Consider the following 50,040-nt stretch of genomic DNA (forward strand, 5'->3'; position numbering starts at 1 on the left):
TTGTTCTCGCCTTGCTCGTGGCGTTCCTTCTGCAACGCCAGCGCCTTGTTGAAGACGAAGCGACAGGAGCCCGCAAAGCGGCGCATTTGCCGCTCCTGCTGACCGTCTGGCATGAGTTCGTACTTGAAGGCTTGAAGTCGTTGCATCCTGCTCTTGAGCCATGAGCAATGAAGACGCCATTAGGCGCGGACGGCACGGTGTTTTCAAGCTGCATGCCCATGGGGTCTTTGTAACGAAATACCGCCGTAGAAGGGCATCTGTGTCGCCGTGTTACTGCGAATCATCCTGTGGCGGTGCGTACATCGAACAGCAGCAGACACCCCACGGCAACCAGGGACGGCTACGCCGTCCGCGCTATCCTTCCCCGCCCTGAACGGCGGGGCTTGTCGCGCGCCCGATGGTCAGTGGGGACTGATTCGCTGCCTGCGCGTTAATCCCGCGCAGGTGTGTTGCGGGAGTTAAGGAATTTTCCAGCCCTTGGCACGCAGATCCTGCACACCCTTGTTCAGCTCATATAACGCGTTTTCTTCACGGATAATTTCCAGCACGCAGTTTTCAATACCGCAGGTCGCGTGAACGGCCTCGCCCAACCCAATGAAGTCCACGACACCCGTACCGACTGGATCATGCCCCCATACATCCGTACCGGTGTCGGACACATGCACGAAGTCGATGGCGCTGTGGTAAGCCAGCAGACTCGCCACAGGGTCCTCACCTATATAAGCAGCATTGGCGATATCGTAAACAACCCTGACCACATCATCGTTCAGGGTGCCTACAACCTGCGCCAGCTCCGCCATGGTGGGGGTAAAGCAGTAGGGCGTATTTTCCAGCAGCAAACGTACGCCAGCCTGTTTCGCCAGCGGAATCAAAACGGCCAGGCTCTCGTACATCCAGTCGTAGGTCTTTTCAAGCGGTGGGGAAATCATGGGCCGCCGAGTGCCAGGGGATATCACCACTTCCTGAGAGTCCCAGGCGACAGCCAGATCAATCACCGCCTTGATGTGCTCGACGCTCTTGTGACGCATGTTTGCGGCGGGACTGGCCAGATTGATGTCATAGCCGCCGGCGTTGAGCGACCTGATCTTCGCGCCGTATTCATGAAGGCGCACGCCAACAGCAGAGCGTTCTGCGGCCGAGATTTCCACCGGCCAGCAATGCGGCGAGCTGATCGGCACCTCATACACGCGATGCCCGTGCTCGGCCAGTTGTGCAATGGCATCAATTGCCGTGGATGACCATATATAGGAAAACGTGCTGATGATCATATCGAAACATCCTTTCAGTTGAGTATTCGCTGGAGTGAAACGGGCCATTCGTATTATCGATTTTGTGTCTTGACCACTATCGCCAGCTCAAAGACGCGACGACGGATGGATAGATCGGGATAGCAACAGCCGCTGCACAGGCAAGGTATCCGACTACCAAAAAACGATATCGGAATCAAATTCCATTGTCAATTTGATTGCAAAGCGAAACCTATTTTCGTATTTTACGAACATCTTCTACCTCAATGTCTAACTATAAAAAGGAGTGTCCAATGAGAGCTTTGGTCAGTGGCGGTAGCAGCGGTATCGGTGCGTCTGCATGCCTGAGGATCGCGGAGGCGGCCCTTGCCCGCGGCTCGCAGCCGAAAATTGCGGTTTGCGGGCACACACCCACCACTACGCAGGAAGAAGTTGTTAAATCCATCAGGGCCATGGGCGGTATCGCCATCGCCTTGTCCGGAGATCTCGGTAACCCTGAAGTACCAGGCAAACTGGTGGCGGCGGCAATAGCGGAGTTCGGCGGGCTCGACGCGCTGGTGGCGAATGCCGGTATCGCCAGCCCTGGTGCGATCTGTGATTTGTCCATCGAAGCCTGGGACGACATGTTCTCGGTCAATCTTCGCGGTGCCTGGCTGCTGGCCAAAGCCAGCTACCCGTACTTACGCGAGAGCCGAGGCTCAGCGTGCTTTACCTCGTCGATGTCTGGCCAGCTTCCGCATGCAGGCTCAGGCGCTTACAGCCCCACCAAAGCGGCATTGACCATGCTCGCCCAGACGCTCGCACTGGAGTGGGCGCCTGACGGCATCCGCGTCAACGTGGTGTCCCCAGGCATGACCCACACGCCGATGTCGGAAAAAATGTACGCTGATCCGCAGATCAAAAAAGCACGAGAAGCAATCATCCCGCTGGCGCGAATCGGCGAGCCCGTGGATATCGCCAACGTGATCGAATTTCTCGTTAGCCCCTTATCGGCTTATGTCACGGGGCAGGATATATGCGTCGATGGCGGCTTCTCCAAATCGATACTGAGTCATATTCCAGGCCGACCGAGCTCCAAATCCTGAGCACGATGATTTATGGCGTATTCAGCCAAGGGTAATAAGGTGGGTTAATCATTCGGTGCGAGCCACGCGCAGCCAGCGCCTCTGAACCAAATGGACGATAGAGCGCAGCCGTCGCCATGAGCATGACTGACGCTCATGGCTCAGCGTTTCAAACCGCCTCTGGCTTCTCGTCGCAGAGCAGTTCGACGCTGTGGCTGTCCTTGGTTCTCGTCTTGGCATTGCTTTGGTGTGTCTGGGTGATGTGGTCCGCTCAAGCCTGTTTGCTGGGCGCACACTGAACCCCATCCAGAGCCGTACTAGATTTCGTCAGAAATCGCCATTCGTGATCACTCGTGGACGGCATTTGAGTGGGGGCAAGATAGTCCCTGACCTACACCTCCCGGCCATCAAACGTTGCCCACCTGGATCATGAACACACCGTACCCTTCCGGCGGTCGCATCGAACAGGTGTCCGTGCTGTGTAGCTCAACCTGGCAACGACTTGAGGCGTACCTGCGCCGACGTCGTATCGTTGCCGGGTTAACTCCTGATCACAGACGCAATCAAGACGATTTGGCAAACCGGATCAAAGATGCAACGCAGGCTTGGGCTGGCCAACGCCATGGCCAGATGGGACCCGGACCCGCAGCGCAATCAGCAGCGCGGCCAGCAGCATCAGCACGGCCGCTGCGACGAATACGCCTGCGCTGCCACTGAGGCTGAACACTGCACCGCCAGCGGCTGCGCCTGTTGCGATGGCGGACTGCACAGATGCCACCACCATGCCCCCGGCGCTTTCCGCCTGATCGGGGACCGCACTGGCAACCCAGTTCGACCACGCCACCGGCACACCACCAAAGGCCAGGCCCCAGACCGCCAGGAGTATCGCCTGCCCCGGCACCGAGGCCGGCAATAGCACCAACGCCAGTGCTGCAATACCGACCAGCGCGGGCATCAATACGAGCGTGGCCAGCGGGTGGTGCTCCAGCAGTTTCCCGGCCAGCAGCGTGCCGGCGAAGTTCGCCACGCCGAAGCCCAGCAGCATCAGTGACAGCCCTTGCGGGCCGATGCCGGTAGTCCCTTCAAGCAATGGCCGAACATAGGTGAACATCGCAAAGTGGCCGCTGTGCACCAGCACGCAACCAAACATGCCCATGGCAATGCCCGGACGCTGCAACACCTCGAGCACGGTGCGCAGACGTGCCGGCCGGCGCGGCGCAAGGGGTGGCAGAGTGAACGACTGGAACACCAAGGTCACCACGCCAACCGCCGCCGCTGCAAAGAACGCGCTGCGCCAACCATACAACCCGCCCAGATAGCTGCCCAGCGGCACGGCAACAACCGTCCCGATGGCAATGCCGCTGAAAATGATCGACAGCGCCCGTGGCAACAAAGCGCTCGGCACCAAGCGCATCGCGACCGCCGCCGCCATGCTCCAGAACCCGCCAAGGGCAATACCCAGCAAGATACGCATCAACAACAGCACCGCGAAGCTGGAGGAAATGGCGACCAACAGATTGGAGGCGACCATCAACGTGGAAAAGCCCAGCAACACCCAACGCCGGTCGATGCCACGGGTCATGCCTGGCACCAACAGGCCGGCGAACAGCGCGACGACTGCTGTCACCGTTACCGCCTGGCCAGCCAGCGCTTCGGACACGCCAAGGTCAGTGGCCATCAGCGTCAACAAACTGGCCGGTAGGTACTCAGCGGTCAGTAACCCGAATACCCCCATTGCCAACGAAAAGACCGCCAGCCACGCGGGGGTCGCAGGCTCTACATCCAACCCGACGCCAGTATGGCGGTCGGGTACGGCCTTACATGCACAGTCAGTCATCGTACGGATCTCCCAATCTTCATTACGAACCGAAGTCTAGGCGTCCGAATCCGGATGATCTATGATTGAAAATCTCTGTTTCTTGACCAAAACACCTGAATGACGCCTGCAGATCAGTTTGCTCTCTCCTCGGACCTCATTAACGAGCTGTTGCGCGGCATGCGCCTGCGCGGCGTCGAATACCGACGTATTCAGGCAGGTCCTACCTTCGGCTTGGGCTTCACGGAAAAACCTGGGCACGCCTGGTTCCACTTCATAGCCGTCGGCAATGCGGTGCTGCAAATGGAGGATGGCACCCACTACGCGCTGTCTGCCGGCAACGCCGTGTTCATCTCCCATGGCGCAGCCCATCAACTGCTTTCCCACCCTGGCGCGGCTGTTCTAGACATCAACCGGCTGGACGGCGCCCCGCTCGGTGACACCGTCAGCGCAGTGGATACCGGAGCCGATGCCGGCCCCACGCCAAGCACTACGTTATTCAGTGGTTGTATGGAGTTTGAACTGGGCAGCATCCATGGCCTTGGTCGGCTGATGCCGGGCGTGATGCTGATTGATGCCGGCGGCCAGCGTTACCCCGGTCTGGTACCGATCCTGACAACCATGGAGCGCGAGGTTAGCAGCGCACGGGTCGGCTTCGCCGGTATCCTTGCGCGTTTGGCCGACGTGGTGGCTGCGATGGTCGTTCGCGGCTGGGTGGAATGCGCCTGCGGCAATGCCTCTGGCCTGGTCGCCGCCTTGCGCGATCCACGCCTGGCCGGCGCACTGCTTGCGCTCCATCAGCAACCGGGCCGCGACTGGACCGTTGCGCAGTTGGCAGCGCACTGTAATACCTCACGTTCGGTGTTCGCGGAGCGCTTCCAGGTGACGATTGGCATGGCCCCGCTGCGCTATGTCACCGAACTGCGAATGCGGCTTGCGAGCCAGTGGCTGACCCTGGAAAGGCTGCCGATTGAAGAGGTAGCGCAGCGTCTGGGCTATACATCGCAGGCCGCTTTCAGTCGTGCATTCAAGCGCATTACCGGCAAAACCCCCGGATTAAGCCGTAAGGTGAGGCAGCCCGCTGTTACTCGCAACCGAGCGCAAGTCGTTGATGATCCATGCCTATGACCCATTCACGACTCCAAATCCAGAGTGATTGTCCGCGCATGGATCAACGATGAGAACACCTGAGGTCAACTGACGGCCGGATTGGGGTTTCTGCGAAAAAATCGCAAACTGATAGTTTTTGCGAATATCACTGCCCTCATTGAAGCTATACCGTTGCCACTGAAGTTTCACCCTCCTTGCCAGCCACCTTATTGGCGTCAAAAAATAGAATTAAATATCTCCTCAACAATTCCCGAAGGCCTGCCGATAGAAGTAACAAGGTGTTACGAGCGCAGATCCTCTTGTCTAAACGTTGGTTTAACAAGGCAGGATCCTACAGGGCAGGTTGCGGCGTAACGGTTAGAGCATGAAGCGCTTTTGCTGTTTACTTCACTGAGAAAAATTTATGTCTATAAGAAACATGAATATCGCTCCACGAGCGTTTCTTGGTTTTGCGTTCATTGCTCTGTTGGTCGTCGCGCTGGGGCTTTTTGCGCTGAACCGCATGAGCCTGATCCGCCAGGCCACGCTCGACATGGAAACCAACACCATGCCGAGCATCACGCTGCTAGGCAACGTCAATGAATCGGTGCTGCGCCTGAGAGTTTTTTCATTACGCCTGCTGGTCAATCGCGAGCCTGAAATGCTGCAGGAAACCGATCAGCGAATTGCTGAAGTAACGACCCAATTGCAAACGGCCAAGTCTGCTTATAGTGCGCTACCGGCCGAGGCGCAAGAGAGAGCTACTTATCAACAGTTCGATACAACACTGATTCAGTATCTTGGGTTACTCAATCAGGCACTGCAGCTGTCGCGTGAGAACAAGACCGAAGAAACCCGGACCATGATTAACACGGGTATGCGACAAACTTCTGACTTGATGACCAAACAACTCAAGGATCTGGTTGATATCAACCGAGCCGCTGCTATTGCAGGCTCTCACATAGCTGGGCAGCAATATGACGGTGCAACGGTTGCCATTATTGCCGTGGCGATAATTGCATCAATGATGACGGTCCTGCTCGCCTGGTTACTGACCCGCAGTATTGTGGCGCCTTTGTCGCGAGCAGTGAGCGTTGCTCAGGAAATCGCAGCGGGCAACCTGACCAAACACATTGAAGTCGATGGCAAGGACGAGCCGGCGCGATTGCTTGAAGCGTTGGTGGTCATGCAGCAGAACCTGCGCACGACTATCCAGATGATTTCAGGGTCGGCCACGCAATTGGCCTCTGCCGCAGAAGAGTTGAGCGCAGTCACTGAAGAGTCGTCCCGCGGTTTGCAAAAGCAAAACGATGAAATTGAACAGGCAGCGACTGCCGTGAACGAAATGACCGCCGCTGTCGAGGAAGTTGCGCGCAATGCCGTGTCCACCTCCCAAGCTTCAGAGCAGTCAACGGATACAGCGCGTCAGGGTCGCGACAAGGTCGTGCAGACCGTACAAGCGATTCAGGCCATGACCCAGGATGTGCAGACCACCTCCAACCTGATCGAAGGCCTGGCAGAACAGGGCCGCGACATCGGCAAGGTGCTGGATGTGATTCGCTCCATTGCCGAGCAAACCAACTTGCTGGCATTGAACGCGGCAATCGAAGCCGCAAGGGCTGGCGAAGCAGGTCGTGGCTTTGCGGTGGTGGCCGATGAGGTTCGGGCTTTGGCCCACCGTACGGCGCAATCGACTCGAGAGATCGAACAGATGGTCGCCGGTATTCAAAGCGGAACCGGCAATGCCGTGCAGTCGATGAGTTTGAACACCAGCCGCACGCTTACCACCCTGGAGCTTGCCCGGGCTGCCGGAGAAGCGCTTGAGCAGATCACCGAAGCCATTTCGAAAATCAACGAACGCAACCTGGTGATCGCCAGCGCCTCGGAAGAGCAGGCCCAAGTGTCTCGCGAAGTGGACCGTAATCTGGTGAACATTCGTGACCTGGCCACTCAGTCGGCAGCCGGGGCCAATCAGACCAGTGCCGCCAGTCATGAGTTGTCGAGATTGGCAGTGGCCCTGAACGGCATGGTGGCACGCTTTGTGTTTTGATTAGCGCTTTAATGAACAAGTGCGGCTGCAGTCACGAGTCTGATGCAGTCCGCACTTCAATCAGCACACTGTAGATCAAGCCTGCAAACCCGTGCGGCATGAGGCTAACCCGCTTTGGCCGCCGTTTCGATCGACTGCCACGCCGCCCGCCCCAGCATGTCCCGATAGTGCCTGGGGCTATTAACCACACGTTTCGATAGCCAGGCCCGTGAATAATTTTCTGCCTGACCAATGATCAGCGACGGCAATAACTCGGCAGGCACGTGCGCAAAATGCTCGGCGATGCCTTGCGCGGTCATCCATTCCAGCAACTTCTTGTTGCGCTGCTTGTTGCGGGCGGCGAGTTCTTCCTTGAACGGACCGGTGGCCACGGCAAAGCGCCCCTGCAGGACAAATCGTGCCCAGTCCGGTTGCGCGTCCACCCAGTCGACATAGCTGTGCACCAGCGCCAGTACCCCGGCCTTGGCGTCACCTGCGTGTTGCAGGTAGGCGTCGCGCAGCCGTTCCTGGTCATCAAGCGCTGCAAAAAACAGCGCCGCCACCAGCCCTTCCTTGCTTTGAAAGTGGTGGTAAATCGCCCCCACGCTGGTGTCGCATTCGGCACGAATGGCCTCGATGGTAGTGGCTTCAATACCCATATCGTTAAAGGAGCGCAAAGCCTGGCGCAGGATGGCGCGTTTAAGGTCGCCGCGTCTCCCGGGAAAAACACGGTCTAGCAGATCAGATTCCATGCGGGTGCGCCTGAAAAAGACGAATGGTACGACGACCACGGGGGCTGCTGGAAGCGGCGCTTGACACCTGTCAAATACAGAATTATGTTCTGTAACAGAGCAATGTTCTGCAACCAACAAGAAGGTCGTGTTCCATGAGCCAAGCCCTGAGCATGTTCAACAGCGTCGGATCATCTGCATTCAGCAACATGGTCTGCCAGATGGCCCCTTACTTCAGCACTATTACCCCGGAAGTGGCTGAGCTGAGGCCCGGTTATGCGCTGGTTAAAGTGCCGTTTCGCAAAGAAATCACCAATCACTTGGCATCAGTGCATGCCATTGCCTTGTGCAACGCCGCTGAACTGGCGGGCGGCATGCTGACGGACGTATCCATTCCCGCGGGCGGCAAGTGGATTCCGAAGGGCATGACCGTTGAGTACCTGGCAAAAGCCAAAACCGGCATCCGCGCAATTGCCGATGGCAGTGGCGTTGACTGGAACAGCGCAGGCGACAAGATCGTCTCGGTGGATATTTTTGATGAGGCGGATGTGAAAGTGTTTACGGCCAAAATCACCATGAATGTGAAGTCAGCTTGAGCTGAGCGAGGCGCCTCGGGCAACCCTGTGGCGCTCATTGCGCCATTGACCGGGGGCCACCCCGGTTGCGGCCTTGAACGCGCGACTGAGGGCCACATCCGAGCCGTAGCCCGTCTGCTCAGCCGCCATCGCAATCGAGTGCCCCGCCGCCAGCAGTAGCTTGGCCTGATAAATCCGCCAGGTCGCAATGTAGGCCAACGGCGGTATGCCGATAACCGACTTGAACAACGCCGCGAACGCCGAACGGGACATGGCCGCATCACGCGCCAACTGCTCCAGCGTCCAGGGATGGGCGAGGTCTGCATGAATACGCCGCAGGGTTTTCGCCAACTGCTGGTGACTCAGGCCGGCCAGCCAGCCATCGGCCATGTTGCCTTCGGATGCCGCCCACACCCGAATCGCCTGAATGAACAGAATGTCCAGCAACCGACTGACGATATAGGGCGTGCCCAACCCATCCTGGGCCTCCTCCAGGCCGATCTGTTCAAGAACCGAAAGCATGCGCCCGGTATCAGAATCGCTCATGGCAACGTGCACTACATCAGGCAGCAAGGCTGACAGCGGCTCGCCGGCGGCATGGTCGAAGCTGAACAGGGTCGAGAAAAACTCACAGGCCGGCCCTTCACCGCCAAAGGTGACCCGATGGCCTGTCACGTGATCCGCCACCTCCCAGCAGGAGATGGCGACGGTGTCCGGTGTGTCGCCCAACACGCCGTCCACGCCCTGCTTGATGATCAGGCAGTCACCGGCCCTGATCTCGACAGGCGCCTGCCCTATGCGGGTGAACCAGCACTGGCCGCTGGCAACAACCAACAGCCGAGCCTGCCCCCCACTGTCAAACGAAATCGCCCACGGCGCCTGCCCACGCAAACGAACAAACAGGGAGCTTTCCAGGTGCATGGCATTGAGTACGGAGTCGAAGGGGTGCATGGCGCCGACTTTGGACGATGGGTTAAGACTTCGATACTCCAGGCAATGGGCCATCCAGTCAAGCAAGGCCACCATAGGCCTTATTCAGGCCATTGGGACCTGATCGACCGAGGTGACGCATGAAGGTTTACCGTTTACAGAAAATCGGATCCATCGAAGGCCTGGAGCTATGTGAGGAGCCCATCCCGACACCAGGGCCAGGTGAGGTTCTGGTGCGCATTGTGGCCACCTCCCTCAACTACCGAGACTTGGCGATTCTCAATGGCTCATTGCCGTTCGGCGTGCAGGACGGTCGAGTACCGCTGTCGGACGCATCCGGCATTGTCGAGGCAGTGGGCGCCGGTGTGAGCCGGTTTGCGGTGGGCGATCGAGTGGTCAACGCGTTCGTTCCCGGCTGGGTGTCGGGGCCTTTTCGTGAGTTTGCCCCGCAATACGGTCTGCAGCTCGATGGCTGGTCCAGCGAATATCGCACTATTGACCAACAAGAGCTGGTAGCGTTACCCGACTCGATCAGTTTCGAGGCCGCAGCCACCCTGCCCTGCGCCGCCGTTACCGCTTGGTCAGCACTCAAAGGCATCGGCCCGCATCAACGGGTACTGACCCAAGGCACCGGCGGCGTGTCACTGTTCGCCGTGCAACTGGCCAAAGCCGCTGGCGCGCAGGTCATCGCTACCACGTCCTCGGAACAGAAAGCCGCACAATTGCGCGACCTGGGCGCCGATCACGTCATCAATTACCTTGAGCACCCGAACTGGAGCGAGGCCGTTCGGGCACTGACCAACGGTCGTGGCGTGGACCGTGTGGTCGAAGTCGGCGGCCCCGGCACCTTGATGCAATCGGTCAAAGCGGTCGCCATTGGCGGGCAAGTATCACTGGTGGGCATATTGGCGGCCGGCGAAATGCCAGGGTTCATGGATATTTTCCTGAGCCAGGCACGCTTGCAACCGATTGCCACCGGTAACAGACAGGACCTGGAAGATCTCATCGCCACCGTGGCCCGGCATGATCTCAAACCGGTGATCGACAGCCGTTATGCTTTTGATGATGCGTCCAGTGCGTGGCGACGCTTTGCGGCACGCAATCTGTTTGGCAAGGTGGTGATCACCCAAAACCTGTGACCCAACGTCCGGTACCCAGGCCCTGCCATCGGTGCATTCCTGGGTTTGCTGGAACAAGTCAAAACAAGCGAGAAACGATCGGGTCGGACTCGCGCAAAAGCCTGTTTTTAACGCAGCGTGACCGAGCGCAGCTACTTTACGTACAGAGCCTAACCAAGGATTACCACGCAGCCGTTGTTTAATCGCGGCACAAAAACTTCAAGTAAAAATACGTCCAGCGGCTAACTAAACAACTCCTCCCGCCCTCCCAAAAGGACATCATGAAGCACCCGCTCGATACGCAAAACCCGATTGATGGGGCGCTCGACTTGCAGACAACGCGCGCCCGTGCCGGTGATCGGCGCTTCAAGCACCGGGCACCGGGCACCGGGCACCGGCAAAATGATTGTTTACTCTTTGCTCAAATCCACCAACGGCACCTGGCGCACCTCGGTCGCACGGCCGTTCTGGATCGTTTTGATCTGCTGCAGTGCCTGGTCCACCGCCGGTTTATCGGCCAGCAAGGCGTAGCTGATGCTGAACTGACGCTGTTGTTCAGGACCAATAGTCGGCACCAGATTCAGCGGTCGCTGGTAACGCCGGTTGTACGAGAAACTGGTGCCAGGCTCCAACCCGGTGACGTAGCCCTGGCCGCGGGTGTCAGTGTTTTTCCATAGCGAGAACACTGGCAACTGCTGGATATTGAAGCCCACTGCAACGCCGAGGCTGGCGGCTTTGTTGTGCAGCACCGTCAGCGTGTTGCCTTGGTCGTCGCCGTAAGGCACCACGTTGTACACGGTTTCATCGTAGTCAGGGGTCGGCCCGCGATAGGTCTGCCAGTCGCTCAGGTCGGCTTTGGCTTTATCGTTGAAAGGCGACACTTGCTTGACCGGCGCGGCAAAGCGCGCGCCCTCCTCCAAAAACGGCGTACTGAAGTTGCTGTGGTACAGCGCTTGGTATTCCTTTGGATAGTCGCCATTATTGGTCAGGGTGTCATTGAGCACGAACCGCGCCGTACCTGGCTCAGTCACCAGTTCGGTCTGCACACTGAAGTCCACTTTCTTGAACGCCTGCTCTTTCAACTCACCACGCACCCGAATGGCATACGGCGGGGTTTGGTCGATATGCACGGTGACCTTGCTGGCCGGAATATTCGCTGCGCGGCCATGCAGGGTCAGCAACTCGCCATTGTCGATGCCCGGATGACCGACCCATTCGTAACCGCAGCGGGTGACCAGTTCGTTGAAACCTTCCAGCCAGCCCAGACCACCGCGCCCGTTAAGCTCAATGAAGGCCGGGTTGACCACTTCATTGACCGGCGAATCCCAGCCCATCCTGGCCTCGCCGACCTGAGCATTGAGTACGTTCATGCCACGGGTCGGCACCAGCGTCAGCTTCATCGTGCCGTTATCAATATCAATCAGGCTCACACCTTCCTGACGCCCGCCATGCAGGGTGCGCATGCTGATGGAAAAAGGCTTGTCGAGCTTGACCCCAAGCTGCTCGCTGGTGATCCGCATATTGCTGGCGGGCTTGTCGCTGTCGAGCAGCACGAAGTCCCAGGCAACGGCCTGAGTGCTAAGAGAAAGAGCGGCAATGGCGCAGGAAATCAGAGGCATTTTCATGGGCGGTTCCTTTCTTGGAATTATGATTCGCTTAAACAGATGAAACGTTTCAGCGACAGGTCCAGTCTAGTCCCATTTACAGCGCCGGTGTAGCCATCCATGGCCTGGCCACCTGTCTGCGACCGGGTCGAGACTCATGACTTTGCCAGCGCGCGCTCGCGCCTGACGAACTGAATCTTCTCTGGGAAAAATCGTCCAGAGATCACTCAAGACAATCACACAGTGGCAAAATCTCGCTAACTTGAACACTTCGGAGACCCCGATGCTTCGCATTTTTGAACGCTGGCTCGACCCTTTCCCGCCCGACGAGACGCCGCCACCGCCCATGGGCCTGGCGCGTTTTCTGTGGGCCTGCACCCGCGGTGCGCGTGGCTACATCCTCATGTTTGCGCTGCTCAGCGCAGCCGTCTCGATCTACGAAGCCTGGCTGTTTTCGTTCCTTGGGCAAGTTGTGGACCTGCTGTCGACCTGGCAGGCCGGCGGTGCGGTGAGCGCCGAAGAAAGCGGTGTGCTGTGGAGTATTGGCATTGTGCTGCTGGTCAGTATCGTGCTGGTGGCGCTGCGCACCATGGTTCAGCATCAGGTGTTGGCGATCAACCTGCCGCTGCGGCTGCGCTGGGATTTTCACCGGCTGATGCTGCGCCAGAGCCTGTCGTTCTTCTCCGATGAATTTTCCGGGCGGGTCACCACCAAAGTGATGCAGACCGCGCTGGGCGTGCGTGAAGTGCTGTTTACCCTGATCGAGATCATTCCCGGTATCGGTGTGTACTTCATCGCGATCATTGCCCTGGCCGGCGGCTTCGCCCTCAAGCTGATGCTGCCGTTCATTGCCTGGATCGTGCTGTTCGGCCTGGCGATGCTGTATTTCGTGCCACGTCTGGGTCAGGTGGGTCAGGAACAGGCCAATGCGCGCTCCTCGATGACCGGCCGGATCTCCGACGCCTACACCAACATCACCACGGTCAAGCTGTTCTCGCACTCCAAGCGCGAGGCGCACTTTGCCCGCGCCGCGATGGAAGACTTCAAGCAGACCGGCTTTCGCCAGATGCGGCTGGTCAGCCAGTTCGAGATCGTCAACCAGACCCTGGTGGTCGCGCTGATCATCGGTGCCGGCGGCTATGCCCTGTGGCTGTGGCACCAGGGTGACGTCGGCACTGGTGCAGTGGCGGCAATCACCGCCATGGCCTTGCGTATCAACGGTATGTCGCACTGGATCATGTGGCAGATGACCTCGCTGTTCGAGAGCATTGGCACCGTGCAGGACGGCATGGAAACCCTGACCAAGGGGCCCAAGGTCCAGGACGCGCCGAATGCCACGGAGCTTGCGACCACCGGCGGCGCCGTGACCTTCGACAACGTGAGTTTCAACTATAACGGCGAGCGCCAGGTACTCGACGGCCTGACGCTGAACATCCGCGCGGGTGAAAAAGTCGGCCTGGTGGGCCGCTCCGGGGCCGGCAAGTCCACCCTGATCAACCTGCTGCTGCGCTTTTATGACGTCGACCAAGGCGAGATTCGGGTTGATGGCCAGAACGTCGCCAAGGTCACGCAGGACAGCCTGCGCAGTGCCATTGGCATGGTCACTCAGGACACTTCGCTGCTGCACCGTTCGATCCGCGACAACATCGCCTACGGCCGCCCGGATGCCAGCGACGAGCAGGTCCGGCGCGCCGCCATCAACGCCCAGGCCGACGGCTTCATCCGTCAGCTGAGCGACAAGCATGGCCGCAGTGGCTATGACACCCAGGTTGGCGAGCGCGGCATCAAGCTGTCCGGCGGCCAGCGGCAACGCATCGCCATCGCTCGGGTGATGCTCAAGAACGCACCGATCCTGCTGCTCGACGAAGCCACCAGCGCCCTGGACTCGGAGGTCGAAGTGGCGATCCAGGAAAGCCTGGATGAAATGATGGTCGGCAAAACCGTTATCGCCATCGCCCATCGACTGTCGACCATCGCCGCCATGGACCGGCTGATCGTCATGGACGATGGACGGATCATCGAACAGGGCACGCATACCGAGTTGCTGGCGAAAAACGGCGTTTATGCAAGATTGTGGCAGCACCAGAGTGGCGGGTTTCTGGGAGAGGATCAGGGCGTGGTTGAGGCCGTGGAATAACCGCGCAGCATTAACCTGCAGGAGCGGCTTTAGCCGCGAAAGACTTCGCAGCTAAAGCTGCTCCTGCTCATGCGGTATCAGTGCACTGCGCTCCAGATCCTGCATCAGTTCGGTCAGCATCTGCCGCCGGTTTTCGGTAATCGGCGGCGGGACGTACCAGGTGGCCACGCTCATGCCTTCGCGCTTGTAGGTGAAAGTGCGCAGTAACTGGCCGTCCTTGTAGACCTTGCCTTCAAGGTTATGCACGTAGCTGTAAGGCACCGGCAAGGTCAGCAGGGTCAGGGCGTTGAGCGCCACCAGCACGCCTGCGCCCTCGCCCGGCGGCTGGCTGATGACCAGCCCATAGCCCTTGCGTGAGAAACCGTGGTCAACGAACGAGAACGCGCCCGATGACTTGACCGCCTCGGTCAGTTCGTTGCGTTCCTGCATGTCATGGCGCGTATAACCTTGCGGCACCACCATCAGGCTCATCGGCACATAGCGCTGTTGCGCGTGATAGCCCAGCGGCTTGATTGACGGGTTGCAGCCGCCCAGCAACAGCAGCCCGCCAGCCGCTATTGATATTTTGACCAAGCGGCTCATCGTGGTGCATCCAGCGGCCGGTCGGCCAGGCTCGCAGTCTGCATGTCACGGGCAAAAGCGCGGGCAATACGCCGGATGTTTTCCTGCCGCTCTGGCACCCCGAGATCAAACAGCCAGGAATACTTGCCCATGTAGTTTTCGTAGTGATAACGCTTGAGCACCTTGCCGTCGCGCATCACGGTGAAGTCGGCCCTGGAGTCCATGTCGTTTTGCAGCGGCAACAGGAACAGTGTCGCAGCGCTTAGAAACAGCAGCGGCGTGGGCGCCAGTTCGCGTTTGACGTTCAGGTTGACCATCACCTGGGTTTCCCCGGCCTTGGCGCTGCCATTTTCGACCTTGCTGAACACCCCGCTTTCGCGCAGGTAATTGCGCAACTCGGCGCCATGCTCCAGTGAATCAACCATCACCGTGATCGGCGGCAGATAATCGCGCCCCGCCTCGATCTGTGGATCGGGCAGCGTCTGGGTGCCGGCGCAGCCGCCCAGCAGCACGCTGGCAGCAAAGACCATCGGTTTGTTCATGGTGTGTTCCTTGGGGTGGTTGATTGCGCGTCGGTTCGCCCCTGCGCTGGCATTGGCAGGACGAAGGGATAGGCAGGTTTCAGGTCCAGATTCATGGGCTGCAATACCGGTAAACCAGGGCTATAGCGCCGGGCGATTTGCTCATCGCGGGGTTGCTGATTGGCATGCAAGAACATGCACACCGACATACCGATGCAGCGCGAGCGAAATTCACCGAGGTAATAGGCCTTGCCGGCCTCCAGGCGCAGCGGCACCACGAACTGCTCGCGCGCCTGCAAAGAACGGAAGCTGCTGTTGGCACCAGTCCAGAAAAACTGGAAGTCATACAGCTCATAATCGCCCGGCTTGAGCGGCATGACGAACACACTGGCCTGGCCAGGCAGCGCCTTTTCATCGGCGCTGCGCGAGTCTTCGATGTCTTTGGGGGTATGCGCTACCTCGGCATGGCCCCACCAGGCTGCCGCACCGTCTTGAGAACCGCGCTTGCGCAACAGGATGCGCTGATTGGTAAAGGCGCTGTCGCGCCCCTGCGGGCCGATGCTGCCGACCAGCCAAGCCACCGGACTACCGGCCGTCGGTTGCAACGGCTCGCTGACGAACACCGAAGACTTGGCGGCGCAGCCGGTCATCAGGGCGATAGGTAGAAGACGTGCGAATGCACGGATAAATCCAGACATGAGAGGTCCTTTGGATAAGTCGCGTTCCATCGGTGGCAAGCGGCTGACAACTGTTGCAGGTTTGCGGGGTGTAACGAGGATTGCCGCCTCAGGGAGTCTCTGCCCGGCGGCTGCGCGTCTGATCGTTTTAAACCGCGAAGGTTCCCCCAGAAAGCTGGCTCATGTGGCGAGGGCGTCTGGCGGATTGCAATCAAACGGCCTTCCCGGCATCATTTGATAACAATTTCCATTAGCTTTTGAGCCATGCCACCATCCACGTCTGACGCCGCGCAATTGAACGTCCGCAATCGTGTCCTGCATCAGTTGTTCGGCGATCACCACAGCTGGCTGCTCGGTCGCCTGCGCGCACGCCTGGGCTGCCCGGCAGAAGCCGCAGACATGGCTTCGGAAACCTTCGTTCAGGTGGTCGCTGCGCCTTGCCCGCTGACAATTCGTGAGCCGCGTGCGCTGCTGACCACCATCGCCAAGCGTCTGGTGTTTGCCAGTTGGCGACGCCGTGATCTGGAACGCGCCTATCTGGAAAGCCTGGCGCAGCAACCCGAAGTTTACGCCCCGTCAGCCGAAGAACAGGCCCAGGCACTGCAAGCCTTGGTGGCGCTGGATCGGCTGCTCGAAGGCCTGTCACCGATTGGCCGCAGCGCCTTTCTGTACAGCCAGCTGGACAACCTGACCTACGCCGAAATCGGCCAGCGCCTGGGTATTTCTGCGCCACGGGTTCATCAGTACGTGGCCAAGGCGCTGGCGCTTTGTTATCTGGCGCTGGAGCCGGCATGAAGGCCCGCCAACTGCCGCCCGCTGTAGCCCAAGCCGTTGAATGGCTGGCCTTGCAACGCTCCGGAACAATGAGTGACGGCGACCGGCAACGCTTCGAACACTGGCTGCACGCCAGTCCTGAACACAGCCTGGCCTGGCAGCAGCTGCAGCAGCGAATCGGTCAGGTGTTCAGCGGCACACCGCAAAGCTCGCGAGAAATGCTTGACCGTGCCGGCAACAGCCGTCGCCACCTGTTACGTGGCGCATTGGGGCTGAGCGGAGTGGGGTTGGCTGGCTGGTGGCTGCAAGGCCAGGGCCTGCTGCCCGGCCTGGGCGCCGATCTTCAAACTGCAATCGCCCAACGCCAGCGCTTCGACCTGGCCGATGGCAGCCGGGTGCTGCTCAATGCCGATAGCCGCGTCGATCTGCTGTTCGACGGGCGCCAGCGCACGTTGCTGCTGCGTCAGGGCGCGCTGAATATCGAGGTGGCGCGCGACCCTGAGCGGCCATTGGTGGTGCGTACCGCGTTTGGCGAGGCGCGGGCGCTGGGCACCCGCTTCAGCGTGGCGCTGCACGAGCAATCGGCGCAGGTCTGGGTGCAACAGTCGCACGTGCTGGTCTCGGTGCCTGGCGCGGCGCCCTTGCAACTGCGCGCAGGCCAGGGCGCGCAGCTCGACGGTCGCCGGGTGCAGGCGCTGGATCCGCAACTGTCCCGCGCCGCGGCCTGGGAAGATGGCCGCCTGGAGGTCCATGACCGCCCCGTGAGTGAGGTGATCGAAGCCTTGCGCGCCTATCATCCCGGCTGGCTGCGGATCAGCGCCGAGGCTGCGGCCTTGCGGGTGACCGGCATCTTCCCGCTGGACGACAGCCCCCAGGCACTGCGCATCCTCCAGGAGGTGTTGCCAGTACGGGTCGAGCGCCCGCTGAGCTGGTGGACCCAAGTGAGCCTGCGCTGAGCCTGAATTATTTTTTCATCGCCCCCTTAATAACCACCCCGCTCACGTCACAAGGCAGGCATCGACCTCATCAGGAACCCGCCGCCATGCATCATCCGTCGCCCTTCTCACCTCTCGCCCTGGCCTTGGCGCTGGCTTTTGGCTCCAGCCTGGCCAGTGCCGACAGCCTGGCTGCGCCTGCTGATATCAGTCACGCATCATTCGACTTCGACCTGCCAGCCGGCCCGCTGGATGCCACCCTTACCGCCATTGCCCGCCAGAGCGGGCGCAATATCGCCTTCAGCGCGTCTTTGACCCGTGGCCTGAACAGCCCCGCGCTGCGCGGTCGCTACAGCGCCGAGCAAGCAGTACAGCAAGCCTTGCAAGGGCTGGCCCTGCAATTGGGCGTCACCCCCAGCGGCACCTTGAGCATCGAGCCGCGTAGCGACGCCGCCGTACAACTGGCGCCCATCGACATTGCCGCCGCCAGCCACGCGCAGAATGCCTGGGGACCGGCGTACAGCCGCGTGGCGACCCACAGTGCCAGTGCCACCAAGACCGACACCCCGCTGCTGGAAACGCCACAGTCCGTCTCGATCATCACCCGCGAAGAAATGACCGCCCGCCAGCACACCAGCCTGGCCGATGTACTCAACTACACCCCCGGCGTGATCGCCCAACCCAACGGTTACAGCCGGGTGGCCGATGACTACCGGATGCGCGGTTTCGACATCGGCCCGCGCACCGGCAGCGTGCTGCGCGACGGCATGAAGATGCAGAGCACTCAATTCGAAGGCGGCCAGGAGCCTTACGGCCTGGAGCGCGTTGAAGTGCTCAAAGGCGCCTCCTCGGTGCTTTACGGGCAACTGGCGCCGGGCGGGCTGGTCAACACGGTAAGCAAACGCCCGACCCTGACGCCGCTGCATGAGCTGAATCTGGAGTATGGCAATCACCAGCGCATGCAGTTGTCTACCGACCACGCTGGCGCACTGGATGAGCAAGGTCGCCTGAGCTATCGCCTGACTGCGCTCAGCCGTGACAGCGGCACCCAGTATTCGGCCATTGACGACGACAAGCACTACATTGCCCCGGCGCTGACCTGGCAGATCAGCGACGACAGCCGCCTGACCCTGCTCGCCAGCCAGCAGCGCACCCGCACCACCCTCACCCCGCCGATGCGTTATGACCTGACCGTGTATAGCCGCACACCCGGTTACAAGGTGCCGTATGACCTGTTTGCCGGCGAGCCGGATTACGATCGTTATGACGGCAACCTGCGCACCGCAGGCTACCTGTTCGAACATCGCGTCAATGAGCACCTGCAACTGCGCCAGGCCGTGCGCTATTTCGAGTCCAGAGCCGACTACGACTACATTACCCTCAACACCAGCCGGGTCAGCGGCGCCAATCTCTCGCAACTGTCGCGCAGTTATAACAGCCGCGAAGACATCGCCACCGGCTGGACCAGCGACAACAGCCTGCAACTGGACCTGGAACACGGGCGCTGGCAACACACCGTGCTGGCCGGCGTGGACTATTACCACAAGACCTACGACAGCCATCGCTTCAGCGGTAACGCGCCGGTGCTGGACCTGGCCAATCCGGTGTACGGTAACCTGCCCAATGTTGACCGCTCAGTCGATCGCGGCTCAGACCTGCACGCCCGACAACTGGGTCTTTACCTGCAAGAACAGCTTAAGTTTGATGAGCACTGGGTCGGCGTGTTCGGCTTGCGTCAGGACTGGGCCGACAGCACGACCCGCACCTACCGCGACGGCGCACGCAGCACTACCGACGACAGCCAGCTTACCGGCCGGGTCGGGGTGGTCTACCTCGCAGGCAACGGCCTGGCCGCCTACGCCAGCTACAGCCAGTCATTTCTGCCGGCCAGCGGCAGCGGCGCCGACGGCAAACCGTTCAAACCCACCGAAGGTGAACAGTACGAGATCGGCCTGCGTTATCAGCCAGCCGACCGCGAATGGCTGCTCAGTGCAGCGCTGTATCAGTTGACCCAGCGCAACGTCACCAGCTCGATTCCCGGCTCCGATTTCGACGAGCAGACCGGCAAGGAACGCAGCAAGGGCCTGGAGCTCGAAGCCAAGGCGCAGTTGACCGATAACCTGGCGTTCAGCGCCGGCTACGCCTACACCGACGCCCATGTGATCGCCGACAACGACCCGCAAATGGAAGGCTCGCGCATTGAGGGCACGCCCTACCACAGTGCCTCGCTGTGGCTGGACTACCGCCTCGCCGCATTGGGTCTGCACGGCGTCAGCGTCGGGGCCGGAGCGCGCTACAACGGCACCACCCATACCCTGCCGAGCATCAGCGACCGCAAGATCCCGGCCTACACCCTGTTCGACGCACGGCTCAGCTACGCACTGGACGACCATTGGCAACTGGCCGTCCGCGCGCAGAACCTGACCAACCAGCGCTACCTGTACTGCGCCAACTCATGCCGCTATGGCGATGAACGCAGCCTGGTGGGTTCAGTCAGCTACAACTGGTAACGGCTAGGCAGATGGCTGCACAGCTAGAACTTGTGCAGCCAGTTCAGCACCAGCTTGTCGCCCTCGGTGCGGTTCTCGGCGCCCTGTTCGAAGTACAGGTTGACCGACAGCACGTCCTCTTTGCTGAACGCGTAGAGCATCCCCGGCCCCGCTGCCCAGACCTTTTCGCGGCGGCCGCTGACCGCGTGGCCATCGACTTTGGTGTCGGTGAACTGCTTGAGCCAGTAGCCGTTCAGACCCACGCTAAACGCCTGGCTGACCGCGTATTGCAAGGTCAGGTTAGCGTGCAGCGCCTGACCGGCCTGGGTGTCGGAGACATCACCGAAGCCGGCCTGCGGGTCGTTGTTCTTGCCGTTCCACAGGTACATGAAACGGCCGCTGGCCGACCATTTTGGCGTGAACCAGTAGGTGGCCGCGTAGTACGGGTTGAACGACCAGAAGTTGCTGCCCGGATTGATCGAGCGCTCACGGTCATAGGCGCCCACCGGGATCGACACATCAGCTTCAATGCGCTGGGTCAGCAGCGGGCTGCCGTCGGCGCGGGTCAGGGTCGGCAATTGCAAGAACGCGCCGAGCACCAGATCGCCCAGCCCGGCACGCGAGCTGAGGGCCGCGTTGTTCAGACCGTCATCGACATCCACATGGGCCAGTGATGTGTTGATCAGGGTAAAGCCCGGCATTGCGCCATTGGCCCATGGCTGGCCGAGGTAGATGATTTGCGTGGTCGGCGCGAATACCTCCAGATCCTGCCGGGGCAAGCCCAGCTTGTCGCCATTGGCATCATTGAAGCGGCTGGCCCGTGAGTAGGTCAGGTACTCTTCCAGGTACCAGCCAGGCCCGGCTGGGGCCGGCGAGCCATCATAGAAACTGGTGGAGCCCAGATTGAGTCCGGGCAAGTCGTAACCGTGGGCAGTCGAGCACAGCGCAACACAAAGCATGGCCGCAACCGGCCGCAAGAATGGCTTGGGCATCTTGTAAGTCCTGTATTGTTTTTATTGTTCAGAACCCCGCCGCCTCAGGGCTGGCGGGGGGGCAAGCGCTCAAACGTAAGTGGCTGCCAGGCCGCCATCCACCGGCAGGTTTACGCCATTGACCCAGCGCGCCGCATCCGAGCAGAAAAAGGCAATCACCGCCGCCACCTCGTCGGCCAATGCCGGGCGGGTCATGCGCTGGCTGTCGCGGGCCACCCGCTCCGGGCCGAGCATGCTGACGAAATCACCGAGGATCGGCGTGAATACCGGGCCGGGCGCGACGCAATTGAGGCGCACGCCATGGTCACGGAACCACGCCTGCGATTGCTGAAAGCTCCAGACAATCAGCGCCTCCTTGAAGTATTGATAGCAATCGCTGTGCTGTACCGGGTTGGCGTCCAGCCAGGCGCGGCCTGCCGCGTAGCTTTCAGTGCCGGCCAGCGCCTTGTGCTGCTCCACGCGCAGCGGCCATTGCGCGCCCAACACCGACGCCACGTTGACGATGCTGCCGCCACCGGCCAGGCGCGGCAGCAGCGCGGTAGACAGCTGCCGCACGCCCAGATAGTTGACCGCCGCCACCGCGTCGAGCGGCGCGGTGCCGGGCACCCCGGCAATGTTGCACAAGGCATCGACCCGGGCCGGCAGGCGCTCGACCAGCGCGTCAATGCTGGCAGGGTCGCCCAGGTCGGTTTGAAAAAAACCGTCCAGGCTCAGTTGCGCCTCGTGGCGGTCCACACCGATAACCCTGGCGCCTTGAAAGCGCGCCAGCCTTGCCACCTCGGCACCGATGCCCGACGCAACGCCGGTGACCAGCAGGGTTTTGTTGTACAGATTCATGTTCAAGCCCTCTTATTGTTGTGTAGGCATGCCGCGATAAATCGATCACTCAAAACGGGTACTGCGGCGCGGTGTTTTTCACCGTCACCCATTGCCACTGGCTGTATTCATCCCAGTCCGCCGGGCCGCCGACGCTGCCGCCGTTGCCCGAGGCGCCGCGGCCGCCAAATGGGTTACTGCATTCATCTGCCACGGTCTGGTCGTTGATGTGCAGCAGACCGCAGTTCAGCCGCTCGCCGATGGCCATGGCGCGGCCCACCGAAGCCGAGATCACCGCCGCCGACAGGCCGTACTCGGTGCGATTGGCCAGCTCGACTGCCTCCTCATCGGTCGCAAAACTCACCACCGCCGCCACCGGGCCGAACAGTTCTTCCTCGAACACGCGCATGCCCGGCCGCACCCCGCTGAGCACCGTGGGGCGGTAGAACAGTTGTTCATACTCACCGCCCGCCTCCAATCGTGCCCCGGCCTGCAGGCTGTCGCTGACGATGGCGTGCAGGCGCTGCAATTGGCGCGGGTTGATCAGCGGCCCCAACACCGCTTCACCACGCGCCGCATTGCCGACGCTCAGCGCCCTGGCCTTGTCGGCCAGCTTGCGGGTCAGGCTGGCGGCGATGGACTCGTGCGCCAGAATCAACCCGCTGGCCATGCAGATCTGCCCCTGATGCAACCAGGCGCCCCAGGCGGCATTGCTCGCGGCAAGGTCCAGATCAGCGTCTTCGAGGATGATCAACGGGTTCTTGCCGCCCAGTTCCAGAGCGACCTTTTTCAGGTGCTCACCGGCCACGGCGGCGACCTTGCGCCCGGCGCCGGTAGAGCCGGTGAAGGCGATCATTCGTACATCCGGGTGCCGACACAGCGCCTCGCCCGCGTCAGCGCGCCCCGGCAGCACATGCAGCAAGCCTTTGGGCAGGCCGGCCTCTTCGAGCAGCCGGGCGATGAGAAAGCCGCCGCTGACCGGGGTCTGCGGGTCGGGCTTGAGCACCACCGCATTACCCACCGCCAGCGCCGGAGCCACCGAGCGCAGCGACAGAATCAACGGAAAATTGAACGGCGAAATCACCCCCACCACCCCATGGGGCTGGCGCCGCGCATACGACAACCGCCCGGCCGCGCTGGGCAGCACCAGACCGTGGGGTTGCGACAACAGGCCTGCCGCCTGATGCAGCAGGACAATCGCCTCACGTACTTCATGCTCGCCTTTGAACAACGCCCCGCCAGTCTCCCGCGCCACATACAGCGCCAGTTCAGCGAAATTGCCTTCGGCCACCTCCGCAGCCTTGCGAAAGATCTGCGCCCGCTCGCGAGGCCCGAGTGCCGCCCAGGCCGGCTGCGCCAAGGCAGCGCTGCGACAGGCAGCGGCGACATCATCGGCATCGGCCATGGCGCAGTACATCAGCGGCTCGCCAGTGGCCGGCTCGACAACCGGATCAACCAGACCGGACCCGCGAATCCAGTCACCGTTGAACAGGCATCCGGGCACCAGCGCCGGTTGCAGCAAAGAGGGGGTGTGTGACTCTGACATGGCAACTCCTGATTCTTATGATTGTGTTCGGCTGCGCCGCACCAGGGTCAGAGCAAGGGCTGTGCCGTGTTGCTCAGCACCTTCACGTATAAATGCCCAAAGGCTCTGCACCAAGGCTTTGCATGCAGCGGCCCTGCTGCACAGTGCAAAGCGGCTGCCGGGGCATCAGCGCGCGGACTTGTTCATTTGATAAAGTTATGTTTAATAACTATCTGCGTAGTTGCTCATATCAAGCACTCAGCCATCCAGGGGCATAACAATGACTAATCCCCGCAGCGCCCAACCCGTTACTGCTCCACCGCGTGGTGACAGCCGCCAGTTAAGCGTCAGCAGTTCGCCCACTCCAGCGGAGCTGACCGATTGTTTGTTTTTCTGCCCTGAAGACGGACGGATCTGGCTCAATGACCAGCGCATGCTGTTGCTGCACAGTTCCTCGTTCGGCGCGCTGCGCAGCGAGGTGATCGCCCGGTTGGGGCTGGAGCAGGCGCGTGGGCTGTTCACCCGCACCGGCTATGCCTCGGGCCTGCGCGATGCCCGGTTGATCCGCGAGCGCTGGCCACAGGCCGATGCCGCTGCGGTGTTCCGTGCCGGCACCCACCTGCACACCCTGGAAGGCATGACCAAGGTCGAACCGCTGTATTTCAAATTCGACGCCGAATCGGGTTTCTACGAAGGCGAGTTTCTTTGGCACCACTGCTGCGAAGCCGATGAACACCTGGCTGTGCACGGTGTCGCCCAGGATCCGGTGTGCTGGACTGAAACCGGCTACGCCATGGGTTTTGTCAGTGGCTTGTTCGGGCAAATGGTGATTTTCCGCGAGGTGCAGTGCCGCGGCATGGGCCACGCCAGCTGCCGGGTGGTCGGCAAGACCGCTGCGCAGTGGAACGATGCCGGGCAAGACCTCAGCTACCTGAATGTGTCGTCGAGCTTGAGCCATCCTGATCCGGCCCCCGCGCCTGTGCCACACGCCGCGGTCGGCCCGCACCCGCCGCTGATCGGAGCCAGCGCGGCCTTCAATGCTGCCACCCAGGCTCTGCAGCGGGTCGCCAAAACCCCGGCCAGTGTGCTGATCAGCGGTGAGTCGGGGGTGGGCAAGGAGTTGTTCGCCCGTCAGTTGCACCAACTCAGCCAGCGTCGCAACGGCCCGTTCGTGGCGCTGAACTGCGCAGCGATTCCGGATAACCTGATCGAAGCCGAGCTGTTTGGTGTCGAACGCGGCGCCTACACCGGCGCCACCCATTCAAGACCCGGACGCTTTGAACGGGCCGCCGGCGGCACGTTGTTTCTCGATGAAATCACCTGCCTGAGCCTGGCCGGCCAGAGCAAGCTGCTGCGCGCCCTGCAAGAGCGGGAGATCGAACGAGTCGGTGGCGTGCACGGCATCCGGGTCGATGTGCGCGTCGTTGCCGCGACCAATATCGATCTGCGCAAGGCTGTGGCTGACGGCAGCTTTCGTGAAGACCTGTTCTACCGACTGAACGTCTACCCGATCGCGTTGCCGCCATTACGCGAGCGCCGCGATGACATTGCGCTGCTGATCGACGCCTTCCTGACCCGCTTCTGCCGGGACTATGAGCGCACCCCGGCGGGGCTGACCATGCGTGCCCTCAAGGTCCTGCTGCGCTACGACTTTCCCGGCAATGTGCGAGAGCTGCAAAACCTCATCGAGCGCGGCCTGATTGCCAGCGATGAGGGGCAGCCCATTGATCTGGTGCATCTGTTTCGCAATGAGCCGCTGCCCGGCGACCCGTATGGGGTGGATGATCACGGCAGCCTGTCCAACAGCATGCCACCTGCCCCAACAGCAGCAGCTGCCCCGCCGCTGCTGGAAACCCTTGGCCAACTGGACCCGGCTTTTACCCTGCACGGCCTCGAATCACGGCTGATCAACGAGGCCTTGCAGCGCAGTGCAGGCAATCTGGCGGCAGCGGCCAGGCAATTGGGCCTGAGCCGGGCGCAGTTTGCCTATCGCTTGAAAAAGCATCAGCCAGCGGCTGATTGAGCGCTCAGCGTGTTGCTTGCGCGCTCTTGGCTTCAGGGCTGCCAGGCTCACGGCCCTTGAATACCAGCAAAAAGCACACCAGCACCAGCGTCGCAAAGGCCGCCGGGAACAGCCAGATGCCCTGCCAGTCATGGCTGCCAGCGCCGGTGGCGTAGTGATCGGTCACTCGCCCGGCGACCCAGAAGCCGATCAGCATGCCGAATCCATAGGTGGCCATCGTAATCAGTCCTTGGGCGGAGCTTCTGAACCGCTGCGGTGCTTTGGCGTCGGTGTAGATCTGCCCGCAAACAAAGAAGAAGTCGTAGCAGATGCCGTGCAAGGCGATGCCGATGAACAGCATGAAGGCCAGCTCACCGTTATTGCCATAAGCGAATAATAAGTAGCGCAACGACCAGGCCAGCATGCCCACCAGTAGCGCGAGCTTGATCCCGAAGCGCTGGATGAACAACGGCAGCAACAGCATGAACAGCACTTCCGAGACCTGCCCGATCGCCATCTTCGCGGTCGGGTTGGCCATGCCGGTCTGGGCCAGGAACGGGTTGGCGTTCTGGTAATAGAACGCCAGCGGAATGCAGATCAGAATCGAGGCGATGAAGAACACCAGGTAATTGCGGTCCTTGAGCAGGCTCAAGGCATCCAGCCCCAGGTTCTGCCGCACGCCGGCATTGCCTGCCGTGGCCTGCATCGGCGGCGTGCTCGGCAAACTCAGGCTGTACAGGCCCAGCAACAGCGAGGCGAGTGCCGACATCAGGAAGGTGTTGCGCAGCGCGCCGGACGCAATCGCGCTCTGCGCGTCCCAGGCGAACACAAAGCTGATCAGCAGACCGGCCACGATCCAGCCGACCGTGCCCCATACCCGAATGCGCGAGAACTCCAGCGCCGGGTCGCGCATCTGGCGCAAGGCAACCGAGTTGACCAGCGCCAGGGTCGGCATATAGACCATCATGTAGGCCAGCACATACGGGTAGAAGCCGCTGAAGTCCTCGGCCCGGTAGAGCTGCAACAGCAGCACCGCGCCAAGCAGATGCAGCACTGCAAGGATCCGTTCGGCATTGAACAACCGGTCGGCGATCAGGCCGATCACAAAGGGCGCGATGATCGCGCCCCAGGACTGGGTGGCAAACGCCATGCCGATCTGCCCGCCCGAGGCGCCGAGGCTGCTGCCCAAAAAGGTGCCCAGGGTGACGAACCAGGCGCCCCAGATAAAGAACTGCAAGAACATCATTACGCTCAGTCGCGCATTCATTCTGGTCATGACAGTACCGCCTTATTGTTGTTGTAGGTTTGCCAACCAGCGTGCCGGCCTCAGACCTTGGGCAAGCCCAGCAGGCGCCGATTGGACGCCGCATCAGCCGACACGCCGGCAAAGTCGTCGAATGCCTTGCGGGTCTTTTCAATCATGTGCCGCTCGATGAAGGCCACCCCCTCGGCAGCGCCCTGGCGGGCGTCCTTCAGGCAGCACTCCCACTCCAGAACCGCCCAGCCGTTGTAGCCGTACTGAGTCAGTTTGCTGAAGATCGATTTGAAGTCGATCTGCCCATCGCCCAGTGACCGAAACCGCCCCGGCCGCTGCACCCAGTCCTGATAGCCGCCATACACCCCGGAGCAGGCATCGGGGCGGAACTCGGCATCCTTGACATGGAACATGCGAATCCGTGGGTGGTAACGGTCGATAAAGCCCAGGTAGTCCATCTGCTGCAGCAGCAAGTGGCTGGGGTCATAGAGGATCGCCGCCCGCGGGTGGTGATTGACCGCCTCCAGAAAGCGCTCAAATGACGCGCCGTCGTGCAGGTCTTCGCCGGGGTGAATCTCGTAGCACAAATCGACCCCGGCCTGCTCGAAACAGTCGAGGATCGGCAGCCAGCGTTTGGCCAGTTCGGCAAAGCCCAGCTCGACCAGCCCGGCCGGGCGTTGCGGCCAGGGGTAAACAAACGGCCAGACCAATGCCCCGGAAAATGTCGCGTGAGCGGTCAGGCCCAGGCGCTGGCTGGCGCGGGCGGCCAGTTTCAGTTGCTCAATGGCCCAGGCCGTGCGCTCGGCCGGTTTGCCGCGCAAGTGGGCCGGGGCAAAGTCATCAAACAGCTCATCGAAGGCCGGATGCACCGCCACCAGTTGGCCCTGCAAATGAGTCGACAACTCGCTGATCTCGACACCGGCCTCGGCACACACGGCCTTGAGTTCATCGCAATAGGCCTGGCTTTCGGCGGCGCGCTGCAAATCGATGAAACGCGCATCCAGGGTCGGCAACTGAATCGCTTTGTAGCCCAGTGAAGCCGCCCACTGCGCGATATTGGCCAGATTGTCGAACGGCGCTTGATCGGCGATGAACTGCGCAAGAAAAATTCCCGGCCCGCGCAGGCCGCCAGAGGTTTTGAGTGAATCAGTCATGGTGTGCTCCGTTGCGGCAGCTCGCTCCACTTGGCCGTGCCGTGATGGTTGGCGATAGCGGTCTCGATAAAGGCCATGCCGCGCAGGCCGACCTCGATACCCGGCACACCGGGTACCTGGTGACCGCTCACGTGGCTACGAATCGCCGTGGCGAAGTCGCCGTACAAATTGGCCATGGCTTCGAGATAGCCTTCCGGGTGCCCGGCCGGCAGGCGCATGCGCTGCAACGCCGCTGCGCACAACCATGGCTGGCCAAGGCCAGCGCGCAGAACGCGCATGGGTTGCTCCAGCGAGCGGTGAATCAGGCTGGCCGGGTTTTCCTGCTGCCACTCCAGACCGCCCAGCTCGCCGTAGACGCGGATTTTCAGCGGGTTCTCTTCGCCGGCGCAGACTTGGCTGGCGATCAACACGCCGCTGGCGCCATCGGCCATGCGAAACAGCATCGCGGCGTCATCGTCCAGTTGCCGGCCTTCAATGTGGCTGCCGAGCATCGCGCTCAACTGACGGATTGGCTGGTCAGCAACAAACTCGGCCAGCGCAAAAGCGTGGGTGCCGATGTCGCCAATGCAGCCGCCCAGCCCGGAGTGCTCCGGCTGGTCGCGCCAGGCCGCCTGCTTGTTACCCTGCCCGGCTACATCCTGACTGAGCCAGCCTTGCGGGTACTCGACCAGCACCTTGCGGACTTTACCGATAGCCCCGCTGCGCACCATCTCCCGCGCCTGCCAGACCATCGGGTAACCCAAGTAGGTATGCGCCAGGCCGTACAGACGGTTGCTGCGTTCGGCCACCTGCTTGAGCGCCAGCAACTCGTCGAGGTTCAGCGCGGCGGGCTTTTCACTGAACACATGAAAGCCCGTCTGCAGCGCCTGGCTGGCGATCGGCGCGTGCAAGTGGTTGGGGGTGACGATCACCAGCAGCTCCATGCGCTGCTCGGCAGGCAAAGCCTGTTCGGCCTGAAGCATCTGCTGCCATTGGTCGTAGCACCGCGCAGCGGCCACCCCCAACACCGCGCCCGTGGCCTGATTGTTGGCCGGGTCGCGACTGAATGCACCGCACACCAGTTCGAAACGGCCATCGAGCCCGGCGGCCTGACGATGCGCCTGAGCGATGAACGCCCCGGCACCGCCACCGACAAAACCCATTCTTACTTTCGGCACTGCAGTGTTCATCCATTCTCCATTTGCAGAGTCGTGGCTAGACTATTGAGTTCGCGACGCCCAGAATGTAACCGGTTACATTGATGCAGAAATCTAGGCCCGTCATGCCGGTCTGTCAATGCTCGCCTTAACGACCTGAGCGTTTCAGGCTATAGGCCAGCTGCGGTAAGCTCGCAGGCTACGCGTTCTGAAAGAGGTGCTCTTGTCCAATATCCGTGAAGTCGCCCGGCTCGCCGGGGTCTCTGTCGCCACCGTGTCCAGAACCCTGAAGTACCCCGAGCGCGTGCTCGCCCAGACCCGTGACAAGGTCAACGCGGCGGTCGAACAGGCCGGCTATCGGCCCAACCAAATGGCGGTGCAATTTCGTTCACGCAAGACCGGCAATCTGGTGATTCTGGTGCCGACCATCGCCAATACCTTCTTCGCCCGGGTCATCAGCGGCGCACAACAGGCGGCCCAAGCGGCCAACTACCGCTTGTTGCTGTGCGACACCCAGGGCCGCGAGGCCGTCGAACGCGAGTTCGCCGAGCTGGTGTACGCCCACCAGGCCGACGGGGTGATTCAGTTGCGCGCCTACGATCCCTATCAACAGCCACTGCCCGGTGTCGAATTACCGCCCATCGTCAATGCCTGTGAAGTCGACGCCCAGGGGCGTCATCCGACCATCAGCCTGGACAATCGCGCCGCCGCCAGGGCCGTAACCCAACACCTGATCGAGCTGGGCCACCGGCGCATCGGCCTGATCAAGGGGCCAAAAAGCAGCCCGCTGACCCGCGAACGTGTGGCCGGTTATCAGGATGCCGTGCACCAGGCCGGCATCGCGCCAGACCCGGCGCTGATCTGTCATGGCAACTTCAGCCTGCAGGCCGGCTATGACGGCGCGGCGAACCTGCTGCAACTGGCCGAGCGCCCGACCGCGCTGTTCTGTGAAAACGACGAAATGGCGATTGGCGCGCTCAAGCAGATCAAACAACAGGGCCTGCGCGTACCCGAAGACATCTCGCTGGTGGGTTTCGACGACATCCCGTTCGCGGCCTACTGCGACCCGCCGCTGACCACCATCGCGCAACCGGCAGAAGCCTTCGGCCAACTGGCGGTCGAAATGCTCATCGCCCTGATCGAGAAGAAGCCGCTGGCCGCCCAGCACGTAACCCTGCCGTTCGAGCTGACACTGCGGCAAAGCACAGCGCCGCCTTCAAACTGAACGAAGCGGGTCGAGAATGCTCTAGAACAAGCATCTACATCCGGGTGCCTCTAAAAACGTAGGCGAGGCAGTCAGCGCTAGGCGAAATCAGGCGAGCAACGGTCGGAGTCGCGCACGACTTTACGGGTTGTAAATGAGCATTTTGAGCCTGATTTCAACAACGCGATGGCAACGCAGGTAGTTTTTAGAGGTGCCCACATGACGGTGCGGGCCTGATGCCGTATGGTGCCCGGCCTCGCTGTCTTGCGTACCACCGTTGTAATGAGGTTCATCCGTGTCAACAAGTCATGAAAACACCCCCTCCTCCGGCATGCGCCTGCTGATTCTGATCGCCCTGTCGATGGGCAGTTTCGCCATCGGCACCAGCGAATTCGTGATCATGGGCTTGCTGCCGGAAGTCGCCCGGGGGCTGGCCATCACTGAGCAACAGGTCGGCCATCTGATCAGCGCCTATGCCTTGGGCGTGGTGATCGGCGCCCCGGTGCTGGCGATTCTCGGCAGCCGCCTGAAACGCAAAACCCTGCTGGTGGCGCTGATGCTGTTTTACGGCGTCGCCAACCTGGCCAGCGCGATGGTCAGCGATTACCACGGCGCGCTGCTGGCGCGCTTTATCAGTGGCCTGCCACACGGCGCCTATTTTGGCGTCGCCGCCCTGGCCGCAGCGGCCATCAGCCCGTTGCACAAACGCGGCGCGGCGGTCAGTGCAGTGATGATGGGCCTGACCCTGGCGATCCTGATCGGCAATCCGCTGGCCACCTGGCTGGGGCAGATCCTCGACTGGCGCTACGCCTTTGTGGTGGTGGCGGTGATTGCCGGGCTGACCAGCATGCTGGTGTACGCCCTGCTGCCGGGCGGGCCGAAACCTGAAGCCAGCAGCGTGCGCGGTGAACTCAAAGCCTTCTTCCAGCCGCAGATTGGCGTCTTGCTGCTGATCGCCTCGGTCGGCTTTGCCGGTATGTTCTGCGTGTTCAGCTACCTGGCGCCCACCTTGCTGCAGGTCACCGGCGCTTCGCCAAACTGGATTCCGGCAGCATTGGCCAGTTTCGGCGCCGGCGCGGTGCTGGGTAATATCGTCGGCGGGCGGTTGTTCGACCGCTATGGCGTTCAGGCGATCGGCATCGTACTGGTCTGGTCGATCGTGGTGATGCTGGCTTTCCCGTTGGCGGCGCAGTCGATCTGGACCCTGCTGCCGGGTATTGCCTGTGTCGGCACCATGATCGCCCTCGGTCCGGTGCTGCAAACCCGGCTGATGGACATCGCCAAGGGCGCGCAAACCCTCGCTGCGGCCTCCAACCATGCCGCGTTCAACCTGGCCAACGCGCTGGGGCCATGGCTGGGCGGCATGGCCATCGCCGCCGGCTGGGGCTGGACCTCGACCGGCTTCGTCGGCGCTACCACCGCGTTGCTGGGCTTGCTGGTGTATGTGGCGGCGGTACGCGGCAAGACGGCCGGCTAAGGGGGAGTTGACGACACCGCTCATGGCCGCGACCATGAGCGGCTTGCCAGCGTTGATATTCAGCGTAACGATTCATCGTCTGGCAACTTTCCAACCCCGCAGCGGAAGACCCGGCAATGACCACCTCACACACCTGCGACCTCTCCTCGCCCACCCAGGCGGCAATCATCGACGGCAAGCGCTTTGCCGAGCAGGTGCGTCAGGAAGTCGCCGAGGGTGCCCGAGCGTTTCGTGACACTTACCAGCGAGGACCGGGCCTGGCCGTGGTGCTGGTTGGTGACGACCCGGCCAGCCAGGTTTATGTAAAAACCAAAATGAAAAAGGCCGCCGAGCTGGGCATTGAGTCGTTCCCTCACCTGTTGCCGGGCAGCACGCCTCAGCAAGAGTTGCTGGCACTGATCGACATCCTCAACCATGACCGCAGCGTGCACGGCATTCTGGTGCAATTGCCGCTGCCCGCCCATATCGATGAAGCCCGAGTGATCGCCGCCATCGCTCCGGCCAAGGACGTCGACGGCTTTCACCCGGTCAACGTTGGCCGCCTGGCGCAGGGCAAACCCGGCCTGACGCCCTGCACACCGTTGGGCTGCCTGATGCTGCTCAAGGACCGACTCGGCGACCTGACCGGCAAAAAAGCCGTGGTGGTCGGGCGCTCGAACATCGTCGGTAAACCCATGGCCAGCCTGCTGTTGCAGGAAAACTGCACGGTGACCATCGTTCACTCGCGCACCCAGGACCTCAATGCCGAGTGCCGTCAGGCCGATATCCTGGTAGTCGCCACCGGCCACGCCGAACTGCTCGGTGCCGAGGCCATCAAGCCTGGCGCTGTGGTGATCGACGTCGGTATCAACCGCATCGAACGCAACGGCGCGCCGGTACTGGTAGGCGATGTGGACTTTGCGGCTGCCAGCCAGGTGGCCTCGGCCATCACCCCGGTACCAGGCGGCGTCGGACCGATGACCGTGGCCTGCCTGATGAAAAATACTCTGACGGCAGCGCTGGCGATTGAGGCGGCCGTTTAAGATTGATGCTGGTCAGTAGCGCTAATGCCAGATCTTTCGGCCGAGCTTGGTTCTAGTGGGAGGGGCCGGCCGGCTCCCTCCCACCGAGTCCGCAGTGCTTATCTGAACAGTAGTCGGTAAACATCAATCAGATCGATATTAACCTTCGTCCCATTCGATTCGTTAATAGTCCGCGCGCACAACAGAATCCGCCCCATCACCCTTTTTACCTGCGGCGGATTCTCCATGGCTCAGTCACTTCACTTTTTGCGCTACCCCTTAACCGCACTGGCCATGGTGGTACTCACCGCCTGTGGTCGCGCCCCGGAAGCCACTCAGGCGCCAGCCGCCCCCAAGGTCAGTGTGGCCAAGGTGCTGGAGCAGCCGATCAACGAGTGGGACGAATTCACCGGGCGGCTCGAAGCGCCGGAAACCGTTGAGGTCCGTCCACGAGTCTCCGGCCAGATTGACCAGGTGGCCTTCACCGACGGCGCGCTGGTCAAGAAAGGCGACCTGCTGTTCCAGATCGACCCGCGTCCATTCCAGGCTGAAGTGCGCCGTCTCGAAGCCCAACTGCAACAGGCCCGGGCCGTGGCCAGCCGTAGCGAGAACGAAGCCGAGCGTGGCGACCGGCTGCGCGCCAACAACGCGATTTCTGCCGAACTGGCTGATTCGCGGACCACTTCGGCACAGGAAGCCAAGGCCGGCGTGGCAGCGATTCAGGCGCAACTGGACCTGGCGCGCCTGAACCTGAGCTTCACCAAGGTTACCGCACCGATCAGTGGCCGGGTCAGCCGCGCCGAGATCACCAGTGGCAACATCGTCACCGCCGACGTCACGGCCCTGACCAGCGTCGTTTCCACCGATAAGGTCTATGCCTACTTCGACGCCGACGAACGCGTATTCCTCAAGTACAACGAACTGGCCCGTCAGGGTCAGCGCGGCCAGAGCACCCCGGTGTATCTGGGCCTGTCCAACGAAGCGGATAACCCGCACCTGGGCCAGATGAACTTCGTCGACAACCAGGTCAACCCGCGCACCGGCACCATTCGTGGCCGGGCAGTGTTCGACAACACTGACGGGCGCTTCACCCCTGGCCTGTATGCGCGCCTGAAGCTGGTGGGCAGCGGCACCTACTCGGCAGTGCTGATCCAGGACGAAGCGGTCGGCACCGACCTGGGCAAGAAGTTCGTGCTGGTCATGGACCAGAACAACACCCCGGCTTACCGCGCCGTGGAGCTGGGTCCGAAGCTTGAAGGCCTGCGCATCGTGCGCAGCGGCCTGGCCAAGACCGACACCATCGTGGTCAAGGGCCTGCAACGTGTGCGTCCCGGCCAGCCGGTGGACCCGCAGGTCACGCCGATGGCCAGCGACCAGACCCTCGCGGCCCTGCGCCAACAACGTGAGGCGCTGGAAGCCAGCAACATGACGCCTGTCAGCACCAAGACCACCGTCAAACTCGCCAGCGTCACAGCGCCACGCGGTTAAGGGATACGACCGATGAACTTCTCGACATTCTTTATATCCCGGCCGATCTTCGCCGCCGTGTTATCGCTGCTGATCCTGATCGCCGGTTCCATCTCGCTGTTCCAGTTACCGATCAGCGAATACCCGGAAGTGGTACCGCCCACCGTGGTGGTGCGCGCCAACTTCCCCGGTGCCAACCCCAAAGTGATCGGCGAAACCGTGGCCTCGCCACTGGAGCAAGCCATCACCGGCGTGGAAAACATGCTCTACATGTCCTCCCAGGCCACCGCCGACGGCAAGCTGACCCTGACCATCACCTTCGCGCTGGGCACCGACCTGGACAACGCCCAGGTGCAGGTGCAAAACCGCGTGACCCGCACCGAGCCCAAGCTGCCCGAGGAAGTGACGCGCATCGGGATCACGGTGGACAAGGCCTCGCCCGACCTGACCATGGTCGTGCACTTGACCTCGCCGGATGACCGCTACGACATGCTCTACCTGTCGAACTACGCGGTGCTCAACATCAAGGACGAGCTGGCGCGCCTCAATGGCGTGGGCGATGTGCAGTTGTTCGGTATGGGTGACTACTCGCTGCGGGTCTGGCTGGACCCGAACAAGACCGCTTCGCGCAACCTGACCGCCACTGACGTGGTCAACGCGATCCGTGAACAGAACCGCCAGGTCGCCGCCGGTCAGTTGGGCGCGCCACCGTCGCCGAATGCCACCAGCTTCCAGATGTCGATCAACACCCAAGGCCGCCTGGTCAGCGAGGAAGAGTTCGAGAACATCGTCATCCGCTCCGGTGCCAACGGTGAAATCACTCGCCTCAAGGATGTGGCGCGCATCGAGCTGGGTTCGAGTCAGTACGCGCTGCGCTCACTGCTCAACAACAAACCTGCTGTCGCCTTGCCGATCATGCAGCGCCCCGGCTCCAACGCCATCGACATTTCCAACCAGGTCCGGGCCCGCATGGCCGAACTGAAGAAGGAATTCCCGCAGGGCATGGACTACGAGATCGTCTATGACCCGACCATCTTCGTCCGCGGTTCCATCGAGGCAGTGATCCACACCCTGTTTGAAGCGCTGATTCTGGTGGTGCTGGTGGTGATCCTGTTCCTGCAGACCTGGCGCGCTTCGATCATCCCGCTGGCGGCCGTGCCGGTGTCGCTGATCGGCACCTTTGCGGTCATGCACATGTTCGGCTTCTCGTTCAACGCCCTGTCGCTGTTCGGCCTGGTGCTGGCGATCGGGATCGTGGTCGACGACGCCATCGTGGTGGTAGAGAACGTCGAACGTAACATCGAGCTGGGCCTGGAACCGGTGGCTGCCACCCACAAAGCCATGGGCGAAGTGACCGGGCCGATCATCGCCACGGCGCTGGTACTGTGCGCGGTGTTCGTGCCGGCGGCGTTCATTTCCGGGCTGACCGGCCAGTTCTACAAACAGTTCGCCCTGACCATCGCGATTTCCACAGTGATCTCGGCATTCAACTCGCTGACCCTGTCGCCGGCCCTGGCGGCGGTACTGCTCAAAGGTCACAACGCACCGAAAGACCGCTTCTCGCGCCTGCTTGATCGTCTGCTGGGCGGCTGGCTGTTCAAGCCGTTCAACCGGGTGTTCGAAAAAGCCAGCCATGGCTACGTGGGCACTGTGGCGCGGGTGATCCGGCGCAGCGGCATTGCCATGGTCGTGTATGCCGGGCTCATGGCCCTGACCTGGCTGGGCTTCTCGACCACCCCGACCGGCTTCGTGCCCAGCCAGGACAAGCAATACCTGGTGGCCTTCGCACAACTGCCGGACGCAGCGAGCCTGGACCGCACCGAAGAGGTGATCAAACGCATGTCCGATATGGCCCTCAAGCAACCTGGGGTGGCCAATGCCGTGGCCTTCCCCGGCCTGTCGATCAACGGATTCACCAACAGCCCGAACAGCGGCATCGTATTCGTGACCCTGAAGCCCTTTGATGAACGCAAGGACCCGAGCCAATCGGCCAACGCCATTGCCGGTGCGCTGAACGGCCAGTTTGCCTCGATCCAGGAAGCCTACATGGCGATCTTCCCGCCACCACCGGTGATGGGCCTGGGCACCATTGGCGGCTTCCGCCTGCAGATTCAGGACCGTGGCAACCTCGGCTATGACGAGCTGTACAAAGAAACCCAGAACGTCATCGCCAAGAGTCGCAGCGTGCCGGAACTGGCCGGGCTGTTCACCAGCTACACGGTGAACGTGCCGCAGGTCGATGCCGCCATCGACCGTGAGAAAGCCAAGACCCACGGCGTGGCGATCAGCGATATCTTCGACACCCTGCAGGTTTACCTGGGGTCGCTGTATGCCAACGACTTCAACCGGTTCGGCCGTACCTATCAGGTCAACGTCCAGGCTGAACAGCAGTTCCGTCAGGATGCCGAGCAGATCGGTCAGCTCAAGGTCCGCAACAACCTGGGCGAGATGATCCCGCTGGCGACCTTCGTCAAGGTCAGCGACACCGCAGGTCCCGACCGGGTGATGCACTACAACGGCTTTATCACCGCTGAAATCAACGGCGCGGCCGCCCCCGGCTACAGCTCCGGCCAGGCCGAAGCGGCGATGAACAAGCTGCTGCGCGCAGAACTGCCCAACGGCATGACCTACGAGTGGACCGACCTGACCTATCAGCAGATCCTGGCCGGCAACACCGCGCTGTTCGTGTTCCCGCTGTGCGTGCTGCTGGCGTTCCTGGTGCTGGCGGCACAATACGAGAGCTGGAGCCTGCCGCTGGCGGTGATCCTGATCGTACCGATGACCCTGCTGTCGGCGATTGCCGGGGTGATCATTGCAGGGAGTGACAACAACATCTTCACCCAGATCGGCTTGATCGTACTGGTCGGCCTGGCGTGCAAGAACGCAATCCTGATCGTCGAGTTCGCCAAGGACAAACAGGAAGAAGGCCTCAGCCCGCTGGACGCGGTACTGGAAGCCTGCCGCCTGCGGCTGCGGCCGATCCTGATGACCTCCTTCGCGTTCATCATGGGCGTGGTGCCGCTGGTGCTGTCCAGCGGCGCCGGTGCCGAAATGCGTCATGCCATGGGCGTGGCGGTGTTCTCCGGGATGCTCGGGGTGACCTTCTTCGGCCTGTTGCTGACCCCGGTGTTCTACGTGCTGATCCGTAACTTCGTCGAGCGTCGCGAGGCCCGCAAGGCGGCCCGCATCGCCCAACAACCGACTCACTCCGTGGAGGCGCATTGATGAGTGCCCTGAAACTCTTCGCCCCTTCCTTGCTGGTGCTGGCGCTGGCGGCCTGCGCCGTCGGCCCGGACTACAAGGCCCCGACCACAGCTGACGCCAGCGCCCAGGCCGCTGGCGCCCAGGCGGCCTATGACCGCAGCCGCAGCGCCGCCAACTGGTGGCAACAGTTCGACGATGCGACCCTGAACAAACTGGTCGAGCAGTCTCTGGCCGGCAACCGTGACCTGCGGGTGGCTTTCGCGCGCCTAAAGGCCGCCCGGGCGATCCGCGATGACGTCAGCAACGACGCCATGCCGGTGATCACCAGCCGCGCCAGCAGCCAGATCGGCAAGGGCCAGGTCCCCGGCCAGACCGAAGACCGGGTTAACAGCGAACGCTACGATCTGGGCCTGGACATGGCTTGGGAAGTCGACCTGTTCGGTCGCATCCAGCGCCAACTGCAAGCCAGCGATGCCGACCAGCAGGCGGCCGAAGCCGAGCTGTACCAGTTGCAAGTGACCCTGATCGCCGATGTGGTCGATGCCTATGGCCGCCTGCGCGGTGCCCAGCTGCGTGAAGCCATTGCCCGCGACAACCTGAAAAACCAGCAGGACTCGCGCAACGTCACCACCCAACTGCGTGACGCCGGGGTGGGAAATGAACTGGACGTGGTGCGCGCCGATGCACGCCTGGCCGCAGTCGAGGCCAGCGTGCCGCAACTGCAGGCCGAACAGGTGCGCCAGCGCAACCGCATCGCGACCTTGCTGGGCGAACGCCCCGATGCATTGAGTATCGATCTGAGCCCGGCCGGGCTGCCAGCGATCAGTAAAACCCTGGCCGTCGGTGATCCGACCCAGGTGTTGCGCCAGCGGCCTGACGTCTGGGCCGCCGAACGGCAACTGGCGGCGTCCACCGCACGCATTGGTGTGGCCACCGCCGACCTGTTCCCACGGGTAAGCCTCAGCGGTTTCCTGGGGTTTACCGCCGGGCGCGGTTCGCAGATCGGTTCTCAGGCGGCCAAAGCCTGGAGCCTGGGCCCGAGCATCACCTGGGCGGCCTTCGACCTGGGCAGCGTCCGTGCTCGGATTCGCGGTGCCGACGCCGACGCCGAAGGCGCGCTGGCCAGCTACGAGCAGCAGGTATTGCTGGCCCTTGAAGAGTCGCAGAATGCGTTCAGCGATTACGACAAACGCCAACAGCGCCTGCTCGCCCTGCTGCGCCAGAGCAACGCGAGCCGCGAGGCGGCCCGTCTGGCCTCGGTGCAATACCGCGAAGGCACGGCGGACTTTCTGGTGCTGCTCGACGCCGAGCGTGAGCGCCTGGCCGCTGAAGACGCCCAGGCTCAAGCCCAGATCGAGCTGTATGAAGGGATTGTCGCCATCTACAAAGCCCTGGGCGGCGGCTGGCAACGGGCCTGACGGCCCGATGCTGCGCTGTTCGGATAAGCGCTTTACGCCTTTGTGGGAGCGAGCTTGGTGTGGGCGGCACTCCGACAAATAGGTCGGTAAAGTCCCAGCGTCTGCTGCGAATGTGCCGCCGTCTTCGCGAGCAAGCTCGCTCCCACCGGGTGCGCAGTGCTTATCTGAACAGTATTGGAGCGGCGAAGCCTTCGCTGCTCAAGCAGCTCCTGCGAGGTGTAACCGGGTCAGGCGCGGCGGTGACGGACTCACCTCATAGCGGAAATACGGCCCATCACCCCTACAGTGCAATACCGAGCCTGGTAAATACGGCAAGTGCTTTAGCGTCACGGCATAGTCGGCATTGCACTGCACTGGCGCACCGATCATCAATAACGACTCGTTTCGCTGGCGTGAACGAGAAACGCCTATTCTTAAATTGGATCCTTTATTAATCCGGTGGACATTGCATTGCAACCGCCCGGCAGCATGGTTGCTGCCATTAGAGGCTGGCAGGCAATCATTTTGGCTCGCGCCAAGAGATGAAGACGGTGCAGGCATGTCACTGTGCTACTATTAAATAAATATGACGTCACGGGCTGCTGGCAACGTGTGTCAATTGCCATCGGCCTCGCCATGCAGACTGCCGGGGGCAGTGGTACAGCGCTCTGGCGTGTGCGTGGGAGCTGTACGGAAATGGCTGAACAGGCGGCAAACGATAGAGCCGACACCTTGCCCGGGCATCATCCGTGCCTTTCCTGCAGCATCAGGTTGCGCAACATAAATCGGTAATGCACTTTGCTGTAAGGTGTAATAACCCCAACTAAACATGGAAAATTACAGCCCCCCACTGAAACTAGCGAAGACCAAAAACGCTATGCTTAGAACCTTTAAATGAGTAATACCGGCACAGAAACGGTTATGCTGTTGTTCCGCGCCTTGAGCACTTACCCCCCTGTTAGAAGGACCTGCCTATGTATCCTCTGCCCGAGAAGTCTCTGGCCCTGCATGACGTCGTGCCCCGTCCCGCCTGTTCCCAATCTACGCGCATGGGTCAGGCTGATCGCGCGCACTAATCACGACACTTGTAACTCAGGGATGAAACGATGAATTCACGTGCGCTGTTCCCTCACCTCGGCAAGGTCATTGCCAGTACCGGCAGCCGGCATTTTCCGCGCATGCTGCATGATCTGATCCACAGTCATCTGGCCATCGATGCCACGCACATTCGCCGCCTGCCACTGGACCCGGTGCAACAGGCCAGCTCCCCCGATGAAATCGACTTCTGCGCTTCGGCCCATGCCGAGCAGACGCCAACCGCGTCGCACACAGAGGCCGCGCAACTGCATCTGAGCCGCCACAAGGACGGTTTCCGCTACGAAATTTCCTTGTACCGCAGCCGCGAGCCGCAGGGCTTTTCGGCCCAGGAGCGCACGCTGCTGCAGGATATCTCGCCGCTGTTGCTGCCCATGGTCGAAAAACACATCAGCGCCGTGCAACCGGCCGATACTCAAGCGCCAGTCGATGACAGCAGTGAACCGCAAACGCTGCGCCTGCGCTTCATCGAACGCCTGCAGCAAAGCGGCCTGAAACTGTCGGCCCGCGAGATGGAAGTCTGTGTCGGCCTGCTGGCCGGGCGCACCGCACCGGAGCTGGCTGTTCAGCTGGACCTGAAGGTCAATACCATCGAAAGCTATCTCAAACGCGCCTCGATCAAACTGGGCATCAGTGGCCGGCATTCGCTCAAGCGCTGGATGTACTCGGCAGACGACACACCGCTCGCTGGCGAGCGGTACGTTCAATAACGCTGCCGCCTCTGCGCCGCGCTCTCGCGCAGCAAACACGGACCCCGTAGGACCGGCCGGGCGGCGATCCGCTTTAGCCGGGAAGCCTTCGCTGCTGAAGCAGCTCCTACGGAGTAACCATTAAAAATCAATGGTTTGTAATGTTGTTTGATGAGAGCCGCTTTAGCGGCGAAGCTTTCGCGGCCAAAGCGGATCGCCGCCTGGCCGCTTCTGCCAAACAGCATTCGATCAATCCCGCGCCAGCGCATCAATCGGATCCAGGCGCGCCGCGTTGCGCGCCGGGACGAAGCCGAACACCACACCAATCAGGGTCGAACAGGCCACGGCGGTGATGATTGCCCCGCCCGAAAACACCATCTCCCACTCCTTGATGAACACCGTAAACAGATGCCCGAGCCCGTAGGACAGCGAGATCCCAATCGCCCCGCCCAACAGGCAGACCATCACCGCTTCGACCAGAAACTGCTGGCGGATGTCTGACTGACGCGCGCCGACTGCCATCCGAATGCCGATTTCCCGGGTCCGCTCGGTCACCGACACCAGCATGATGTTCATCACCCCGATACCGCCCACCAGCAATGAGATCACCGCAATCAGCGACAACAGCAGCGCCAGTGAGCGGCTGGTTTTCTCCACGGTCTGCATGATGCTGTCGAGGTTATTGGTGAAGAAATCCTTGGTGCCGTGGCGCTGCTGCAGCAATTCGGTGACTTTCTCTTCGACCAGCTTGCTTGGCTGACCATCGCGGATGCGCACGCTGATGCTGTCCAGGTGGCGCTGGCCCAGCAGCCGGCCGGCGGCGGTCTGGTATGGCACCCAGACGTTCAGGGCCTTGCTGGCGGCGAACATGTTCTTGTTGTCTGCGGTGACGCCGATCACCGTCACCGGCAAGTTGTCGATCAGGATCACCTGACCCAAGGGGTCGATCGTGTTGCCGAACAACCGCTGGCGCGCGTTGTGATCAATCACGACCACCTGGGCCTGACGCCGGGCATCGCTTTCACTGAAGGTGATACCCGCCTCCATCTTGATCCCGCGCACCTGGAAATAACTGTCGCTGACCCCGTTGACCTGGGCATCGAGGTCGATATTGCGATAGCGCAGCAGCAGGTTGCGGTTGACCACTGGCGTTGCGCTGTCTACGTAATACAACTGCCCCAGCGCCTGCACGTCCGAAAGCTGCAAGGTCTCGATGGCCGCCGCCCGGCTGTCGCCAAAGCTGGCGCCGGGGTACACATCAATGGTGTTGCTGCCGATCGCCTGGATGTCCTTGAGCACGTAGCGCTTGGCACCTTCGCCGATGGCCGAGATCGACACCACCGAGGTGATGCCGATAACGATGCCGAGCATGGTCAGCAAGGTCCGCATGCGATGCGAGATCAGCGCCACCCAGGCCATGCGGAACGCTTCCTTGAACAAACCGACGCTGGCCACCATGCGCCGTGCAACCCCCGCCGCTGGCTGCTCCGTCGCCGGTTTGTCATGCGCCGAAAGCTGAGCATCGTTGCGCCGGTCGCTGATGATCACCCCGTCGCTGACCTCAATGATCCGCTCGGCATTGGCGGCCACCTTGGGGTCGTGGGTCACCAGAATGACCGTGTGCCCGGCAGCATGCAGCTCCTGGAGGATCGTCATGACCTCCTTGCCGCTGGTGGTGTCCAGTGCGCCAGTGGGTTCGTCCGCCAGGATCACCTCCCCGCCATTGACCAGCGCCCGGGCGATACTCACCCGCTGCTGCTGGCCGCCGGACAGCTGGCTGGGGCGATGATGCACATGGCCGCTCAGGCCCAGTCGTTCGAGCAACCGCCGGGCCCGGCTGTGCCGTTCTTCGGGCGCGGTGCCGGCATAGATCGCTGGCATTTCGACGTTGTGCATCGCGCTCAGGTGCGGCAACAGGTGATAGCGCTGGAAGATGAAACCGAAGTAGTCACGGCGCAATTCGGCCAGTGCCTGATCATCGAGCTCACGGGTTTCCTGGCCATTGATCCGGTAGCTGCCGGCGCTGGGTTGGTCCAGGCAGCCGAGGATGTTCATCAGCGTCGATTTACCCGACCCCGAGGCACCGATGATGGCGACCATTTCGCCGGCATGGATGCTCAGGTCGATGCCCTTGAGGGCAATGAACTCACGGTCGCCGGCCATGAAGCTGCGGGTGATGCCTTTGAGGTGCAGCAAAGGTTGTTTGCCGTGCGCCATGCTCAGGTGTCCTTGTTGGCGTTGATCGGGTCGCCAATGACCACCCGATCGCCTTCAGCCAGGCCGGATTTGATCTCGACCCTGACGTTGTTATTGATGCCGGTCTGGACGCTGCGGCTCTGGGCCAGGCCTTTGCCGTCCAGCACCCGCACGTTGTAGCTGCCATCGGCGCTGCGCGCTCCGAGGGCGGCCACCGGCACGTTGAGTACCGCCTTGGCGGTGTCGAGCACGATATGCACCTGGGCAGTCATGGCGATGCGCAGGCGGTGGCCGGGGTTGGGCACGTCGAACAGGGCGTTGTAGAACACCGCGACGTTCTGTTTGGCGCTCTCGCTGTCGGCCTTCTGGAAGTCCTGCGGGGCCGGTTCGATACCGCGCAAGGTGGCGTAGTAGCGTTTGTCTTCACCAAGAATGGTGAAGTACACCTGCTGGCCGGGGCTGATGTGGATGACGTCGGCCTCGGAGACCTGAGCCTTGACGGTCATGGTGTCGAGGTCAGCGAGTTTTAGCAGGACCGGTGCCAGTTGGTTGGCAATGACGGTCTGGCCCTCCTGGGTGACGATCGCGACGACGTCGCCGTCGATGGGCGCGTTGATGCGGGTGTAGGCCAGGTTGATTTTGGCCGTATCGATCTGGATCCGCGCATCTTTGATCTGGGCCTTGAGCGATTGCAGGTTGGCCTGCTGCACTTCGTGGTCGGATTCGGCGTTCTCGAATTCCTGGCGGGAGATGGACGAGCCGCTTTCAAGAATGGTGTAGCGTTCAAAAATGCGCCGGGTTTTCTTCAACTGCGCTTCGGTCGCGCGCAGTTGGGCCTGGAGGTTTTCTTCGGCAATCTGCGCTTGTTGCAGGGTATTGCGCAGGATCTGTGGGTCGATTTCAGCGAGCCACTGGCCTTTCTGGACTTTGTCGCCGAGTTTGACCTTGAGGGACTTGAGCTGGCCGGAGACCTGGGCACCGACGTCAACCTGTTTGATGCCTTCAAGGGTGCCGCTGGCCAGCACAGCGTTTTCGATGTCGCTGCGTTCGACCGGGGCACTGAGGTACTGGGGGGCGTCGGCAGGTGCTTGTATGGCGTACAGAGCCAGACCAGCCGCTACGGCAAGGGCCAGGCCAAGCGCGGTTTTGCGCAATGTTGAAGTTTGCATAGATCACTACCGTTCCAGGCTTTGCATGGGTGTTGCTGGGGTGTTGTGGGTTTGTTTGCTGATTGCTGATTGGTGGTCTTGCGGTCTTGTGATTGATCCGAAATACCGGTGCCTGAACCTCGGGTTCCGCCCCGACGGGCGGGTTACTTTGTTGCGGCAAAGTAACCAAACCGCTTGCTCCGGGTTTGGCCCCTTCGGGGTTCCCTCGCGCAGGCGCCATTCCAGGGGGGCGCCGCAATGGGCCATCCATGGCCCGGTGCGGCTAAACCGGCATCCATGCCGGTTTTCCCCCTTCCATGACACCTGCACTCGGCCAGCACCAACGTCGCGTTCGGCGGCGTCTGTGAGATCCCGGTTCGAAGAGCAAGAGCTGGCGTCAACACTGTCCGAATAAACACCGCGAACCCGGTGGGAGCGAGCTCTGCTCGCGAAGGGGCCAGCAAAAGCGGCACATCTGCTGTGGATGTCACCCTGTATCGGTCGTGGTCCGGCATCCCGGCAAGCCAACTCCCATCGGGCTACCAGAACAATGCTGGAGCAAGAATGGATTCGCATTCCAGGTTTCATGACAACACCTCACCTTCGGTGACGGTCTGTCCATCGTGCCACCAGGCGGCGAGGCTATAGACGTTGGGGGTTTTGAGGATGGTGAAGTGGTTGCCGGGGCCGTACCAGACGGCCAGTTCCGGGGTGAGTTTTTCCCAGCCGTTGAGCATGTTGGTTTGCTCGCGCTGGTTGCCGGCGCTGTCCAGCACCGGGTCGTCGACCAGCACCAGGCGCAGCGGGCCGTCGTAGCGTTGGGTCGGGCGGTAGCGGGTTCGCAAAGCGGTGGCGTAGGTGCGCGCAGGTCCGTGCATGGCGTCGGGAGCCGAGTGGCGCGACAGCACGCCAGCGCTGACCAGGCCCTGGTGCAAGAGCTGCAGCTGGCTGGCGTCGTCGGCGTCGGCAAACACCTGCGGGTCAATGCCTAGCGACTTGCCCGAGGCCAGTTGCAAGGCTTCGATCAACCGCTGCAAGGCGGCGGTGGTGGTGTAGGACCGCCCCGCCACACCGCTGCTGCCGGGCGCTTCGCTGTCGATCAGGGTCAGCGAGGTGATTTCCCGGCCACGGCGTTGAAGTTCGGCCGCCATTGCGTAAGCCACCCAGCCGCCGAATGAATGCCCGACCAGGTTCAGCGGCCCGTGCGGGTAGACCTGTTCGATGGCTTGCACGTAGAAGCGCGCGGCCGCTTCGACCCGGCTGTGGGGCACCGAGGTACCGTCCAGGCCACGCGGTTGCAGACCGTGGATCGGCCATTCCGGCCCCAGCGCTTCGCTCAGGCCAATAAAGCTGGTGATGCTGTCGCCGGCGCCCGGCACGCAGAACACCGGTGCATGGCTTGGCTGGCCGCTCTGGATGGTGACCAACGGCTGGTACGCCGCAGCCTGTGGCTGCCCGGCCCGCGCCTGCTGCGCCCGGCTCATGGCAGCGCTCAGCGCCTGGCCCAGCACCTGCACATGGGGTGCCTGCATCATGCTCTGGTGATCGCCCGGCACCTCGATGCAGCACAATTGCCCGGCCGCCAGTTGGGTTTCCCAGCCCAGGCTCGGGCTGCGCTGCGACAGCGGGGTCGGCCGCTCGGCGGCGCAGAATAGGTGGACCGGCAGGTTGATCGGGTTGATCCGGTAATGCGCCAGCGCATGCCCGTGGGCCACTTCCCGGGCCATGAACTGTTGCAGGTCCGCTGCACTGGCAGCGGCCAGGTCCGGATACAGCAACTGCTGGTCGCGGCAGCGTTGCAGCAGTTCGTTGAACTCAAGCCCCGCCGGTAACCGATCAAGGTCCTGCAACGGCTGCCGGCCAGCCTCGCCCTGGCTCAGCCAATGCATGCGGCAGTGCAGCAGCAGTTGTTGTTGCAGCACATCGACGCCGGACCAGCGCGCCTTGCCCTGGTCGGTCCAGCGCGGCACATAGGTGTCGAGCAGGCCGAGGAACTCGACCTGCTGGTCCATGCCCAGCAGTTGCAGGGCGACCTCAAAGGCCAGCACCCCACCGAATGACCAGCCGGCCAGACGATAAGGCCCTTCAGGCTGGGCGCTGCGGATCACCGTCACCAGCCGTGCGGCCAGGCATTCCATGGTCTGCAGTTGCGGCTGGCCCAACGCGATACCCGGCAGGCCGTAGATCGGGAAGTCGCCGTCGATGTGCCGGCCCAGCGCCGGGAAATACACATCCAGGCCGCTGAACTCATGAACCAGAAATAACGGCGTGCCGCTGCCCCCGCCGCGCACGGTAATCAGCGCCTGATTCTGCTCCGGCAAGCCGCTGCGTTGCGCCAGCAAGGCGGCCACAGACTCGACACTGACGTGCTGGAACAGCTCGGCCAGGGTGATACTCAGCCCGGCCTGCTGCAATTGGTTGACCAGCCGCACGGCCAGCAATGAATGACCGCCCAGCTCGAAGAAACTGTCATGGCGGCCCACTTGCGGCACCTGCAACACTTCGCGCCAACAGGCCGCCAGTTGCTGCTCCAGCTCGCCTTGCGGGGCCTCGAAAACGCGGCTGACAAAGGCTTCCGGGGACGGCATCGGCAATGCCTTGCGGTCAACCTTGCCGTTGTTGGTCAGCGGCAACTGGCTCATCCGCACCCAGGCGGCCGGCACCATGTACTCCGGCAGACGCGCCTGCAGCCAGGCCCGCAGCGCAGCGTTATCAGGGCATGCGCCGGGCTGCTCGGCCACGGTGTACCAGGCAACCAGCCGCAGGGTGCCAGGTTCGATCTGGCGGGCCAGCACCACCACGTCCTTGACGCCCGGACAGGCGGCCAGGCGTGCTTCGATTTCGCCCAGCTCGACACGGAAACCACGAATCTTGACCTGATCGTCATGCCGACCGATGTATTCCAGCTGGCCGCTCTCCAGCCAGCGGACCTGGTCGCCCGTGCGGTACATCAGCGCGTCGGCCTGTGGGCTGAATGGGTCACGGAGGAATTTCTCGGCGGTCAGCTCAGGGCGGTTCAGGTAACCGCGCGCCACCCCGTCGCCGCCGATATACAACTCACCGGGCACCCCCAACGGCACCGGCTGCTGCCGCGCATCCAGAACATAGACCGTGCTGTTGGCAATCGGCCCGCCGATCGGTACGCCCTGGGCGTGCTCATCCACCGCCTGCACCTCGTAGGTGGTGGCGTAGGTGGTGGTCTCGGTCGGCCCATAGCAATGCACCAGTCGCAGCTGCGGCGCCACGGCCAGCAGCCGCCTGAACATCGCCGGCTCGGCCCGTTCACCGCCACACAGCAGAATCCGCAGCCCGGCCAGTACCTCGGGCATCAACTGCACGTACTGATTGAACAACGCGGTGGTGACGAACAGGATGCTGACTTGCTGCTCGCGCAGGCAATCGGCGAAGCGTTGCGGGTCGAGCAAGGTGGCGTGGTCGACCACCACCACGCAGCCGCCGTTGAGCAACGCCCCCCATACGTCCATGGTGCTGGCGTCGAATGCCGGGTTGGAGGCGAAGGCCACCCGGTCTTGGGCGTTGAAGTCGGCATAGTTGCTGTTGAGCACCAGCCGGGTGATGCCGCGATGGGCGATCAGCACGCCCTTGGGCGTGCCGGTGGAGCCGGAGGTGTACATGATGTACACCGGCGCAGCGGCGTCCTGCGCCAGTTGCGGGTTATGGACCGATTGGTCGGCAAGTGGCAACTGGTCCAGATCCAGGCGCCGGGCCGGGTACTCCAGCGCGGTGTCGCTGCGGGTCAGCAACGCCACGGCCTGGCTGTCCTGGACGATAAACGCCTGGCGCTCGGCCGGCGCATGAATGTCCAGCGGCACATACACCGCCGCGCATTTGCTGATCGCCAACTGGCTGACCAGCAGGTCGATGCTGCGTGGCAACAGGATTGCCAGATGATCGCCGGGCTTGACCCCGATACCGATCAGGTAATGCGCCAGGCGGTTGGCACGGGCGTTGAGTTGCTCGTAGCTTAAGGTCTGCGCGCCGTCCACCACCGCCGTGGCCTGCGGTTGCTGCGCGACCTGCCGTTCAAACGCCGCATGGGCCGTCAGTTCGCGTGGGTAGTCACGGGCGCTGGCATTGAAATCCACCAGCAAGCGTTGGCGTTCAGCCGCTGGCAGCGGATCCAGCGCCAGCAGCGCAGACTGCGGCGCCTGCTCCAGCGCCAGTGTCAGTTGCTGCAAGACCTCAGCCATTGCCCCGCACACCCGGCTGGCATTGATGCCCGACGTGGTCAGGGCGGTCAGGCTCAAGCCGCTGCCCAGATCATCGACACTCAAGGTCAGCGGGTAGTTGGTGCGTTCTTCACTGTGCAGCACTTCAATGCCTTGCCAGGCCTGCCGGCCCTGGCTGGCCGCATCGACCGGCTCGGCGCTGTGCCGGTAGTTGAGCAAGGCGCTGAACAGCGGCGTGCCGGCGGCCAGGCCGCTGCAGCGCTGGGCCAGCGCCAACGGCGCGTGTTCGTGGCGCAGCAAGCGGGTCAGCCCGGCGTGTACTGCGCGGGCGGCGACCTCGACGCTATCCTCGGCAAGCCTGACGCGCAGCGGCAGGGTATTGATGAACACCCCCAGCGCCCGTTCGGCACCCTCGCCGCCCTGCAGACGCCCCAGCAACACGGTGCCAAACAGCACATCATCACGCCCCGCTAGCTGCCCCAGCAGCCGCGCCCAGGCCAGATGCACCAGGCTGGCGGTGCTGACGCCCAGCCGCCGGGCCTGCTCGCGCAGGCGCACACTCAAGCCGTCGTCGACCCGCTGCTGTGCCCGGCCGGTCGGCCCGGCGGCAAGCTGCGCGATACCGAACGGCAAGGTCGGCTCATCGACATCAGCGAGCATCTCGCTGAACAGCGCACGGTGTTGTTCCTCGCCCAGCCCCTGACGGCTGAGCGCGACGTAAGTGCGATACGGCACCGGGGCCGGCAGGCTCGCTTGCTCGTGGACCAACAGCGCCTGCATTTCATGGCGCAACACCTCCAGCGCCACGTGGTCCATGACCAGATGATGGAATAGCAGCAAGGCCACTACTCGCTGGCTGCCCGGCTCTTGCGCCTGCACCAGGCGCAGCAGCGGCGCCTGATCCAGCGGCATGCGGTAGCTATGGCTGGCGTAACGGGCCTGCAACTGTTGCAACAGCCCGGCCTCGCCCGGCGCGGCGTGGAATGTTTCGCGGATCAGCGTGGCCTGGCGCCAGACCACCTGCACCGGCTCCGCCAGAGCGTCCCAGAACATCGAACTGCGCAGGATATCGTGGCGATCAATCACCGCCTGCAAGGCCTGGGCAAACGCATCGAGACGCTGCGGATCGGCAAACGCGAACTGCGCCTGCAACACATAGGGGTCGCCCTCACCGGCGGCCAGGTGGTGGTAGAGAATCCCGGCCTGCAACGGCGCCAGCGGATAGATGTCCTGCACATTGGCAGCGCCGCCAGGGACGCTGGCAACGATGCGGTTGATATCGCTCTGTTGCAGCGCCAGCAGTGGTAACAACTCAGGGGTGATCTGGGTGCAACCTGCCGGGATCTGATTGGCCGGTACATCAGCCTGCGGGCCACGGCTCAGGGTCGCCGCCAGCGCCGCCAGGGTCGGCTGGCCAAACAACACCTGCACATCCGTGGCCAGCCCCAATCGGCGCAGGCGCGCCACCAGGGTCACGGCCAACAGCGAATGCCCGCCCAGCTCGAAGAAGTGATCCTGGCGGCCGACCCGCTCCACTCCCAGCAGCTCGGCCCACAGCCCGGCCAGGGTGATTTCCAGCTCGCCCTGTGGCGCCTGGTATTCACGCACCGCCAGCGATTGCGCATCCGGCGCCGGCAGGGCCTTGCGGTCCAGCTTGCCGTTGGGGCTCAGCGGCAAGGCCGCCAGGTGCACGAACTGCGCCGGGACCATGAACTCCGGCAGGTTTGCCAGCAGGTGCGCCCTCAAGGTGGCGATTTCCAGGGCATGGGCAGCGGTGTAGTACGCCACCAGACGC

35 protein-coding genes and 2 pseudogenes are annotated in these 50,040 nt (G+C 62.1%); 19 read left to right on the plus strand and 18 right to left on the minus strand.

Annotation, left to right across the window (positions count from 1 at the left end):
• On the minus strand, window positions 1–146 hold a 146-nt coding region (locus tag NRB16_RS26545), incomplete at its 3' end, for a helix-turn-helix domain-containing protein (RefSeq protein ID WP_257107348.1).
• Window positions 147–458: 312 nt separating this feature from the next.
• Window positions 459–1,268, minus strand: a complete 810-nt coding sequence (locus NRB16_RS26555) for a sugar phosphate isomerase/epimerase (RefSeq protein ID WP_257107328.1) — start codon at window positions 1,266–1,268, stop codon at window positions 459–461.
• 272 nt (window positions 1,269–1,540) lie between these two features.
• On the opposite strand from NRB16_RS26555, the gene NRB16_RS26560 reads away from it, so the two are divergent.
• Window positions 1,541–2,332, plus strand: a complete 792-nt coding sequence (locus NRB16_RS26560) for an SDR family NAD(P)-dependent oxidoreductase (RefSeq protein WP_257107329.1) — start codon at window positions 1,541–1,543, stop codon at window positions 2,330–2,332.
• A 116-nt stretch (window positions 2,333–2,448) separates the two neighbouring features.
• Window positions 2,449–2,583, plus strand: a pseudogene (locus NRB16_RS26565) (TIGR03758 family integrating conjugative element protein); the annotation flags it as partial.
• A gap of 314 nt (window positions 2,584–2,897) precedes the next feature.
• Here NRB16_RS26565 and NRB16_RS26570 read toward each other — a convergent pair.
• Window positions 2,898–4,148 carry an MFS transporter gene (locus NRB16_RS26570; RefSeq protein ID WP_257107330.1) on the minus strand — a complete coding sequence of 417 codons (1,251 nt, stop codon included), beginning with the start codon at window positions 4,146–4,148 and terminating at the stop codon, window positions 2,898–2,900.
• Window positions 4,149–4,247: 99 nt separating this feature from the next.
• On the opposite strand from NRB16_RS26570, the gene NRB16_RS26575 reads away from it, so the two are divergent.
• The 3 genes and pseudogenes from NRB16_RS26575 to NRB16_RS29870 all read left to right on the plus strand — a co-directional run bounded on the left by NRB16_RS26575 (window position 4,248) and on the right by NRB16_RS29870 (window position 7,266).
• A complete protein-coding gene (locus tag NRB16_RS26575) occupies window positions 4,248–5,255 on the plus strand; it encodes an AraC family transcriptional regulator (protein ID WP_257107331.1) in 1,008 nt (335 codons plus the stop codon).
• Window positions 5,256–5,655: 400 nt separating this feature from the next.
• A pseudogene (locus tag NRB16_RS29865) lies at window positions 5,656–6,411 on the plus strand (MCP four helix bundle domain-containing protein); the annotation flags it as partial.
• Between the two features lie 21 nt (window positions 6,412–6,432).
• Window positions 6,433–7,266, plus strand: coding sequence for a methyl-accepting chemotaxis protein (locus tag NRB16_RS29870; RefSeq protein ID WP_373568512.1), 834 nt, complete (start codon window positions 6,433–6,435; stop codon window positions 7,264–7,266).
• A gap of 104 nt (window positions 7,267–7,370) precedes the next feature.
• Here the strand turns inward: NRB16_RS29870 and NRB16_RS26585 are convergent, their stop codons facing one another.
• Window positions 7,371–7,997 carry a TetR/AcrR family transcriptional regulator gene (locus NRB16_RS26585; protein ID WP_253117356.1) on the minus strand — a complete coding sequence of 209 codons (627 nt, stop codon included), beginning with the start codon at window positions 7,995–7,997 and terminating at the stop codon, window positions 7,371–7,373.
• 134 nt (window positions 7,998–8,131) lie between these two features.
• On the opposite strand from NRB16_RS26585, the gene NRB16_RS26590 reads away from it, so the two are divergent.
• Window positions 8,132–8,572 (plus strand): hotdog fold domain-containing protein, encoded by a 441-nt coding sequence (locus NRB16_RS26590; RefSeq protein WP_045491581.1) that lies wholly within the window; start codon window positions 8,132–8,134, stop codon window positions 8,570–8,572.
• On the opposite strand, the gene NRB16_RS26595 is transcribed toward NRB16_RS26590, so the two are convergent.
• Window positions 8,564–9,577, minus strand: coding sequence for an AraC family transcriptional regulator (locus NRB16_RS26595; RefSeq protein ID WP_197540959.1), 1,014 nt, complete (start codon window positions 9,575–9,577; stop codon window positions 8,564–8,566). The genes NRB16_RS26590 and NRB16_RS26595 overlap by 9 nt on opposite strands.
• A 44-nt stretch (window positions 9,578–9,621) precedes the next feature.
• Between NRB16_RS26595 and NRB16_RS26600 the strand changes: the two genes are divergently transcribed.
• The gene (locus NRB16_RS26600; RefSeq protein WP_257107333.1) at window positions 9,622–10,620 is read left to right on the plus strand and encodes an NAD(P)-dependent alcohol dehydrogenase; all 999 of its coding nucleotides are present in this window, start codon (window positions 9,622–9,624) and stop codon (window positions 10,618–10,620) included.
• A gap of 389 nt (window positions 10,621–11,009) precedes the next feature.
• Here NRB16_RS26600 and NRB16_RS26605 read toward each other — a convergent pair whose 3' ends face one another.
• Complete coding sequence (locus NRB16_RS26605; RefSeq protein ID WP_257107334.1) at window positions 11,010–12,224, minus strand: aldose 1-epimerase family protein; 1,215 nt, start codon at window positions 12,222–12,224, stop codon at window positions 11,010–11,012.
• 262 nt (window positions 12,225–12,486) lie between these two features.
• Here NRB16_RS26605 and NRB16_RS26610 point away from each other — a divergent pair, with 262 nt between their 5' ends.
• Window positions 12,487–14,340 (plus strand): ABC transporter ATP-binding protein, encoded by a 1,854-nt coding sequence (locus NRB16_RS26610; RefSeq protein WP_045491587.1) that lies wholly within the window; start codon window positions 12,487–12,489, stop codon window positions 14,338–14,340.
• Between the two features lie 51 nt (window positions 14,341–14,391).
• On the opposite strand, the gene NRB16_RS26615 is transcribed toward NRB16_RS26610, so the two are convergent.
• Genes NRB16_RS26615 through NRB16_RS26625 form a run of 3 tightly spaced genes read right to left on the minus strand, consistent with a single transcriptional unit; the run spans window position 14,392 to window position 16,120 of the window.
• Window positions 14,392–14,922, minus strand: coding sequence for a hypothetical protein (locus NRB16_RS26615; RefSeq protein ID WP_257107335.1), 531 nt, complete (start codon window positions 14,920–14,922; stop codon window positions 14,392–14,394).
• Window positions 14,919–15,443, minus strand: a complete 525-nt coding sequence (locus NRB16_RS26620) for a hypothetical protein (RefSeq protein WP_257107336.1) — start codon at window positions 15,441–15,443, stop codon at window positions 14,919–14,921. Before NRB16_RS26620 ends, NRB16_RS26615 begins: the two co-directional genes overlap by 4 nt.
• Window positions 15,440–16,120, minus strand: coding sequence for a hypothetical protein (locus tag NRB16_RS26625; RefSeq protein ID WP_257107337.1), 681 nt, complete (start codon window positions 16,118–16,120; stop codon window positions 15,440–15,442). The genes NRB16_RS26620 and NRB16_RS26625 overlap by 4 nt, the downstream gene beginning before the upstream one ends.
• A 243-nt stretch (window positions 16,121–16,363) precedes the next feature.
• Between NRB16_RS26625 and NRB16_RS26630 the strand changes: the two genes are divergently transcribed.
• The 3 genes from NRB16_RS26630 (at window position 16,364) to NRB16_RS26640 (ending at window position 20,318) form a co-directional block, all read left to right on the plus strand.
• A complete protein-coding gene (locus NRB16_RS26630; protein ID WP_257107338.1) occupies window positions 16,364–16,894 on the plus strand; it encodes a sigma-70 family RNA polymerase sigma factor in 531 nt (176 codons plus the stop codon).
• Window positions 16,891–17,829 (plus strand): FecR family protein, encoded by a 939-nt coding sequence (locus NRB16_RS26635; RefSeq protein ID WP_045491599.1) that lies wholly within the window; start codon window positions 16,891–16,893, stop codon window positions 17,827–17,829. The genes NRB16_RS26630 and NRB16_RS26635 overlap by 4 nt, the downstream gene beginning before the upstream one ends.
• 86 nt (window positions 17,830–17,915) lie before the next feature.
• Complete coding sequence (locus NRB16_RS26640; protein WP_257107339.1) at window positions 17,916–20,318, plus strand: TonB-dependent siderophore receptor; 2,403 nt, start codon at window positions 17,916–17,918, stop codon at window positions 20,316–20,318.
• 23 nt (window positions 20,319–20,341) lie between these two features.
• Here NRB16_RS26640 and NRB16_RS26645 read toward each other — a convergent pair whose 3' ends face one another.
• The 3 genes from NRB16_RS26645 to NRB16_RS26655 all read right to left on the minus strand — a co-directional run bounded on the left by NRB16_RS26645 (window position 20,342) and on the right by NRB16_RS26655 (window position 23,651).
• Window positions 20,342–21,289, minus strand: a complete 948-nt coding sequence (locus tag NRB16_RS26645; RefSeq protein WP_253117363.1) for a transporter — start codon at window positions 21,287–21,289, stop codon at window positions 20,342–20,344.
• Window positions 21,290–21,358: 69 nt separating this feature from the next.
• Window positions 21,359–22,126: a coniferyl-alcohol dehydrogenase gene (locus tag NRB16_RS26650; protein ID WP_257107340.1), complete on the minus strand. Its 768-nt coding sequence runs from the start codon at window positions 22,124–22,126 to the stop codon at window positions 21,359–21,361.
• Window positions 22,127–22,175: 49 nt separating this feature from the next.
• The gene (locus tag NRB16_RS26655) at window positions 22,176–23,651 is read right to left on the minus strand and encodes a benzaldehyde dehydrogenase (protein ID WP_045491608.1); all 1,476 of its coding nucleotides are present in this window, start codon (window positions 23,649–23,651) and stop codon (window positions 22,176–22,178) included.
• Between the two features lie 259 nt (window positions 23,652–23,910).
• Between NRB16_RS26655 and NRB16_RS26660 the strand changes: the two genes are divergently transcribed.
• The gene (locus tag NRB16_RS26660; RefSeq protein WP_257107341.1) at window positions 23,911–25,653 is read left to right on the plus strand and encodes a sigma-54-dependent Fis family transcriptional regulator; all 1,743 of its coding nucleotides are present in this window, start codon (window positions 23,911–23,913) and stop codon (window positions 25,651–25,653) included.
• A gap of 4 nt (window positions 25,654–25,657) precedes the next feature.
• Here the strand turns inward: NRB16_RS26660 and NRB16_RS26665 are convergent, their stop codons facing one another.
• Genes NRB16_RS26665 through NRB16_RS26675 form a run of 3 tightly spaced genes read right to left on the minus strand, consistent with a single transcriptional unit; the run spans window position 25,658 to window position 29,210 of the window.
• Window positions 25,658–26,908 carry an MFS transporter gene (locus NRB16_RS26665; protein WP_257107342.1) on the minus strand — a complete coding sequence of 417 codons (1,251 nt, stop codon included), beginning with the start codon at window positions 26,906–26,908 and terminating at the stop codon, window positions 25,658–25,660.
• Between the two features lie 50 nt (window positions 26,909–26,958).
• Window positions 26,959–28,041: a sugar phosphate isomerase/epimerase gene (locus tag NRB16_RS26670; RefSeq protein ID WP_257107343.1), complete on the minus strand. Its 1,083-nt coding sequence runs from the start codon at window positions 28,039–28,041 to the stop codon at window positions 26,959–26,961.
• Complete coding sequence (locus tag NRB16_RS26675; protein WP_257107344.1) at window positions 28,038–29,210, minus strand: Gfo/Idh/MocA family protein; 1,173 nt, start codon at window positions 29,208–29,210, stop codon at window positions 28,038–28,040. Before NRB16_RS26675 ends, NRB16_RS26670 begins: the two co-directional genes overlap by 4 nt.
• A 190-nt stretch (window positions 29,211–29,400) precedes the next feature.
• On the opposite strand from NRB16_RS26675, the gene NRB16_RS26680 reads away from it, so the two are divergent.
• The 7 genes from NRB16_RS26680 (at window position 29,401) to NRB16_RS26710 (ending at window position 40,732) form a co-directional block, all read left to right on the plus strand.
• Window positions 29,401–30,402 carry a LacI family DNA-binding transcriptional regulator gene (locus NRB16_RS26680; RefSeq protein WP_257107345.1) on the plus strand — a complete coding sequence of 334 codons (1,002 nt, stop codon included), beginning with the start codon at window positions 29,401–29,403 and terminating at the stop codon, window positions 30,400–30,402.
• Window positions 30,403–30,712: 310 nt separating this feature from the next.
• Window positions 30,713–31,858: an MFS transporter gene (locus NRB16_RS26685; protein ID WP_045491621.1), complete on the plus strand. Its 1,146-nt coding sequence runs from the start codon at window positions 30,713–30,715 to the stop codon at window positions 31,856–31,858.
• A 116-nt stretch (window positions 31,859–31,974) separates the two neighbouring features.
• A complete protein-coding gene (gene folD / locus NRB16_RS26690; protein WP_045491623.1) occupies window positions 31,975–32,880 on the plus strand; it encodes a bifunctional methylenetetrahydrofolate dehydrogenase/methenyltetrahydrofolate cyclohydrolase FolD in 906 nt (301 codons plus the stop codon).
• Between the two features lie 225 nt (window positions 32,881–33,105).
• A complete protein-coding gene (mexE, locus tag NRB16_RS26695; RefSeq protein WP_045491625.1) occupies window positions 33,106–34,347 on the plus strand; it encodes a multidrug efflux RND transporter periplasmic adaptor subunit MexE in 1,242 nt (413 codons plus the stop codon).
• A 12-nt stretch (window positions 34,348–34,359) separates the two neighbouring features.
• The gene (locus tag NRB16_RS26700; RefSeq protein ID WP_045491627.1) at window positions 34,360–37,551 is read left to right on the plus strand and encodes an efflux RND transporter permease subunit; all 3,192 of its coding nucleotides are present in this window, start codon (window positions 34,360–34,362) and stop codon (window positions 37,549–37,551) included.
• Window positions 37,551–38,948 (plus strand): efflux transporter outer membrane subunit, encoded by a 1,398-nt coding sequence (locus tag NRB16_RS26705; protein ID WP_257107346.1) that lies wholly within the window; start codon window positions 37,551–37,553, stop codon window positions 38,946–38,948. Before NRB16_RS26700 ends, NRB16_RS26705 begins: the two co-directional genes overlap by 1 nt.
• A 1,085-nt stretch (window positions 38,949–40,033) precedes the next feature.
• Window positions 40,034–40,732, plus strand: a complete 699-nt coding sequence (locus tag NRB16_RS26710) for a helix-turn-helix transcriptional regulator (RefSeq protein ID WP_045491634.1) — start codon at window positions 40,034–40,036, stop codon at window positions 40,730–40,732.
• A gap of 228 nt (window positions 40,733–40,960) precedes the next feature.
• On the opposite strand, the gene NRB16_RS26715 is transcribed toward NRB16_RS26710, so the two are convergent.
• The 3 genes from NRB16_RS26715 to NRB16_RS26725 all read right to left on the minus strand — a co-directional run.
• Entirely contained in the window at window positions 40,961–42,928 is a 1,968-nt protein-coding gene (locus NRB16_RS26715; RefSeq protein ID WP_045491636.1) for a MacB family efflux pump subunit, read from the minus strand.
• A 2-nt stretch (window positions 42,929–42,930) separates the two neighbouring features.
• Window positions 42,931–44,076, minus strand: a complete 1,146-nt coding sequence (macA, locus tag NRB16_RS26720) for a macrolide transporter subunit MacA (protein WP_045491638.1) — start codon at window positions 44,074–44,076, stop codon at window positions 42,931–42,933.
• A 563-nt stretch (window positions 44,077–44,639) separates the two neighbouring features.
• A partial coding sequence (locus NRB16_RS26725) for a non-ribosomal peptide synthetase (protein ID WP_257107347.1) occupies window positions 44,640–50,040 on the minus strand: 5,401 nt, incomplete at its 5' end.

This window comes from Pseudomonas sp. LJDD11, assembly GCF_024584215.1.
Lineage (GTDB): Bacteria > Pseudomonadota > Gammaproteobacteria > Pseudomonadales > Pseudomonadaceae > Aquipseudomonas.

Bases quoted from the DNA above. Each gene is read 5' to 3' on its own strand.
- NRB16_RS26555 (WP_257107328.1), bottom strand. From the start codon at position 1,268: ATGATCATCAGCACGTTTTCCTATATATGGTCATCCACGGCAATTGAT.
- NRB16_RS26560 (WP_257107329.1), top strand. From the start codon at position 1,541: ATGAGAGCTTTGGTCAGTGGCGGTAGCAGCGGTATCGGTGCGTCTGCA.
- NRB16_RS26570 (WP_257107330.1), bottom strand. From the start codon at position 4,148: ATGACTGACTGTGCATGTAAGGCCGTACCCGACCGCCATACTGGCGTC.
- NRB16_RS26575 (WP_257107331.1), top strand. From the start codon at position 4,248: ATGACGCCTGCAGATCAGTTTGCTCTCTCCTCGGACCTCATTAACGAG.
- NRB16_RS29870 (WP_373568512.1), top strand. From the start codon at position 6,433: ATGATTTCAGGGTCGGCCACGCAATTGGCCTCTGCCGCAGAAGAGTTG.
- NRB16_RS26585 (WP_253117356.1), bottom strand. From the start codon at position 7,997: ATGGAATCTGATCTGCTAGACCGTGTTTTTCCCGGGAGACGCGGCGAC.
- NRB16_RS26590 (WP_045491581.1), top strand. From the start codon at position 8,132: ATGAGCCAAGCCCTGAGCATGTTCAACAGCGTCGGATCATCTGCATTC.
- NRB16_RS26595 (WP_197540959.1), bottom strand. From the start codon at position 9,577: ATGGTGGCCTTGCTTGACTGGATGGCCCATTGCCTGGAGTATCGAAGT.
- NRB16_RS26600 (WP_257107333.1), top strand. From the start codon at position 9,622: ATGAAGGTTTACCGTTTACAGAAAATCGGATCCATCGAAGGCCTGGAG.
- NRB16_RS26605 (WP_257107334.1), bottom strand. From the start codon at position 12,224: ATGAAAATGCCTCTGATTTCCTGCGCCATTGCCGCTCTTTCTCTTAGC.
- NRB16_RS26610 (WP_045491587.1), top strand. From the start codon at position 12,487: ATGCTTCGCATTTTTGAACGCTGGCTCGACCCTTTCCCGCCCGACGAG.
- NRB16_RS26615 (WP_257107335.1), bottom strand. From the start codon at position 14,922: ATGAGCCGCTTGGTCAAAATATCAATAGCGGCTGGCGGGCTGCTGTTG.
- NRB16_RS26620 (WP_257107336.1), bottom strand. From the start codon at position 15,443: ATGAACAAACCGATGGTCTTTGCTGCCAGCGTGCTGCTGGGCGGCTGC.
- NRB16_RS26625 (WP_257107337.1), bottom strand. From the start codon at position 16,120: ATGTCTGGATTTATCCGTGCATTCGCACGTCTTCTACCTATCGCCCTG.
- NRB16_RS26630 (WP_257107338.1), top strand. From the start codon at position 16,364: ATGCCACCATCCACGTCTGACGCCGCGCAATTGAACGTCCGCAATCGT.
- NRB16_RS26635 (WP_045491599.1), top strand. From the start codon at position 16,891: ATGAAGGCCCGCCAACTGCCGCCCGCTGTAGCCCAAGCCGTTGAATGG.
- NRB16_RS26640 (WP_257107339.1), top strand. From the start codon at position 17,916: ATGCATCATCCGTCGCCCTTCTCACCTCTCGCCCTGGCCTTGGCGCTG.
- NRB16_RS26645 (WP_253117363.1), bottom strand. From the start codon at position 21,289: ATGCCCAAGCCATTCTTGCGGCCGGTTGCGGCCATGCTTTGTGTTGCG.
- NRB16_RS26650 (WP_257107340.1), bottom strand. From the start codon at position 22,126: ATGAATCTGTACAACAAAACCCTGCTGGTCACCGGCGTTGCGTCGGGC.
- NRB16_RS26655 (WP_045491608.1), bottom strand. From the start codon at position 23,651: ATGTCAGAGTCACACACCCCCTCTTTGCTGCAACCGGCGCTGGTGCCC.
- NRB16_RS26660 (WP_257107341.1), top strand. From the start codon at position 23,911: ATGACTAATCCCCGCAGCGCCCAACCCGTTACTGCTCCACCGCGTGGT.
- NRB16_RS26665 (WP_257107342.1), bottom strand. From the start codon at position 26,908: ATGACCAGAATGAATGCGCGACTGAGCGTAATGATGTTCTTGCAGTTC.
- NRB16_RS26670 (WP_257107343.1), bottom strand. From the start codon at position 28,041: ATGACTGATTCACTCAAAACCTCTGGCGGCCTGCGCGGGCCGGGAATT.
- NRB16_RS26675 (WP_257107344.1), bottom strand. From the start codon at position 29,210: ATGAACACTGCAGTGCCGAAAGTAAGAATGGGTTTTGTCGGTGGCGGT.
- NRB16_RS26685 (WP_045491621.1), top strand. From the start codon at position 30,713: ATGCGCCTGCTGATTCTGATCGCCCTGTCGATGGGCAGTTTCGCCATC.
- folD (WP_045491623.1), top strand. From the start codon at position 31,975: ATGACCACCTCACACACCTGCGACCTCTCCTCGCCCACCCAGGCGGCA.
- mexE (WP_045491625.1), top strand. From the start codon at position 33,106: ATGGCTCAGTCACTTCACTTTTTGCGCTACCCCTTAACCGCACTGGCC.
- NRB16_RS26700 (WP_045491627.1), top strand. From the start codon at position 34,360: ATGAACTTCTCGACATTCTTTATATCCCGGCCGATCTTCGCCGCCGTG.
- NRB16_RS26705 (WP_257107346.1), top strand. From the start codon at position 37,551: ATGAGTGCCCTGAAACTCTTCGCCCCTTCCTTGCTGGTGCTGGCGCTG.
- NRB16_RS26710 (WP_045491634.1), top strand. From the start codon at position 40,034: ATGAATTCACGTGCGCTGTTCCCTCACCTCGGCAAGGTCATTGCCAGT.
- NRB16_RS26715 (WP_045491636.1), bottom strand. From the start codon at position 42,928: ATGGCGCACGGCAAACAACCTTTGCTGCACCTCAAAGGCATCACCCGC.
- macA (WP_045491638.1), bottom strand. From the start codon at position 44,076: ATGCAAACTTCAACATTGCGCAAAACCGCGCTTGGCCTGGCCCTTGCC.